General features: G+C 64.0%; 48 protein-coding genes, 1 pseudogene and 1 riboswitch (2 of these 50 only partly in view). Of the genes and pseudogenes, 30 read left to right on the top strand and 19 right to left on the bottom strand.

What is annotated here, in order from left to right; all coding sequences use genetic code 11:
- The 3 genes and pseudogenes from lysS to prfB all read right to left on the bottom strand — a co-directional run.
- Positions 1–445 carry the beginning of a lysine--tRNA ligase gene (gene lysS, locus AC1Q6X_RS12685; RefSeq protein ID WP_492497459.1) on the bottom strand. The gene continues 1,085 nt to the left of window position 1, outside the view, so only the first 445 of its 1,530 coding nucleotides appear in the window; it begins with the start codon at positions 443–445; the stop codon falls past the left edge of the window.
- Between the two features lie 165 nt (positions 446–610).
- Positions 611–1,165, bottom strand: a pseudogene (locus AC1Q6X_RS12690) (HAD family hydrolase); the annotation flags it as partial.
- A 2-nt stretch (positions 1,166–1,167) separates the two neighbouring features.
- Positions 1,168–2,272 (bottom strand): peptide chain release factor 2 gene (gene prfB / locus AC1Q6X_RS12695; protein ID WP_121669803.1). Its coding sequence is split into 2 segments (ribosomal slippage): positions 1,168–2,190 and positions 2,192–2,272, totalling 1,104 coding nucleotides; the frame shifts between segments, so codons are not numbered across the junction.
- 202 nt (positions 2,273–2,474) lie between these two features.
- Between prfB and AC1Q6X_RS12700 the strand changes: the two genes are divergently transcribed.
- From AC1Q6X_RS12700 to AC1Q6X_RS12710, 3 genes are all read left to right on the top strand, one after another.
- The gene (locus AC1Q6X_RS12700) at positions 2,475–4,520 is read left to right on the top strand and encodes a bifunctional 2',3'-cyclic-nucleotide 2'-phosphodiesterase/3'-nucleotidase (RefSeq protein WP_492497358.1); all 2,046 of its coding nucleotides are present in this window, start codon (positions 2,475–2,477) and stop codon (positions 4,518–4,520) included.
- Complete coding sequence (locus AC1Q6X_RS12705; protein ID WP_492497360.1) at positions 4,517–5,005, top strand: tetratricopeptide repeat protein; 489 nt, start codon at positions 4,517–4,519, stop codon at positions 5,003–5,005. Before AC1Q6X_RS12700 ends, AC1Q6X_RS12705 begins: the two co-directional genes overlap by 4 nt.
- Positions 5,006–5,316: 311 nt before the next feature.
- Entirely contained in the window at positions 5,317–8,367 is a 3,051-nt protein-coding gene (locus AC1Q6X_RS12710) for a heparinase II/III domain-containing protein (RefSeq protein ID WP_492497362.1), read from the top strand.
- 21 nt (positions 8,368–8,388) lie between these two features.
- On the opposite strand, the gene AC1Q6X_RS12715 is transcribed toward AC1Q6X_RS12710, so the two are convergent.
- Positions 8,389–8,811, bottom strand: coding sequence for a hypothetical protein (locus tag AC1Q6X_RS12715; RefSeq protein WP_492497364.1), 423 nt, complete (start codon positions 8,809–8,811; stop codon positions 8,389–8,391).
- A gap of 24 nt (positions 8,812–8,835) precedes the next feature.
- Positions 8,836–9,744, bottom strand: coding sequence for a hypothetical protein (locus tag AC1Q6X_RS12720; protein ID WP_409028456.1), 909 nt, complete (start codon positions 9,742–9,744; stop codon positions 8,836–8,838).
- 366 nt (positions 9,745–10,110) lie between these two features.
- Here AC1Q6X_RS12720 and AC1Q6X_RS12725 point away from each other — a divergent pair, with 366 nt between their 5' ends.
- The 4 genes from AC1Q6X_RS12725 to AC1Q6X_RS12740 all read left to right on the top strand — a co-directional run bounded on the left by AC1Q6X_RS12725 (position 10,111) and on the right by AC1Q6X_RS12740 (position 14,928).
- On the top strand, positions 10,111–11,268 hold the full coding sequence (locus AC1Q6X_RS12725) for an ABC transporter substrate-binding protein (RefSeq protein ID WP_070219975.1): 1,158 nt from the start codon (positions 10,111–10,113) through the stop codon (positions 11,266–11,268).
- 85 nt (positions 11,269–11,353) lie between these two features.
- Positions 11,354–12,244 carry a branched-chain amino acid ABC transporter permease gene (locus tag AC1Q6X_RS12730; RefSeq protein ID WP_010398938.1) on the top strand — a complete coding sequence of 297 codons (891 nt, stop codon included), beginning with the start codon at positions 11,354–11,356 and terminating at the stop codon, positions 12,242–12,244.
- A gap of 7 nt (positions 12,245–12,251) precedes the next feature.
- Positions 12,252–14,195 (top strand): branched-chain amino acid ABC transporter ATP-binding protein/permease, encoded by a 1,944-nt coding sequence (locus tag AC1Q6X_RS12735; protein WP_492497367.1) that lies wholly within the window; start codon positions 12,252–12,254, stop codon positions 14,193–14,195.
- A 10-nt stretch (positions 14,196–14,205) separates the two neighbouring features.
- Positions 14,206–14,928, top strand: coding sequence for an ABC transporter ATP-binding protein (locus tag AC1Q6X_RS12740; RefSeq protein ID WP_492497369.1), 723 nt, complete (start codon positions 14,206–14,208; stop codon positions 14,926–14,928).
- Between the two features lie 82 nt (positions 14,929–15,010).
- Here AC1Q6X_RS12740 and AC1Q6X_RS12745 read toward each other — a convergent pair whose 3' ends face one another.
- The 7 genes from AC1Q6X_RS12745 to AC1Q6X_RS12775 all read right to left on the bottom strand — a co-directional run bounded on the left by AC1Q6X_RS12745 (position 15,011) and on the right by AC1Q6X_RS12775 (position 23,122).
- The gene (locus tag AC1Q6X_RS12745; protein ID WP_070219983.1) at positions 15,011–15,331 is read right to left on the bottom strand and encodes a DUF2288 domain-containing protein; all 321 of its coding nucleotides are present in this window, start codon (positions 15,329–15,331) and stop codon (positions 15,011–15,013) included.
- 42 nt (positions 15,332–15,373) lie between these two features.
- Positions 15,374–16,087 carry an RES family NAD+ phosphorylase gene (locus AC1Q6X_RS12750; protein ID WP_492497371.1) on the bottom strand — a complete coding sequence of 238 codons (714 nt, stop codon included), beginning with the start codon at positions 16,085–16,087 and terminating at the stop codon, positions 15,374–15,376.
- A complete protein-coding gene (locus tag AC1Q6X_RS12755) occupies positions 16,084–16,521 on the bottom strand; it encodes an MbcA/ParS/Xre antitoxin family protein (protein ID WP_070219985.1) in 438 nt (145 codons plus the stop codon). The genes AC1Q6X_RS12750 and AC1Q6X_RS12755 overlap by 4 nt, the downstream gene beginning before the upstream one ends.
- Before the next feature lie 136 nt (positions 16,522–16,657).
- Complete coding sequence (locus tag AC1Q6X_RS12760; RefSeq protein ID WP_492497374.1) at positions 16,658–19,276, bottom strand: S53 family peptidase; 2,619 nt, start codon at positions 19,274–19,276, stop codon at positions 16,658–16,660.
- 83 nt (positions 19,277–19,359) lie between these two features.
- A riboswitch (cyclic di-GMP riboswitch) is annotated at positions 19,360–19,446 on the bottom strand.
- A gap of 284 nt (positions 19,447–19,730) precedes the next feature.
- On the bottom strand, positions 19,731–20,138 hold the full coding sequence (gene fos / locus AC1Q6X_RS12765; protein WP_070219987.1) for a fosfomycin resistance glutathione transferase: 408 nt from the start codon (positions 20,136–20,138) through the stop codon (positions 19,731–19,733).
- A 234-nt stretch (positions 20,139–20,372) separates the two neighbouring features.
- Positions 20,373–22,073, bottom strand: coding sequence for a single-stranded-DNA-specific exonuclease RecJ (gene recJ, locus AC1Q6X_RS12770; RefSeq protein ID WP_492497377.1), 1,701 nt, complete (start codon positions 22,071–22,073; stop codon positions 20,373–20,375).
- A complete protein-coding gene (locus tag AC1Q6X_RS12775) occupies positions 22,070–23,122 on the bottom strand; it encodes a hypothetical protein (RefSeq protein WP_070220024.1) in 1,053 nt (350 codons plus the stop codon). The genes recJ and AC1Q6X_RS12775 overlap by 4 nt, the downstream gene beginning before the upstream one ends.
- Before the next feature lie 423 nt (positions 23,123–23,545).
- Between AC1Q6X_RS12775 and AC1Q6X_RS12780 the strand changes: the two genes are divergently transcribed.
- The 11 genes from AC1Q6X_RS12780 to AC1Q6X_RS12830 all read left to right on the top strand — a co-directional run bounded on the left by AC1Q6X_RS12780 (position 23,546) and on the right by AC1Q6X_RS12830 (position 38,961).
- Entirely contained in the window at positions 23,546–27,058 is a 3,513-nt protein-coding gene (locus tag AC1Q6X_RS12780) for an SdrD B-like domain-containing protein (protein WP_492497380.1), read from the top strand.
- Positions 27,059–27,173: 115 nt separating this feature from the next.
- Positions 27,174–27,845 carry a thioester domain-containing protein gene (locus AC1Q6X_RS12785; protein WP_492497382.1) on the top strand — a complete coding sequence of 224 codons (672 nt, stop codon included), beginning with the start codon at positions 27,174–27,176 and terminating at the stop codon, positions 27,843–27,845.
- Positions 27,846–27,941: 96 nt separating this feature from the next.
- Complete coding sequence (locus tag AC1Q6X_RS12790) at positions 27,942–30,095, top strand: type I secretion system permease/ATPase (protein ID WP_492497383.1); 2,154 nt, start codon at positions 27,942–27,944, stop codon at positions 30,093–30,095.
- Complete coding sequence (locus AC1Q6X_RS12795) at positions 30,092–31,405, top strand: HlyD family type I secretion periplasmic adaptor subunit (RefSeq protein WP_492497384.1); 1,314 nt, start codon at positions 30,092–30,094, stop codon at positions 31,403–31,405. Before AC1Q6X_RS12790 ends, AC1Q6X_RS12795 begins: the two co-directional genes overlap by 4 nt.
- Complete coding sequence (locus AC1Q6X_RS12800) at positions 31,405–32,697, top strand: TolC family protein (protein WP_492497386.1); 1,293 nt, start codon at positions 31,405–31,407, stop codon at positions 32,695–32,697. The genes AC1Q6X_RS12795 and AC1Q6X_RS12800 overlap by 1 nt, the downstream gene beginning before the upstream one ends.
- Before the next feature lie 105 nt (positions 32,698–32,802).
- On the top strand, positions 32,803–34,080 hold the full coding sequence (locus tag AC1Q6X_RS12805) for a lipoprotein-releasing ABC transporter permease subunit (protein ID WP_326456032.1): 1,278 nt from the start codon (positions 32,803–32,805) through the stop codon (positions 34,078–34,080).
- Positions 34,081–34,182: 102 nt separating this feature from the next.
- Positions 34,183–35,448: a lipoprotein-releasing ABC transporter permease subunit gene (locus AC1Q6X_RS12810; RefSeq protein ID WP_070291588.1), complete on the top strand. Its 1,266-nt coding sequence runs from the start codon at positions 34,183–34,185 to the stop codon at positions 35,446–35,448.
- Positions 35,449–35,464: 16 nt separating this feature from the next.
- Entirely contained in the window at positions 35,465–36,190 is a 726-nt protein-coding gene (gene lolD, locus AC1Q6X_RS12815) for a lipoprotein-releasing ABC transporter ATP-binding protein LolD (protein ID WP_070220003.1), read from the top strand.
- A 9-nt stretch (positions 36,191–36,199) separates the two neighbouring features.
- Positions 36,200–36,997, top strand: a complete 798-nt coding sequence (locus AC1Q6X_RS12820) for a TatD family hydrolase (RefSeq protein ID WP_492497389.1) — start codon at positions 36,200–36,202, stop codon at positions 36,995–36,997.
- 4 nt (positions 36,998–37,001) lie between these two features.
- Positions 37,002–38,240 (top strand): PQQ-dependent sugar dehydrogenase, encoded by a 1,239-nt coding sequence (locus AC1Q6X_RS12825; protein WP_492497391.1) that lies wholly within the window; start codon positions 37,002–37,004, stop codon positions 38,238–38,240.
- A 247-nt stretch (positions 38,241–38,487) separates the two neighbouring features.
- Positions 38,488–38,961 (top strand): T6SS effector amidase Tae4 family protein, encoded by a 474-nt coding sequence (locus tag AC1Q6X_RS12830; RefSeq protein ID WP_492497393.1) that lies wholly within the window; start codon positions 38,488–38,490, stop codon positions 38,959–38,961.
- A gap of 3 nt (positions 38,962–38,964) precedes the next feature.
- On the opposite strand, the gene AC1Q6X_RS12835 is transcribed toward AC1Q6X_RS12830, so the two are convergent.
- Positions 38,965–40,950 (bottom strand): helicase-related protein, encoded by a 1,986-nt coding sequence (locus tag AC1Q6X_RS12835; protein ID WP_492497395.1) that lies wholly within the window; start codon positions 40,948–40,950, stop codon positions 38,965–38,967.
- A 449-nt stretch (positions 40,951–41,399) separates the two neighbouring features.
- Between AC1Q6X_RS12835 and AC1Q6X_RS12840 the strand changes: the two genes are divergently transcribed.
- Entirely contained in the window at positions 41,400–41,900 is a 501-nt protein-coding gene (locus tag AC1Q6X_RS12840) for a hypothetical protein (RefSeq protein WP_492497397.1), read from the top strand.
- 82 nt (positions 41,901–41,982) lie between these two features.
- Here the strand turns inward: AC1Q6X_RS12840 and AC1Q6X_RS12845 are convergent, their stop codons facing one another.
- Positions 41,983–42,159, bottom strand: coding sequence for a hypothetical protein (locus tag AC1Q6X_RS12845; RefSeq protein ID WP_436495636.1), 177 nt, complete (start codon positions 42,157–42,159; stop codon positions 41,983–41,985).
- Positions 42,160–42,299: 140 nt separating this feature from the next.
- Here AC1Q6X_RS12845 and AC1Q6X_RS12850 point away from each other — a divergent pair, with 140 nt between their 5' ends.
- From AC1Q6X_RS12850 to AC1Q6X_RS12860, 3 genes are read left to right on the top strand one after another with little or no spacing between them, the layout of a single operon-like run.
- On the top strand, positions 42,300–44,735 hold the full coding sequence (locus AC1Q6X_RS12850; protein ID WP_492497399.1) for a DNA internalization-related competence protein ComEC/Rec2: 2,436 nt from the start codon (positions 42,300–42,302) through the stop codon (positions 44,733–44,735).
- 39 nt (positions 44,736–44,774) lie between these two features.
- On the top strand, positions 44,775–45,539 hold the full coding sequence (locus tag AC1Q6X_RS12855; protein ID WP_492497401.1) for a hypothetical protein: 765 nt from the start codon (positions 44,775–44,777) through the stop codon (positions 45,537–45,539).
- Between the two features lie 59 nt (positions 45,540–45,598).
- A complete protein-coding gene (locus AC1Q6X_RS12860; RefSeq protein ID WP_492497403.1) occupies positions 45,599–46,120 on the top strand; it encodes a GNAT family N-acetyltransferase in 522 nt (173 codons plus the stop codon).
- A 3-nt stretch (positions 46,121–46,123) separates the two neighbouring features.
- On the opposite strand, the gene AC1Q6X_RS12865 is transcribed toward AC1Q6X_RS12860, so the two are convergent.
- Positions 46,124–47,047, bottom strand: a complete 924-nt coding sequence (locus AC1Q6X_RS12865) for a LysR family transcriptional regulator (RefSeq protein WP_492497405.1) — start codon at positions 47,045–47,047, stop codon at positions 46,124–46,126.
- A 151-nt stretch (positions 47,048–47,198) separates the two neighbouring features.
- Here AC1Q6X_RS12865 and AC1Q6X_RS12870 point away from each other — a divergent pair, with 151 nt between their 5' ends.
- From AC1Q6X_RS12870 to dcd, 4 genes are all read left to right on the top strand, one after another.
- A complete protein-coding gene (locus tag AC1Q6X_RS12870; RefSeq protein ID WP_034756294.1) occupies positions 47,199–47,960 on the top strand; it encodes a sulfite exporter TauE/SafE family protein in 762 nt (253 codons plus the stop codon).
- 21 nt (positions 47,961–47,981) lie between these two features.
- Positions 47,982–48,689: an HAD family hydrolase gene (locus AC1Q6X_RS12875; protein ID WP_492416241.1), complete on the top strand. Its 708-nt coding sequence runs from the start codon at positions 47,982–47,984 to the stop codon at positions 48,687–48,689.
- Between the two features lie 58 nt (positions 48,690–48,747).
- A complete protein-coding gene (locus AC1Q6X_RS12880; protein ID WP_070224467.1) occupies positions 48,748–49,548 on the top strand; it encodes an alpha/beta fold hydrolase in 801 nt (266 codons plus the stop codon).
- A 132-nt stretch (positions 49,549–49,680) separates the two neighbouring features.
- Positions 49,681–50,250 (top strand): dCTP deaminase, encoded by a 570-nt coding sequence (dcd, locus tag AC1Q6X_RS12885; protein WP_034755486.1) that lies wholly within the window; start codon positions 49,681–49,683, stop codon positions 50,248–50,250.
- Positions 50,251–50,285: 35 nt separating this feature from the next.
- Here the strand turns inward: dcd and AC1Q6X_RS12890 are convergent, their stop codons facing one another.
- The gene (locus AC1Q6X_RS12890) at positions 50,286–51,524 is read right to left on the bottom strand and encodes a PrpF domain-containing protein (protein ID WP_492497409.1); all 1,239 of its coding nucleotides are present in this window, start codon (positions 51,522–51,524) and stop codon (positions 50,286–50,288) included.
- Positions 51,525–51,692: 168 nt separating this feature from the next.
- Here AC1Q6X_RS12890 and AC1Q6X_RS12895 point away from each other — a divergent pair, with 168 nt between their 5' ends.
- The gene (locus AC1Q6X_RS12895) at positions 51,693–52,034 is read left to right on the top strand and encodes a FlxA-like family protein (RefSeq protein WP_162995708.1); all 342 of its coding nucleotides are present in this window, start codon (positions 51,693–51,695) and stop codon (positions 52,032–52,034) included.
- A gap of 32 nt (positions 52,035–52,066) precedes the next feature.
- Here the strand turns inward: AC1Q6X_RS12895 and AC1Q6X_RS12900 are convergent, their stop codons facing one another.
- Positions 52,067–53,554: a sensor histidine kinase gene (locus AC1Q6X_RS12900; RefSeq protein ID WP_492497411.1), complete on the bottom strand. Its 1,488-nt coding sequence runs from the start codon at positions 53,552–53,554 to the stop codon at positions 52,067–52,069.
- Positions 53,555–53,556: 2 nt separating this feature from the next.
- Positions 53,557–54,246, bottom strand: coding sequence for a response regulator transcription factor (locus AC1Q6X_RS12905; protein WP_070310889.1), 690 nt, complete (start codon positions 54,244–54,246; stop codon positions 53,557–53,559).
- Between the two features lie 193 nt (positions 54,247–54,439).
- Between AC1Q6X_RS12905 and AC1Q6X_RS12910 the strand changes: the two genes are divergently transcribed.
- The 3 genes from AC1Q6X_RS12910 to AC1Q6X_RS12920 are packed head-to-tail and all read left to right on the top strand — an operon-like array spanning position 54,440 to position 55,944.
- Positions 54,440–54,943 (top strand): Spy/CpxP family protein refolding chaperone, encoded by a 504-nt coding sequence (locus AC1Q6X_RS12910; RefSeq protein ID WP_492497413.1) that lies wholly within the window; start codon positions 54,440–54,442, stop codon positions 54,941–54,943.
- A 30-nt stretch (positions 54,944–54,973) separates the two neighbouring features.
- Entirely contained in the window at positions 54,974–55,144 is a 171-nt protein-coding gene (locus AC1Q6X_RS12915) for a hypothetical protein (protein WP_162995707.1), read from the top strand.
- Positions 55,102–55,944 carry a dioxygenase family protein gene (locus AC1Q6X_RS12920; RefSeq protein ID WP_492497416.1) on the top strand — a complete coding sequence of 281 codons (843 nt, stop codon included), beginning with the start codon at positions 55,102–55,104 and terminating at the stop codon, positions 55,942–55,944. The genes AC1Q6X_RS12915 and AC1Q6X_RS12920 overlap by 43 nt, the downstream gene beginning before the upstream one ends.
- On the opposite strand, the gene AC1Q6X_RS12925 is transcribed toward AC1Q6X_RS12920, so the two are convergent.
- Positions 55,941–57,266: the 3' portion of a DUF1501 domain-containing protein gene (locus AC1Q6X_RS12925; protein WP_492497418.1), read on the bottom strand. Its footprint extends 114 nt past the window's final position; only the last 1,326 of its 1,440 coding nucleotides appear in the window; its start codon lies beyond the right edge, outside the window — the gene reads right to left on this strand; its stop codon occupies positions 55,941–55,943. The two genes, AC1Q6X_RS12920 and AC1Q6X_RS12925, sit on opposite strands and share 4 nt — an antisense overlap.

Raw genomic sequence — 57,266 nt, forward strand, 5'->3', positions numbered from 1 at the left:
GGCGCAGTTCGGTGACCTTGATGGTCAGCTCGTCCGTCTTGGTCTTGAACAGGGTGCCCGTCACGCCCAGGATATCGCCTAGGTCATAGTGGTGCAGGGCGGCCATGGCCGCTTCGCCGGTGAGGTCAAGCGTGGCGTAGATCTGGATGCGGCCGTCGGCTTTCGGGCCGGAAGCGTCTTGCAGGGTGGCGAAGGCGGCTTTCTTGCCCGCTTCGCGCTTGAGCATCATGCGGCCGGCCAGCACCACGGTGACAGGTTCGGCTTCCAGTTCTTCGCGCGTCTTGCCGCCGTATTGCGCGTGCAGATCGGCCGCCTTGTGTTCGGGGCGGAAATCGTTCGGGAAGGCGACGCCTTGTTCGCGCAGTGCGGCCAGCTTGAGGCGGCGCTCGGCGATGATCTTGTTTTCATCGGGGGCGGCGGCTTGTTCTTGGATATCCGTAGTCATGGTGTTCTTCGTTGGTGATGATTGATGATGTGGTGCCGGCGCTGGCGCCACGCTGGCAAACAGTGCGTCGACGTCGAGTGCGGAGAAATCCGGCACGATGGCAATGATGTTGTCGAATGCGGCAAACGCCTCGGCCGGCAGGGTGGTGGTGAGTACCACGACGCGCATGCCGGCACGGCGCGCCGCTTCCACGCCCAGGGGCGCATCTTCGAAGACGATGCAGTCTTGCGGCAGCGCGCCGGCCAGCTGTGCGCCTTTCAGGAACACGTCCGGGTGCGGCTTGCCCCGTTCCACGTCGGCGGCGCCGACGATGGCGTCGAAGCGGTGGCGCAGGTCCAGGCCGTCGAGCGTGAACGCGATGTTCTCGTTTGGCGCCGCCGTGCCCACCACCAGCCCCACGCCACTCAGGCGCGCGCTGGCGATCAGCCGGTCGAAGCCAAGCACCGTGGCCAGGTGCGGGCCATACAGTTCGCGGTAGACGACTTCCTTTTCCGCCAGCAGGGTGACGTGGTCGGCATCCTCGCCCAGGTACTTGGCGATGATTTCGTGTCCCTGCCGTCCTGCCGTGTCGCGGAAAAAGGCGTCCGCATCCAGCGCATGGCCGTGGCGTTCAAAGAACGCCAGCCACGATGTCGTGTGGAAGGCCATGTTGTCGACGATCGTGCCATCCATGTCGAACAGGAAGGCGCGCTGCGCCGGCACCGGAGCGGATGCATTCATCCTTATACGCCTTGCTTGAGCGAGGCGGAGATGAAGTCGTCGATGTCGCCATCGAGCACGCCCTTGGTATTGCCCGTCTCGAAACCGGTGCGCAAGTCCTTGATGCGGGACTGGTCCAGCACGTAGGAGCGGATCTGGTGACCCCAGCCCACATCCGTCTTCGAGTCTTCCAGCTTTTGCTGTTCGCTCATGCGCTTGCGCAGTTCATGCTCGTACAGTTTCGCTTTCAGCATTTCCATCGCTTCGGCGCGGTTGCGGTGCTGCGAACGGTCGTTCTGGCACTGCACCACGATGCCGGTCGGCGCATGGGTCATGCGGACGGCGGAGTCGGTTTTATTAATGTGCTGACCGCCGGCGCCCGACGCGCGGTAGGTGTCGACGCGGATATCGGCCGGGTTGACGTCGATCTCGATCGAATCGTCGACTTCCGGATACACGAACAGCGATGTGAACGACGTGTGGCGGCCGTTGGCCGAGTCGAACGGCGACTTGCGCACCAGGCGGTGCACGCCCGTTTCCGTGCGCAGGAAGCCGTAGGCGTGATCGCCCTCGACCTTCAGGGTGGCCGTCTTGATGCCGGCGACTTCGCCGTCGGACTGCTCGAGGATTTCAACTTTAAAACCCTTGCGTTCGCAATAGCGCAGGTACTGGCGCAGTAGCATCGAAGCCCAGTCCTGGGCTTCCGTGCCGCCGGCGCCGGCCTGGATGTCGATGAAGCAGTTGTTCGGGTCCATCGGATTGTTGAACATCCGGCGGAATTCCATGCTTTCGATGACCTTGCGGATTTCCTGCACGTCCTGCTCGATCGCTTCCAGGGTCTCGTCGTCGCCTTCTTCACGGGCCATGTCGAACAGGTCGCGGGTGTCGCGCAGGTCGGCATCGGCCTTGGTCAGCGTGAAGACGATGGCTTCCAGCGCCTTCTTCTCTTTACCGAGGTCCTGGGCGCGCTTGGGATCGTTCCAGACGGTTGGATCTTCCAGCTCTTCGTTGACTTGCTCTAGTTTCTCCGACTTGACAGTGAAGTCAAAGATACCTCCGAAGTTCGGCTTCGCGGACCGTCAGGTCGTTGAGCAGGGCGGAGATGATATTGATGCGTTCGGCTTCCATAATGTTCTGGTCTTCTATGGTGAAATCAAACCCTGAATTATACGCGAGCGCGGCGCGTTTCCGCTGCCGCCGCGGCGCAATTGCGGCCGCGCGGGGCAATAAAATGCGTATTTTGCTGTATTTGCGACAATATTTTTGCCTTGATGATGGCTATCGTGCTGCGTATGATGCTGGCGATATTGTCTTTCCACAGGAACATCTCATGCGCCACCCCCTGCGTCAACTGCCCCGTCTCGCCCTGTTACCGCTGCTGCTGGCCGGCTGCGGCGCCTTGCCGCCCGCCGCCATGGGACCCGCGCGGGCGCCTTCGGCCGCGCCGGCCGGCAGCAGCGCCACCCTGGCCCTGCTGGAGACGACGGACTTGCACGCGAATGTGCTCAGTTATGACTACTACAAGCTGCAGGCGGAACCGTCGATCGGCCTGGAACGCACGGCGGCCCTGATCGCCCAGGCGCGCGCGCAATTCCCGAACAATCTGCTGCTCGACAACGGCGACACCATCCAGGGCACAGCGCTGGCCGACTACCAGGCATTGGTAAAACCGCTGGCTTGCGACCAGACCCTGGCCATCTACAAGGCGATGAACTTGCTGAAAGTGGACGGCGGCGGCATCGGCAACCATGAATTCAACTACGGCCTCGCATTTTTGAGCCAGGTGACGGGCAACCGCTTCGACGTCGACAGCGTCGATGCCGGCAAGCCGCGCTGCGCCGGCCCCGCGTTCCCGCAAGTGCTGGCCAACGTCTACAGCGCCAGGACGGGCAAGCCCCTGTTTGCGCCATATCACATCATCGACAAGCAGATCACGGCCACCGGCCCCGATGGCAAGGCCATCACCGCCACCGTGAAGGTGGGCATCATCAGCTTTGCGCCGCCCACCATCATGGCCTGGGACAAGCGCTGGCTGGAAGGGCGCGTCTACACGCAGGGCGTGCGCGAGACGGCGGAAAAATTCATTCCCGAGATGCGCGCGAATGGCGCGGAACTGGTAGTGGCGATCTCGCACGGCGGCCTCGATGACAGCCCGTACTCGCCGACCATGGAAAACGGCAATTACTACCTGTCGCAAGTGCCGGGCGTGGACGCCATGCTGATCGGCCATTCGCACCAGCTGTTCCCGAACGCGGCCAGCACGGTGCCGCAGTTTAATTTGCCCGGCGTCGACAAGGTCAAAGGGCTGGTCAACGGCGTGCCCACCGTGATGGCCAATTTGTGGGGCAAGCACCTGGGCGTGATCGGCTTGCGCCTGCGTCACGACGGCAAGCATTGGGTGATCGACAAGAGCGCCACGACGGTGGAAGCGCGCGGCATCCAGAACGCGGACAAGAGTTACGTGCAGCCCGATGCAGCCATCGCCACACTGGTGGCCGAGGAGCATACGGCCACGATCGCCTACGTGCAGACACCGGTCGGCGCCACGGATTTCCGCATGTCGACGTATTTCGCCGACGTGGGCGACGTCAGCGCCATCGAAGTCGTGAACCAGGCGCAATCGAGCTATCTGGCCGCGTATGTGAAGGCGAACCTGCCGCAGTACGCGCACTTGCCCGTGCTGTCGATGTCGTCGCCGTTCAAGAGCGGCTCGGCCGGCGTATCCGACTACACGGACGTGAAGGCGGGCAATGTGGCGCTGAACAACGCGGCCGACCTGTATTTGTATCCGAACGCGCTGTACGGCGTGAAGATGAATGGCGCGGAGCTGAAGGCCTGGCTGGAACAGTCGGCGCAGCGCTTCAATACCATCGACCCGAATAAGCTGGAAGCACAGGAGCTGGTCAACACGGCCCACCCGAGCTACAACTTTGACGCCATCACCAGCGCCGACGTGCGCTACCAGATCGACGTCACGCAGCCGCCGGGCCGGCGTATCAAGGCGCTGACCTACAAGGGTAAACCTGTGGACGCGGCGCAGGAATTCTTGATCGCGACGAATAACTACCGCGCCAGCGGCGGCGGCAATTTCCCTGGCCTCGACGGCAGCAAGACGGTGGTGGCCTCGCCCGATAACAACCGCGAACTCTTGATCGCGTATGTGACGCAGCAGAAAAACCTGACGCGCGCAAAAAACGGTTCGGCGCGCAGCTGGCACTTCGCCAGGGCCGCCACCAAAGGCCCGGTGGTGTTCCATTCGGCGCCGGGCGTGATCGACCTGGCGAAAGCGGCCGGCATCGACAACGTCACGCAGCTGAAAGCTGACGATGGCGCAGGCAAGGGCTTTGCGCTGTACCAGCTCGACCTGTCGAAATGAAGGCATGGTTGTGTGCCATCGCCCTGGCCGCATCGCCGCTGGCATCGGCAGGGCCGGACCTGACGGCCCAGGCCAAGACCTTGATGCGCGCGGGAGTCGCGACCCAGCCGCAGGCACGCATCCTGTTCGAACGGGAGGCGGGGCAGGGCAGCGGTCCCGCCGCGTATTACCTGGGTTTGATGCTCAAGAACGGCATGGGCGGGCCGCAGGACGGCGGCGCCGCGCTGCGCTGGCTGGAACTGGCCGCGCAGCGCGGCGTGGCGCCCGCCATGTTCATCGTGGCGAACCTGCTGCTCGATACCGACGAAGCCCGGGCGCGTTTCTGGCTCGACGCCGCCTGCGACCTCGAATACCCGGAAGCGCTGCAGCAGAAATCCGTCGCCCTGGCCGAAGGACAGATGGGCTACGCGCACAGCGAGGAGCAATCGTTCCTGTATCTGAAGATGGCCACGCATGCGATGGGGCACCGTCCGCCTGAGCCTTGAGGGCATGGCCGGCTGCTTGGGGTAAGCCTGTTGCAATTGGAATGTGTTGAAGGAATTGTTTGTTTTTAATCGGAAAGATTAATTCTTCGTGATCATTCTGACTGCTTATATTTTCTTTCAATAATTTGTTATTTGATAGTCATTATTGGCTTTTTTAAAAAATTGTATGGCAGTATTCGGCATATGGTTTTTTTATTAACTGGATGATTCCGGGAGCCCGTGTGCAAAGTCAAATGATTCGCCAACAAAAAACAATGTTTCACCATCGCCGAAGCGGTATACCGTTCTTGCCGAGGAAAATGGCGCATGCCATGCTCGGCATGTTTTGCCTGCTTGCCTCTACCGCGATGGCGCAATTGCCAGCGCCGATCAAGCAAGGCCATCCGCGGCTATTCCTGAATCAAGCCAGTTTCGATGCGCTGAAACCGCAATTGCCAAATCTGCCGGCCGCATTCCCAGCCGCAGGCGGCAGCATCAGCCTGGAGCTGTTCGCCGGGCGCAAGGATCCGCTCGATAGCGTCAACCAGCCGATTTTTGGCGAATTCAGTCCGAGCCGCAACGGCTTTTTTATCCGCCACGTCGATTCCTACGATAGCCCGGCCGGCGCGGCGGGGGAAAGCCTCGGTTTCCAGGTCGGTTTCCAGGTCAATGGACTGGACCAGTATCTGTCTGTCGCCAGGATCGATTTGAAACCCGATGTCTGGTCGAACATCCAGTTGTCATGGAACAGCCAGACCCATAAAGTTGACTTGAGAGTCAATGGCGTTGCCGTGCCCATGGGCTGGAGAACGGTCGACGGCACCAGCGCCACGCCACCGATGGAATGGAAGGCGGATGGGCAGATCAGCAGGATAGGCATGCGGCGCAACGAAACCATGCGCAATTTCCGTTTGCTCGATGGCGCTGGCCATGAATTGTGGCAAGCACCGGCGATGGATGCTTTGCTCAACAAGGCCTGGTACGGCTTCATGGAGCGTGTCGACGGACGGGTGAGCACGCTTCAAGCCTGCCCGCTGATTCCCCCTGCCAGCGGCGTGCCGGAGCTGTGCAACGTGGCCACTGGCAGCCGCGGCACGATTTATGAAACTGCGCAGATGCTGGCCATGGCCTACCGCCTGACTGGCAATGCGAAATATCTGAATGGCGCCCTGAATTACCTCGACAAGCTGCTGGTGACGCCCCCCGTGGCCGGCGGCGAGTGGTCGTCGGGCGGGCGCGTCGGCGCCATGGGCATCCTGTACGACTGGCTGTTTGCCGAAACGGGCGCGCGCGCCGTGCCCGACGCCGTGGGTTTCGGCACCTACCGCGACCTGACGGCGCAGCGAATCAAGGAAACGATCGCCGCCGATACGGGCCAGGGGCACGAGAATCTGTTTGTCTCGATGTGCGGCTATCAGCAGTTGTATATCACCAGCACTAGTTTTGATTGCAAAAAAAAGCCCGTGTATGAACAGTGGGACCGCAGCGAATCGAAGCCGTCCATCGCCGGTTTCTATATCAGCGGCCACCCGTTCAGCGCCGTCAATAATGTCACCGTTGGCTTGCTGGCCATCGTCGACGAGCATCCGGAAGTGTTGCCGATGATTGAAACGTCGTATGCGCACTACGAAAAGGGTTTTCTTGCTGCACGCGCTCTTATTTCGGTCGACGGCGGCCATCATATGGGCTTTGCCTATGGCGTATCGAGCATTCCCGAGCGCCTGCTCCTGTGGCGCAGCGCGCTGGAAAGTACGGGGACGGCGCCCCTGTTGCAGGCCGACTGGCAAGCCAGGCTGATCTATCCGTATATCTACGGCTTGCGCCATGACGGCAGCTTTCCCGCCAGCGGCGACAATTTCACGACGCCGCTCGGCAGCACATTGATCGGGCAGCTGGCGCTGGGCGCGGTGACGGATACGGCCGATGGCGTGGCCGGGAAGTTTTATCGCGAGCATGTCGTGGCGTCGCGCAGCGCGCACGATGCCTTGATACTGGAACGGCTGTTGTGGCCCGTTCAACTGCCGGCGGCGCCCTTGGAATCGCTGGAACTGTCGCGCCATTTCCGGACGTCGGGCCAGGTGCTGATGCGCGATAGCTGGGACTATGCGAATGCCACGTTATTGGAATTCAAATCGACGTCCTTTATCGCGGAAAATCACCAGCACTTCGACCAGAACAGTTTTTCGCTCAATTACAAGGCTCCGCTGCTGCTCGACACGGGTTTGTATGAAGAATATGGCAGCAGCCATTGGTGGAATTACTATACGCGCAGCATAGCCCACAACACCTTGCTGGTATTCGATCCGAGCGAACGCTTTACGCGCGGCACCAACGAATACAGCAATGATGGCGGCCAATGGTTCTATGCGCCGAGACAGGGCTATCCGACGATCGAGGAAATCAGCCCTGCTGGCCCGAACGCGCTCGACGGCATCATCCGTTACGAAAATACGCCGCAGTACACCTACACCAGCGGCAATGCAAGCAAGGCCTATGCGTCCAGCAAGCTCGATATGGCCAACGGTTTTGTGCGCAACGTGCTGTTCCTGCGCTCGCCATCGTTCTGGGGCAAGCCGGTCACTGTCGTCTTCGATAGCGTGCGCAGCAAGCAGGCCTTGCCGGCCACGTTCCTGCTGCACACGGCAAATGATCCCGTATCGGGCGCGCCGGGCGTGACGGCGCTGGGCAATGGCCAGTACCAGCTGGGCTACAAGGCCGGCCAGGAGCGCATCGCCACCATTCGCAATGGCGGCGGTATGCTGACGGTGCAGACGATCCTGCCGCTCAATGCCAGCGTGCGCAAGGTGGGCGGTGCGCAGGAGGGGGGCAATGGCTGCGCGCAGACCGATCTCGAAACTGGTGCTGTTGCCGGCAACGGCGCCGATTGCCGCTTCACTGTGCGCCGGCGCCAGGCCGATGGCAGTTACCTGTGGCGCAATCAGACGCCGCTGGTCAGCAAGCAGCAATCGTCGACCAGCGATGTCGGCGCCTGGCGCCTGGAAGTGGCGGCGCCCGCGGCGCCCGCCCTGAACGCGCCCGAGTACTTCCTGCATGTGCTGGCCGTTGCCGACAATGACGGCGGCACGGGGCCGGCCGCTGCGCCGAGCGCCATACGCCTGCAGGCGGCAGCCAACACGGAGGCACTGCTGCTGGGCGGGCAGTTGCACGCCTTGTTCAACCGCGAAGTGGCGCCCGCCGCCCGCATGGACTGGGTCTCTACCCAAGCCGGCGGCGCCATCCTGGCGACAGGACTGAAACCGGGCGCGCACTACGCGTTGACGTCGGCACCGGCGGCCGGCGGCTACGCCTGGAGCCTGGCCGAAGCGGCCGATGGCGCAGGAACGTATCTGAGCTCGGACCAGGGCGTGCTCAGCATCGAGTAAGCCGCTTGCCTGGTGGCCGGGTCAAGCCTGAGCGTCTTTTTTAGGCTTGGCCCGCAAGCTGGCCGCCGCCTCGCCGATGGCGAACGGGTCGCGCGACAAAATGGCGGCGCCCAGGTCGACCAGCCGTGCCGCCGCACCGATGGCGGCTTTCACGTCGGCGATGCGCTTGAGCTGCGACTTGCCCTTGGCGATGGCGCCCTCGATGTCGACGCGCGCCTGCTCCGCGCCTTCGGCCGTCAGGTAAATGCCGTACGCGCGGAACAGCGCGACCATCTGGTCCAGGTGATTTTCATATTGTTCCAGCAGCGCGCGCTCGTCCGGCGCCAGCGCCTCGCGTTCGCGGATGCGCAATTCCAGCACCAGGCTCGACGCCTGCGCCAGGCTGTCGGCGATGGCGTAGCTTTGGTCTTTCGTCAGTTCGCTCAGTTCGGTCAGTGGGGCCATGGGATACTCCTGTGTGCGCGCCGCTTACCAGCGGGCGGGGGCATAGAACGCCGCTTGCCGCTGCAGCGTGTCGACGTCGCGTGAAAATTGCGCCAGCTGCCGCTCCAGTTCCGGCGCCTGCAGGCGGTCGAAATTGGCCCGCAGCGCGGCCACGCTCGCTTGCAGCGCGTCGACGGCGGCGACATACGCGGCGACGATCTTTTCCCTTTCCTGCAACTGCCGGCCTTCCAGGTGCAAGCGCGTGCGGATGTAGTTGGCGGCCAGCGGTTCGCGCGGCGCGGCGTTATCGACGGCGCCGCGCAGCAGATCCAGGTCGCGCAATTCATCCTGCAAGCCGGCCCGGTAACTGCGTTGCGCATACTCCTTGAGCGCATTGCTGACGATATCGACGGCTTCCTGCTCGTCGAGCAATTCGCGCAAGGCCGATTTCTGCCGGCGCTGCGTGGCCAGCCGGCTCAGATGCTCGCTCAGTTTGACGACCTTGGCCAGCTTGTCCGCATCGAGCAGGGGCGCGCCGGCGCCCGGCTGCGCGAGACCGCCCAGCGCATCGCCCAGGCCGGAAAACTCTTCCTTGTAGACGGGCAGCTTGTCATCGGCCAGCGCCGCCATGGTCTGGGCATAGCGCAGCAGGACGTCGTTCAGGCTGGCGATCGACGCGCTGGCTTGCGCGATCGCGGCGCAATCGGCGCGCGCCGCCTGTTCGCTCGCTTGCGCATCGAAACGCTCGGCCAGGATCAGACGCTTGCGCATGGCCTTGTCCATGCAGCTGCGGACGCCGCCTGCCAGCATGGGTTCGAAGTGCAGCGACACCTTTTGCGTCTGTTCGGCGAAGCTGCGCACGGGCGCCAGGTTGGCGGCGCAGCCGCCCAGCAGCAGGCTGGCGCTGGCGCAAAGAAGCAGGGTGGAAATGGACGAGTTCGACGGGCGCTGCATATGGCCTCCATGCGGTAGCAGTGGCTGACGGGGCCGGCGCACACGCGCTGGCATGGCCGACGTTAGCATGCTGAGCAATGGCGGTATTGCGTCAGATCAGCTCGCTGTGAAGTCGCCTGGCGGCCCCGCATCGGTGGCAGCACCGTTGCCAAATGGTGCAGTGTGTTCCAATTTGCCTCATATTTTCCTTACAAAAGACTGACATCGGGCCAGCAATTGGCTCTTTTCTGCATGTTGCGACGCGTCATATGTAGTTGTTGCTGGTGCATGTTTACTCACCTACAATGATTTATCGATGGGGCGGTTATCCAGCGTACGACAATAAAAATAAGTGGCATTTAAAACGTTGTAGCAGAGGAGATGACAATGAATTTGAAACAGAAATTGCTCGTGGCAAGTTTGGTTTTGGGTTTCTCGCAGGCGGCAGTCGCAGCCGACCCCATCAAGATCGGCGTGTCCGGACCGTTTACGGGCGGTTCCGCGCCGATGGGCGTGTCGATGCGCGACGGCGTCAAGCTGGCCGTCGCGGAAATCAATGCCAAGGGTGGCGTACTGGGCCGTTCCTTGCTGCTGATCGAGCGCGATGACGAAGCGAAGAACGAACGCGGCGTGCAGATCGCCCAGGAACTGATCAACAAGGAAAAGGTCGCCGCCACGGTCGGCTACATCAACACGGGCGTGGCCCTCGCTTCGCAGCGCTTCTACCAGGAAGCGAAAATTCCCGTCATGAACAATGTGGCGACGGGCTCCATCGTCACCAAGCAATTCGCCGACCAGCCGGAAAACTACATCTTCCGCAATGCGGCCAATGACACGATCCAGTCCGGCATGATCGTGCATGAAGCGATCGAGAACCGCAAGTTCAAGAAAGTGGCGATCCTGGCCGATTCCACCAACTATGGCCAGCTGGGCCGTGAAGACCTGGAAAAGGCGCTCGACAAGAAGGGTATCAAGCCCGTTGTCGTTGAAAAATACAACATCAAGGACGTCGACATGACGGCCCAGCTGCTGAAAGCCAAGCAGGCGGGGGCGGAAGTCGTGCTGACCTACGGCATCGGCCCGGAACTGGCGCAGATCGCCAACGGCATGGAAAAACTGGGCTGGAAAGTGCCGCTGATCGGCAGCTGGACCCTGGCCATGGGTAACTTCATCGACAACGCGGGCAAGAACGGCAATGGCACGCGCATGCCGCAAACCTTCATCCAGGACGCCAGCACGCCGAAGCGCAAGGCCTTCATCGACGCCTATGTGGCCGCCTACAAGCCGTCGGGCGGACGCATGCCGTCGGCCGTCTCGGCCGCGCAAGGCTACGATTCCATCTACCTGCTGGCCGCCGCCTTCAAGCAGGCGGGCGGCACGGATGGTCCGAAAGTGCGCGCCGCGCTGGAAAACCTGAATGAGAAGGTGGAAGGCGCCGTCACCACCTACAACAAGCCGTTCAGCAAGACCAACCATGAAGCGATCACGGCCGACCTGACGGTCTTCGGCGAAGTCAAGGACGGCAAAGTCGTCCTCGCGAAATAAGCCTGGCAGACCTTCGCCGCGCAGTGGCCAGCCTTGAGGAATCAGGACTGGCCATTTTTTTATCTCCCATCCTTCGGGGAACACCATGGAAATCTTCCTGCAGCTCGTCTTCAGCGGCATCGCGCTGGGCATGATCTATGCCGTCATCGCCTTCGGCTACCAGCTGACCTTTGCCACGTCCGGCACCCTCAACTTCGGCCAGGGCGAATCGCTGATGCTGGGCGCGCTCGTGGGCCTGTCGCTGGTGGGCACCATCCACGGCGGCCCCTACATGAGCTACCTGCTGATGATCCCCATCGTCATCGTCTTCGGCGCCTTGCAGGGCGTGTTCGTCGAATGGATAGGCGTGCGGCCCGCCATCAAGATCAAGTCCGAATTCGGCTGGATCATGTCCACCATCGCGCTGGCCATCATTTTCAAGAACGTGGCGGAAAACATCTGGGGCAAGGATGACCTGATGTTCCCGTCGCCGCTGTCGGCCGCGCCGTTCCAGGTGTTCGGCGCCAACGTGCAGCAGATGCAGGTGGCCGTCATCGTCGGCGCGCTGGCCATCATGCTGGCCGTCGAAGTATTCAACCGCAAATCGATCTACGGCAAGGCCGTCGTGGCGACGGCCAACGACCGCGACGCGGCCGGTTTGATGGGCATCAACACGGGCATGGTCATCACCTTTTCCTATGCGCTGTCGTCGGCCACGGCCGCCTTTGCGGGCGTGCTGGTGGCACCGCTGACCTTGACGGGGGCCACCATGGGCGCCTCGCTGGGCTTGAAAGCGTTTGCCGTGGCCATCATCGGCGGCCTGACGTCGGGCGTGGGCGCCATCGTCGGCGGCCTGATCCTGGGCATCGCGGAAACGACCACCGGCTACTACATTTCCACCGGCTACAAGGAAGTGCCCGGCCTGCTGCTGTTGCTGCTGGTACTGGCCGTCAAGCCGTCCGGCCTGTTCGGCAAAGCCGCGATCAAGAAAGTCTGAGGACCACATGCACAAGAAAATCACCATGCTGGCGCTGAGCGCGGCGGGCCTGGCCGCGCTCGCGCTGTTCCCCATCGTCATCCCGAACCCGTACTACATCCACCTGGCCGAGACCATCCTGATCTACGCCATTCTGCTGTTCGGCCTCGATATCGTCGTCGGCTACACGGGGCAGGTGTCGCTCGGTCACGCGGGCCTGTTCGGCATCGGTTCATATGCCACGGGCGTGCTGGTGTTCAAGCTGGGCGTGTCGTTCTGGCTGGCCATCCCCGCCAGTATCGCCGGCGCGGCCCTGTTCGGCGCCATCCTGGCCTTGCCGGCCCTGCGCGTGACGGGGCCCTACCTGGCCATGGTGACCCTGGCCTTCGGCACCATCGTGCAAATCCTGATCAACGAGATGAGCTTCCTGACGGAAGGGCCGATGGGCATCAAGATCCACAAACCCGTCCTGTTCGGCCACAAACTGACGGAAGTGGAGTACTACTACATGGTCGCCGCGCTGCTGGTAATCTCGCTGGTGGTGGTGCACCGCATCCTGAAGTCGAACCTGGGACGGGCGTTCGAAGCGCTGCGCGACAGCCCCATCGCCTCGGACTGCATGGGCGTGTCCGTCTACCGCTACAAGGTGTATGCGTTCGTCATCAGCGCCGGTTTCGCGGGCCTGGCCGGCAGCCTGTATGCGTATTCGGAAGAGTATATTTCGCCCAATACCTACAACTTCGAGCTGACGATATTGTTCCTGCTGGCCGTCATCATGGGCGGACGCAAGACGCGTTCGGGCGCGCTGATCGGCGCCCTGATCGTCGTCATGCTGCCCAGTCTCTTGTCGGACATCGAATTGTTCCGCAAGATCGCTGTGTCCGCCGCCGTGCTGGGCGTGATCGGCTCCGCCTTCATGCTGGCGAAAAAACGCTCCACCGTGCGCGGCGTGCTCGTGCCCCTGGCGGCCACCATCGGCCTGGCCGCGTTTTCCTACAAGCTGGAAAACATGGTCGACTGGCGTTTGACCATCTTCGGCCTGATGACCTTGTTTGTCGTGTACTACCTGCAGGACGGCATCGTCGGCTTTTTGATGAGCTTTATCGGCAAGGGCCGGCGCCATGTGCAGGCCGTCGCTTCGCACGGCGTGGCGCCGTTCGACCACGCGCAGGGCGGGCAGCAGGGCGCGACCCTGCTGCGCGTGGACCAGGCGCTGATGCAGTTCGGCGGCCTGAAAGCGCTGAACCAGGTGGACCTGAACGTCACGCAAGGCTCCGTGCACGGCTTGATCGGGCCGAACGGCTCGGGCAAGAGCACGATGATGAACGTGCTGACGGGGATCTACAAGCCGACGGCGGGCAAGGTGGAATTTGCGGGCGCCGTCATTTCCGGGCGTACGCCGTCCGAAATCGCGCTGGGCGGCGTGGCGCGCACCTTCCAGAACGTGCAGCTGTTCGGCGAGATGACGGCCACCGAGAACGTGCTGGTGGGCTTGCACAATACGTTCAAGTCGAATGTGCTGGACGTGATGCTGCATACGCCGCGCTACAAGCGCGAAGAGACGGCCGCGCGCGAGCGGGCCGCCAGCATCCTCGAATTCGTGGGCCTGGCCGACCTGGCCAATGAAGAGGCGCGCAATCTGCCGTATGGCAAGCAGCGCTTGCTGGAAATCGGCCGCGCGCTGGGCCTCAACCCGCGTCTGCTGCTGCTCGACGAGCCGGCGGCGGGCCTGACGGCGCCCGACATCAAGGAACTGATGGCCATCATCCGCAAGATCCGTGAGCATGGCATTACCATCATCCTGATCGAGCACCACATGGACGTGGTGATGGCCCTGTCGGACGTGGTGACGGTGCTCGATTTCGGCCAGAAGATCGCCGAAGGCGCACCCGCGCTTGTCCAAAGCGATCCGAAAGTGATCGAAGCCTACCTGGGCGGCAGCGCCGACACCCTGAGCCCTGCGGCGCACTGAGAGGAAGACCATGCTGACCATTCACAATCTGCACGCCGCCTACGGCAAAGTCGAAGTCCTGCACGGCATTTCGCTCGAAGTCCCGAAGGGCAAGCTGGTGACCCTGATCGGCTCGAACGGCGCCGGCAAGACCACCACCATGCGCGCCATTTCCGGCATGCTCAAACCCAAATCGGGCAGCGTCACCTTGGGCGGCAAGGATGTCACGGGGCTCGATTCGCACCGCATCGCGCGCGCCGGCCTGGCCCATTCGCCGGAAGGGCGGCGCGTGTTCGCCTCGATGTCGGTGACGGACAACCTGTTGCTGGGCGCCTTCCCCCGCTTTACGCGCGCGCGCCCGAAAGGCGACATCAAGGGCGACCTGGACAAGGCCCTGGAGCTGTTCCCGCGCCTGAAGGAGCGGCGCGACCAGCTGGCCGGCACCTTGTCGGGCGGCGAGCAGCAGATGCTGGCCATGGCCCGCGCCGTGATGCTGAACCCGGAAGTGATCCTGCTGGACGAGCCGTCGATGGGCCTGGCGCCCATCCTGGTCGAAGAAGTCTTCCGCATCATCACGCGATTGAAGGCCGAAGGCGTGACCATGCTGCTGGTCGAGCAATTCGCCGCCGCCGCCCTGAACGTGGCCGATTACGGCTACGTGCTGGAAAACGGCAGCATTTCCGTGCACGGGCCGGCCGAGAGCCTGAAAACCGACCCGAAGGTGATCGCGGCGTATCTGGGGGGCGGGCACTGAGGCAAGTTGAGAATGCGCTGACAATGCGCTTGCTGCGCATTGTCAAACTTGCCGCGCTGCGCCTGTTGTTCGAGCGCAGCCTTTAGTGCTTGGTCGGCTTTTCCTGCTGCACCAGAATGAACGGGCTGACGACGACGGCCCACAGGGACGCATCGGCCGCCTGCCAGTCCAGCGCCTGCTGGTCCGATACCTTGGCGACCTTGCCGTCGACCATCCATTGCGTGATGGTGGCCTTGTCGTCGTGCGAGATGCGCACGGCCACTTCGACCAGGTCCAGCTCGTTGGCGATCCAGACGACATTGCCTTGGGCGAAGTGCTTTTCCAGTTCGCTCCAGGCCAGGCGGGCCGTTTCGCTGTTTACTTTGAGGCGCAGTTCGGTGTCTTTTTCAGGATTGGTTTGCATGTGAGATCAAGTTGCGGTGAGTCGGGTGCCGATGCGCGCGGTTTATTTGCCTGGCAAGGCTTCCACGTGCGGCGTCGGCGTACCCTGCCATGTTAACCGATAGGCGACGCCCTTGCGAACATTGCCCACCAGGGCAGGGCGGAAGCAGGCCAGGTTGGTGCCGCTGGCGTGCCGCACGCTGGGGAAGATCACGCCCATGGAACCGGCCTCGAGCAGGATGGCGGCCAGGTCTTGCGAGGCGATGTAGCTGGCCGGGTCCAGGCAAGCCTGGTAGCGCTCCTGGCCGCGCAGGTCGTGGAAGCTGGCGGAAAAATCGGCCAGCAGCGACTGGTAGCTGACGCTGTCGTCGAAATAGTCGATTTCCTGGTATTCCACGGTCTTGTGGAAAATGATCTCGGCCAGCGCCGTTTTCATGTCGAAGGCGCAATACCAGGCACCCCGTTCGCCATCGTTGAAACGCGCCCCTTCCGGGCGGGCATACGTGTAGGCGGCGTTGATGATGCGAAAGTGCGGCACGCCAAAAACCAGCTCGTCCACGCCAATTCCTGGCGCGCCGCCGTACTCGGCCACCAGGCGCGCGTTGGTGGCGTTATCGAGCTCGAACAGCTCGCGCAGGTGGTCGTCGTCTTCGGCCAGCGGTGCCAGCACGGAATCCTCCATGTCGGCGAAGCGCGACGGGATCAGGCGGCAGGTGTCGATCTGGCGCAAGGCGGCCAGCGGCGGCAGCAGGGAATTCGCGGCGGCCGGCACGATCACAGCCCTCCGCGGCGCGCGTCGAGCAGCTTGCGCACGGTCTGCATGGCCAGCAAGCCGCCGGCCAGCATCTGCGACAGGGGCGTGCGGCCGCCGAAGATGGGGTTCTTGTTGGGCAAACTGACCCATTCGTCGGCCAGCTTGTCGCCGTACAGGATGTGCAAGGCCTTGTAGATGCCCAGCAAATAGGAAATGCGCGTGATGCGGTCCACTTCCAGCACGCGGTCCGGGTGTTTCTTCCACTCGTACCAGGCGCTGCTGGACAGGCCGCCCAGCAATTCGCGCGCATCGTCGTCGCGCAGTTTCCACGCGGCGGCCAGCTTGAAAAACCCCTTCAGTGCCGCTTGCGACAATCGTTCGCGCTCGGCTTTGGCGTTCAGGTCGACGAGCACGGCCGGCTCGAAGCGGCTCTTGGGATAGGCGTAGGCGAGATGCATGATATGTCCTTCAATAAAACTCTATTTAAGGACTATTTATACTCCTTTTTCGGATTCGTTGCAACGGCCGCGCGCATGCAAAACGGGGCGCAGCGGACATGTGTCCCACTGCGCCCCGTTGGCGGGCGACGCTGGTTTATCTTGCCGTGACGGTGATCGGCACCGTCAGTTGCGCCGTCAAGCCGTTATTGTCCAGCGCCACGACCTTCAGCGCATAGCTGCCGGCCACCGGTTGCGGCCAGTAGGCCGTGATGGTCAGGCCGCTCATGGAGAACTGCATGCCCAGCGGCGCGCCGTCGATCGAGATCCGCAGCGAGGTCGCACCTGGCGCCGTCAGCACGATGCTGCCGCTCATGGCCTTGCCGGCCACGCCCGTCATGGCGGCGGCGCTGATCGTGGGGCCGGCGGCGGCGATTTTCACTGTGGCCACGGCCTGGCCCGTCAAGCCCGTTTTCGTATCCTTGGCGATGACGGTCACGTTGTAGCTGCCCAGCACGGGGCTGGCCCAGCTGACGACGCCGGCGGCATTGACGGCCATGCCGGACGGCGCGCCCGACAGGCTGTACGTGACGGGGTTGGGCGCCACCACCGTGGCCGTGAACGACAGGGCCACGCCCGGTTTGCCGCTGACGCTGGACACTGTCACCGCGGGCGGCAGCGGGGCGGCGATGGCCACCGTATAGACGCCTTTGCCGCTCAGGCCAGTCTTGCTGTCCGTGGCCGTCACGGTGACGGCATAGGTGCCGGCCACGGGCGCGGCCCAGCTCACCAGGCCGGCGCTGCTGATGGTCATGCCGGCCGGTGCGCCGGCGAGCGCATAAGTGACGGGATTGGCGGCCGTGACGCTGACATTGAACGTCAGCGCCGTCCCCACCTTGCCCGTGATGGCGCCGGCCGCGACGACGGGCGGCGCGACGGGGGCGATGACGATGCTGTACACGCCCTGGCCGGTCAGGCCGGTGACGCTATCCTTGGCCACCATGGTCACGGCATACGTGCCGGCAATGGGGGCGGCCCAGCTGACCACGCCCGTGGCGGCGATGCTCATGCCGGCCGGTGCGCCCAGCATGGTGTAGCTGAGTGGATTGGAAGCGGTGGCCGAGACGGTGAACGACAGCGGCTTGCCGGCCGCGCCGCTGATGCCGGCCGGCGCCACCACGGGGGCTGTCGGGGCGATCTGCGTGCCCGACAGGCTGGCCAGCAGGTTTTTCACGTTCGGCGTGCCCAGGCCGCCCAGCGGGTCATAGCCGACCCTGGCCGTGCACACGCTGCAGGTGCCGTTGCTGCCGCGCGTGATGTCGGCAAAGCTGCTGGCAAAGGTGCCGGGCACGGTGGCGATCTGGCCGTAGAGCATGCTGTGCGGCAAGCCGAGCGCCGTCTTCGCCTGCAGCGCGCGGCTGGCGTTGGCGATGGCGACGAGGCCGGCCCATTGCGGCGTGGACAGGCTGGTGCCGCCGATGCTGAGCCAGCTTGCGGTGCTGCTGCCCTGTGCCATTACGGCCGTGTACTGGCCCGTGGCGGGGTCGGCATTGAAGGCTACATCGGCCACGTTGCGCCGCAGCAGATTGGTCAGGCCGGGCACGTTTACCGTCTGGTAGCTGGGCAGGGCCGTATAGGCGCTGATGCCGCCGCCCGTGCCGGACCAGGCCGCTTCGCTGCGCGCACCGCTGCCGCTGTAGCTGAGCGTGGTGCCGCCCACGGCCAGCACGTTCGGCGACACGGAGGGCCAGGACACGCCGCTGCCCGAGTCGCCCGTGGCGGCCAGGTAGCTCATGTTCTTGCCCGTGAAGGCGCTGTCGACGGAGGCTGTCCAGCTGCCTTCGGCGGCGCCAAAGCTCATCGATACGACGCCAGGGCCCATCAGGTTGGCCAGACGCACGGCGCCCAGCAGGCTGTTGACGGACGCGTCGGGCGCCTCGATCAGCACGATGCGCGCCAGCGGTGCCGTGGCGTGCGCCCACTGCACGTCGAGCGCGATTTCCATGGCCCAGCCCGAGTTATAGGCGGGCGCGGTGGCCGTCATCGTGCTCGACGGCGTGTTGTAGACGATGGACAATTCGCAGCCGCTCAGTGGTGCTGGCGGCAATGGCAGGGCGGCATTCGTGGCGATGGCTTTGGTGGTGCAGCCGGGCAAGCCGAATTTCTGGTTGAAGATGGCCAGTTCGGCCGCCGCGTTCGGGTTGTGCATGGCATCGACGATGTAGATCGTCTGCCCGGCACCCAGCTGGGCCGCCTGGGCTGGCGTCAGCGCCGTGCCCGCCGCAGGCAGGGCTGGCAAGTCGTAGGCGGCGCGGATTTGCGCGGGAGAGTAGGTCGCCACCACGCTGCTGCCGGCCATCGGCGCGACGGTGTCGCTCGTGCCGCCGGACAGCAACGGCGCGATATTCTGCGCCGCCTGTTCCGCTGCAGCGATCTTTTGCGCCGTCAGGCGCCGCGTGGCCATGTCCGCCATGGCGCGGGGGACGCGCTGCATGTGCGGGCGCCAGTGGGCCGAGCCGCTGCTGTTGGCGTTGTCGCGCCCGTCCGGCGCATCCAGGAGGGCAGGAGCCGCATGGAACATCGGTTGCGCCACCAGCGTGCCGACGCCGGCGGGGATGACGGGTACCTCGACGCTGAACTGTGTCGCGGCCGTGGCGATGGCAGCGGGCGGCGCCGTCGTCTCCTGGCCGGGGCCGCACGCGCCCAGCAGGATGGCGGCCGTGGCGCCCAGCAGCAGGCGCCCGTGGCGGGCATGCGGGGGAATGAATTTTTTCATGGGGAAACTCTCCGAGTTGGGCGAGGGCCACATCTCGACAATGCATCGAGGCTGGTGGCGCGCGTTGGCGGTCCCGGCCCTGCATTGGCAGCCCCGCTGCCATGGCGCTTGCGAGCGGTAGGCCGGTGGCTTTGCGTCCCCGCCTTTCGACGGGTTTGCCCTCAGAACTGATCATGCATCATTGGAAATTACCTGATGTGCTATCAATTCTAGTGAATTTGCCAAATAAGTGTTAACTATTCCCAATCAATATTTTTATTATTGCAATAAAATGTGGCGATTTTGCCCATTGCGGATGGAATCTTGTCAGCTTGATTAAGTTTTAAAAACAGTTTTAAAAACAAGATTATCAAGGGCTTATCGATGCGTGACAGTGTTTTTGTGCAGTAACAGCGGATGCTCTTTTGCTGGTGCAATGAATTTAATGAATTTAATGAATATGTGCTGACCATCGTCAATCCTCGAACACCATGCCCTGATACGGCGCTGCCCGGCAGGCCGCCAGCCGCTGCGCCAGACTGCCCGCATGGATTTCCAGCTGGTGGCCGTCCGGGTCGAGAAAATACAGGGAATCGCCGGCGCTGCTGTTTTGCCGCCATTCCGTCACGCCAGCCGTGCGCAAGCGGGCGGCAAAGGCAGGATAGTCTTCCTGGGAAATGGAAAAGGCATAGTGCGTGTAGCCGCCCGCGCCGATCGCCGCGCCCGCATCCAGCGACAGGCACAGCCACAAATCCCCGGCCGACAGGTAGGCGCCCCTCTCCCAGCGCGCATGCATGCGCAGGCCCAGCGTATCGCGGTAAAAGACGACGCTGCGATCAAGGTCGTGCACGGACAGGGTGAGGTGGTTCAGGCCGGTCAGCATGGTGCGGGATAACTTTCAGGTGGTGTGAATCGCTGTTCCAGCCGTCGCTGTTGTTTGATCCGACATTGTTTCACGTAAACATGAGACATGGCAATAAGACCACAAAATTCGCAACGCCTGACAGAACCGTAGTGAGCGGAAGGGAGAGGCTGTCGAGAAGCGCAACCGTACTTCTAGTACGGTGAGCATCGCAGGCGGCCTATACCGACGCGCAGTAGGTACTGTCAAGTGTCACTACACAGGCTCGGCGTGCTCTACCATCAATTGCACCTTGGTCGTGCCATTGTATTCATTCGCATCAAGCCGGAAGGCGACCCTTGTCCGTTCGCCCAGGGCATCGGTATGGCCGAACCAGATGGCGTCGAAGCGCACGCCGTTCTTTTCCAGCAGCAGTTTCAAATGCCGTTCCTTGAGGATGCGCTGGCTGACGACGCGGAATTCGTCGCAGAAGACGGGCGGGGCGAAGCCCTGGCCCCACACCTGGCCATCCATCAGCTCGATGAAGGCCGTCGTGTAATACGCGTCTTCCAGCGGGCCATCCGTTTCCACCACCCGTTCCAGCTGTTGGGCGCTGAGCCAAGCCTGGCCCACGGCTTCGAAGGCCTGGGAAAAGGCGTCGAAGGCGTCGGCGCGGATGGTCAAGCCCGCCGCCATGGCGTGGCCGCCGAACTTGTCAATCAGGCTAGGCGCCCGTTTCGACACGAGGTCGAGCGCGTCGCGCAAGTGGAAACCGGGAATCGAGCGTCCGGAACCCTTGATCCAGCCGTCGGCACCGGGTGCAAAGGTAATCGTCGGGCGGTAGAATTTTTCCTTCAGGCGCGAAGCGACGATGCCGATCACGCCCTGGTGCCAGGATTCGTCAAACACGCTGATGGTGCTGCTGTTGGCCGGCTCGAAATCGTCGAGGTGCAGCAGGGCCGTATCTTGCATTTCCGCCTCGATTTCGCGGCGTTTCAGGTTGATGTCGTTCAATTGCTGCGCCAGCGCCCAGGCGCGGCCTTCGTCGTCCGTGATCAGGCATTCGATGCCCAGCGACATGTCTTGCAGGCGGCCGGCCGCATTCAGGCGCGGTCCCAGGGCAAAGCCCAGGTCGAACGGCGTGGCGCTGCGCGCTTCGCGGCCCGCCACGCGAAAGAGCGCCGCCACGCCCGCGTGCATATTGCCCTTGCGCATGCGTTTCAAGCCTTGCGCGACGAGGATGCGGTTGTTGGTATCGAGGCGCACCACGTCGGCCACCGTGCCCAGCGCCACCAGGTCGAGCAGGTTGTCGAGCTTGGGTTGCGTCTGCGCATCAAAGATGCCGCGTCGGCGCAGCTCGGCCCGCAGGGCCAGCAGGACGTAGAACACGACGCCGACGCCGGCCAGATGTTTACTGGGAAAACCGCAGGCAGGCTGGTTCGGGTTGACGATGACGGCCGCGTCGGGCAGGGTGTCGGCCGGCAAGTGGTGGTCGGTGACGACGACCTGCATGCCGCGCCGGTTCGCTTCGGCCACGCCATCGATGCTGGCGATGCCGTTGTCGACGGTGATGATGATGTCGGGCGATTTTTCGCGCGCCGTCAGTTCGACGATTTCCGGCGTCAGGCCGTAGCCGTATTCAAAACGGTTGGGCACGATGAAATCGACGTCGGCGCCCATGGCGCGCAAGCCGCGGATGGCCACGGCGCAGGCCGTGGCGCCGTCGCAATCGTAGTCGGCCACGATGACCATGCGTTTCTTGGCGGCGATGGCATCGGCCAGGAAGACGCCGGCCGCGCCGATGTGCAGCAAGCCGGAAGGCGGCATCAGGGCCGCCAGTTCGCTCGACAGTTCTGCCGCGTCGGACAGGCCGCGCGAGGCGTACAGGCGGGCCAGCACGGGGTGGATGCCTCCCTGGCGCAGCAATTCGGATTCGCGGTAAGGGCAGGGACGGGTGGCGATGCGGGTACGGGTCATGATGCTTTCAACTTGTTCAGGGTAATGGCGCGCCAGAATTTACGCTGCGCATGCTTGCTGGTAGTGACGTCCAGCCAGGCGTCGCGGTGGGTCAGCACCAGGCGCAGCTGGCCCAGGCGGCCATCTTTCAAGGCCGCCAGCAGGGGCGCGAACCAGTCTGCTTCCAGCGCTTGCAATTGCTGCAGCCACATGCCCCATTCCTGGGCCTGCGCCGCTTCGGTCAAGCCGCCCAGCACGACGATCGTGTCGGATTGGTCCGCCAGCACACTGTTTGGACTGGCATCGCGGCGTGCCGGTTCCGCCAGCGCGGCCAGCCAGCCCGGTGCATTCTGCGTATGCAGGCTGGCCGCGCAGCGCGCAGCCTCCACTGTTGCCACGCTCCCGCCCCAGATCCAGAACGCATTGATGGCTTTCAGGCCCCGTTCTTCGCGCGCCGCATTGACGGGGTGTTCATGCCACAGCATCTGCACTTCGTTCTGCAGGCGGCGCGCGGCGCGCGCGTGCTCGCCTTCCGGCATCCAGACGGACAGGTCTTGCGTGGTGGCGGCGTCCGGCGTGGCGCACTGCAAGTCGGACCAGCCGTCGGCGCGCATGAACCAGGTGCCCGCGTCGCCATACGCGAGCGGCTGGCCGATCTCGTCGAAATACGGGGCAGCGATGTCGAACAGGGCGCGCCCATCGGTCTCGTTCAGCTTGAGCTGGCGCAAGTCTTCCAGGCTGATATGGCTGCGGGCAATGGCCAGGTGGGCCGGATGCAGCAGGAAGTAGCGTGCGCCCGGTTCCGGCACGAGGCCGTAGCCGCGCATGGCCCGGGCGGCAAAGGCCGCCTGCGCCGCCGCGCCGTTGGGCGCGGGCGACAGGTCCAGGGCGTGCGCCAGCCACGCTTCATGCGGCAGCAAGCGGTTGGCGTTGTCAAAAGTTTCTAAATTGCAAGTGGAGGTGCGCGACAGCAGCGCTGCCAGCGCGGGCGCCTGCAAGACCTTGAGCAGGTCGGCAGCCAGTTCGGCGTTGGGCAAGGCGAAGGGCAAGACGAGGGTAAGTTGATTCATCCCGAGATTGTAGGCGATAGCGGCGGCGTGCGAGTAGGGCGCATGTGTTTTCGCCTCGATCGTTGCCACAGATTGGCGCGGGCAAGCCAGCCGCCTTGCACATTAAAAATATCAATAAAACATCTTCATTATTTAAATTTTATCTTTGTCATCGGAAAATGATTCTCTTTTGAAAAGATAGTGGATATAATTGCGCTAACTTAATATCAGAAAGACAATCACCCCCTGCTGCGTGGTTGCGTCGTCTGGCTCCTGTGTCCCTCGAAATTGTATACAAGATCTGCCGGCTTCATTTTTAAACAAGTCCCTTCTTGGAAGCCCACTTATGTATACATTCGCCGCTTTGCGCGGCCAGGCTGATCGCGCCCTGGCCCCTCGTACTTCCGCTCCTGCTGCCGCCGTGGCATGCCGTCAGGAGGCCGCATGACTACCTACAACCTGTCGACCACGGTCCACGTCTGCGAAGACATCAACAAGAATTTCGATATCCGCGATCTGCTGATCCAGGCCGGCTACTCGGTGCAAGGCGAACTGAACATCAAGAATTTCACCGTGCTGTTGCCTGACGATACGGAATCGACCGAGAACACACCGCTGTTCGGTATGCTCGATGCGGACACCGTGTATGTGCGTCCCGGCGACTGGGCCGCCAACTACAACGGCAGCTTTTCGACCATCGAAGTGACGATCGACAAGGGCAATGGCGATATCGTCCAGCTGAGCCTGCAAGTCATCATCGACCCCGTCAACGACGCGCCGGACGCGGCCGATAAGACGTTTACATTGCTCAATGGAAACAACGTGGTGCTCAGCGAAGGCGATTTCGGCTTCCACGACGACGTCGAGCACGACGGTTTCAAGTCCATCGTCATCACGAATACCACCACGGCGGGCCAGGTCCTGTTGAATGGCGTAGCCGTGGCGGTGGGCACGGAAGTATCGATCGACGACATCCGCGCGGGCCACCTGGTTTTCGTGCCGAGCCAGACCGTGGCCGGCGACTTCGACCTCGGTTTCAAGGTGCGCGATGACGGCGGCACGGCCGGCTGCAATGCGCAAGACCTGAGTCTGGCGCCCCATTACCTGACCTTCAAGGTGCCGATGGCCCACCTGGGCGACTTCGTCTGGGAAGACAAGAATGCCAACGGCGTGCAGGACGCGGGCGAGGCGGGCATCGCCAATGTGGTCGTGCAATTGAAGGATACGGCCGGCAATGTAGTCGCCTCCACCACGACGGACGCCAGCGGCGGCTACCACTTTGACGTCAACCCGGGCACGTATTCCGTGACCGTGGTGGCGCCCGCCGGCTATGTGCCGACGGCAGCCAACCAGGGCGGCGATGCGGGCAAGGACAGCAATATCGATGCCAGCGGCAAGATGGCGCCCGTCACCCTGGCGCCGGGCGAAACCAACCTGACCCTGGACGCGGGCCTGTACCGCACGGCCGAACTGGGCGACCGGGTCTGGTTCGATACCAACAAGAACGGCGTGCAGGATGCGGGCGAAGCGGGTGCGGCCGGCGTGAAAGTGACCTTGCTCGACGCGTCGGGCAACGCCGTCGGCAGCCCTGTGGTGACGGATGCGAACGGCAACTACCTGTTCACGAATTTGAAACCGGGCGCCTACAGCGTGCAATTCGACAAGACCACCTTGCCAGCCGGCTATACCTTCACGGGCCAGGACCAGGGCGGCGACGAGCAGCGCGATTCGGACGCGAATGCCGATGGCAGGACAGCGCAAGTGCTGCTGGCCTCGGGCGACAGCAACCACAGCGTGGATGCGGGCATCGTGGCCTTGCCGGCCACCTTGGGCGACCGCGTGTGGCATGACAGCAACGCCAACGGCATCCAGGATGCGGGCGAGTCCGGCATCGGCGGCGTTACCGTGCAGCTGAAAAATGCGGCCGGCAGCGTGATCGGCTCGACCCTGACGGACGCCACCGGCTATTACAACTTCAATGTCGATCCCGGCACGTACTCGATCGCCGTCGTCGCCCCCGCTGGCTATTTGACTACCGTCAAGGATGCGGGCAGCAGCGACGCGCTCGACAGCGACATCAACACGCTGGGCAACAGCGGCCAGGTGACGGTCGCCGCGGGCCAGAACTACAAGGATCTCGATGCCGGCCTGTACAAGACGGCGTCCATCGGCGACCGCGTCTGGTTCGATGCGAACGGCAACGGCACGCAGGATGCGGGCGAGGCGGGCGTCTGTGGCGTGAAAGTCAATCTGTACAACGCGCAAGGCGTCGTCGTGGCCAGCGCCTCCACGGATGCGAACGGCAATTATCTGTTCAGCAACCTGGTGCCAGGCGAATATTACCTGGGCTTCGTGCCGCCGGCCGGCTATGGCTTCACCAAGGCCGATATCGGCGGTTACGCCACGGATTCGGACGTCAATCCGGCCAGCGGCTTCACCACCACATGGGCTAGCTTGAAGTCGGGCGATGTGCAGCTGGACTGGGATGCCGGCCTGGTCAAACTCAACACGGCCTCCATCGGCGACCGCGTGTGGGAAGACAATAACTACAACGGCGTGCAGGATGCGGGCGAGCTGGGCGTGGCGGGCGTGAAAGTCAACCTGCTCAATGCCAGCAACGTGGTCATCGCCTCGACGACGACGAATGCCAGCGGCAACTACCTGTTCAGCGAACTGGCGGCCGGCAGCTACAAGGTGGAAGTCATCCGTCCATCAGGCTTTTATTACACCAAGGCCAATCTGGGCAGCGATACGGCCGATTCCGACGTCGATGTCAGCACGGGGCGCTCGTCCCTGATCAACCTGGCCGCCGGCCAGAACGACATGAGCTGGGATGCGGGCATCTACCGCAAGGCCAGCCTGGGCGACAAGGTGTGGCGCGACGCCGACCATGACGGCGTGCAAGACTACAACGAGGCGGGCATCGCCAACATCAAGGTGCAGTTGTACTCGGGCAGCGGCGTGCTGCTGGCCACCACCTACACGAATGCCAACGGCAATTATCTGTTCAGCAACCTCGATCCGGGCAGCTATTCCCTGAAATTCGACAAGTCGGGCGTGTACCACGCGGGCTACGCCATGGATACGTGGAAATGGGGCGCGAAGAACGTGGGCACGAACGACAATATCGATTCGGATGTCAACAGCAACGGCACGACGTCCAACGTGGTCTACACGGACATATTGAAGCTGGCGTCGGGTCAGAACGACATGAGCTGGGATGCGGCCATCACGCCCATCGTCATCGACCTCAACGGTGACGGCGTGCACACGATCGCCCGCGCCGACTTCCACGGCAGCTTCGACCTGCTGGGCACGGGCAGCGCCATCCAGACGGGCTGGGTCTCGGCGCATGACGGCTTGCTGGCCATCGACAGCAATGGCAATGGCAAGATCGACAACATCTCCGAGTTGTTCGGTGGTAACGAGAAGGGCACGGGCTTCGCCAAGCTGTCCAGCTATGACTCGAACCACGACGGCGTGGTCGATGCGCATGACGACAAGTTCGCCGAGCTGCGCATCTGGCGCGACGCCAACAGCAATGGCGTCACGGACGATGGCGAGCTGATGTCTCTGCACGACGCCGGCGTGGCCAGCCTGGCGGTCAGCTACACGGAACTGCCTTTCCTCGACGCCAACAGCAATCTGCACCTGGAGCGCAGCAGCGCCACCCTGGCCGACGGCAAGACGGTCGACATGACGGACGTGTATTTCAACGTCGATGCCAAGGATGCGGCCGCTGCCGGCGTCACCCTGCCCAGCATGGCCGACCTGCTGCGCGACGACAGCACGCTCGACGTGGTGCTGGGCCAGGATGGCACGGTGACCACCGTCGCCGCCGCGCCGGCCGCCGCCGCAGCCCCTGCCGCGGAAGCCCAGGCCCAGTGCGAAATGGCCGACCTCTTGCGCCGCGCCATGGCTCACGCAACGACCCAGCCCCAGGAAATGGCTGCCTGATGTCCCTTGCCGGGCCATGAGCCTGCCCGGCAATGCCGCACCGGCGCGCCCGTCACGGGGCGCCGGCGCTTTCCACGCTTTTTTCACACTTGATAATCGAAATAGGGAAACCACAATGAAACAATCCATGCACCTGATCGTTCGCGGCGGCATCGCCGCAGCCGCTTTCGCCCTCGCCAGCGGCAGCGCCCTGGCCGCTTCCAACCTGCAAGTCGTCGATTCGCACAGCGTCAGCCTGTTTACGGCTGCTGGCGGCGCCTTCGGCTCGGGCAGCGCCATCTCGCCGACCTTGTGGGAAGTCAAATACGAAAGCAACACCTTCCTGGCGTTCTGCCTCGATCCCCATGTCGCACTGAGCAACACGTCGAACAGCTACAGCAGCGGCGCTTTCGCCGCCAGCGATGCCGTCAAGCGCCTGTATGAAGGGTATTACGCTTCGTCCATCGCGACTGTAGCGACCAGCGCCAACAGCGCCGCCGCCTTCCAGCTGGCCCTGTGGGAATTGAATAACGACAACACGAACCTGCTGACGGGCGACCTGCGCTTCAAAAACCTGAGCAACGCCGTCGTCAGCCAGGCCAACACCATGTTGGGCGTGGCCACGGGCAATGGCGCCATCCAGAACCTGTACAACTACACGAGCTTGACGAGCGTCAACCCCGCTTCGCAAACCCTGCTGGCCGTGTCGCCAGTGCCGGAAGCGCAGACGTGGGCCATGCTGGTCGCGGGCCTGGGCTTGCTGGGCTTCATGGCGCGCCGCCGCAAGGGCGCTTCCGCGCTGACTTAATTATTACTCATTAGTCATCACTCATCGCGCAAGCGATAGCGTTCCCGCTGCGGCGCGCCCGACCGGCGCGCCGCAGCGTTTTATTGTGAATCCATCATGACCCCACCTCCCGACACTTCCACCGCTTCCGCCGGCATCTCCACCGATGCCATCGCCGACGCCATCGTCTTCCTGGCGCGCTTTTTCGGCGTTGCCGTGCAGGCCGAGCGCCTGCGCGCCAGCGTGGCGGCCCAGGCTGCACCGGCCACGGCTGACTTTCTCGAACAGGCGCTGGCGCAGGCCAGCCTGGCCGGCACCGTGTTGCCGGTAGATAAGCCACGCCGTCCCACGGAAATGCCGGCCTTGCTGCTCAACGGGGAAGGGCAGGCGCTGGTGATACTGGCCATTGCCGATGGCAAATATGAATGCCACGTGCCCGGCATCGAAGGCAGTGCCTGGTTTGACGCCGCCGCGCTGGCGCGGGAAGTGCCCGATGGGCGCTGGGTGGCCGTGCGTCCCGTCATGTTCTTCGACCAGCGCAGCTTGCTTTACAGCATGCCGGTGGCGGGACGCTGGTTCTGGGATGTCTTCAACCGTAACCGCTGGGTCTTCCGCTGGGCCTTGCTGGGCACCCTGGTGCTCAATGTCATCGGCGCGCTGGTGCCGTTCTATGCGATGGCCGTATATGACCGCGTGATCCCGAACAATGCCACGTCCAGCCTGTGGGTGCTGACGATCGCCGTCGTGGTGCTGACGGGCTTCGAGCTGGCCCTGCGCCTGCTGCGCGGCGAACTGGTGGAAACGGCGTCGCGCCGCATGGACGTGGCGCTGTCGTCGAACATTTTCGCCCAGTGCTTGCGCCTGCGCGCGGCCAGCCGGCCCGCTTCCGGGGGCACCCTGGCCAATACCGTGCGCGATTTCGAATCCGTGCGCGAATTCTTCGCCTCCACGACCCTGACCACCCTGGGCGACTTGCCGTTCCTGCTGCTGTTCCTGCTGGTGATCGCCCTGGTCGGCGGCTGGCTCGTGCTCGTGCCCCTGGCAGTCATCCCGATCCTGCTGCTGGTGGCCTTCGCCTCGCGCGCGGCCCTGGCGCGCCACGTGGCCGCCTCGATGCAGGAAAGCGCGCAGCGCACGGCGCACCTGTTTGAAACCATGAATGGCCTCGACACCATCAAGGCGCTGGGCGCCGAAGCGTGGAGCCGGCGCAAATGGGAAAGCCTGACGGTGGCCATCGCCGCCAACAGCGTCGAGACGCGCGAAATCGTCAGCCGGGTCAACTACATCAACACGGCCGTGCTGGCCCTGTCCGGCGTGGCCGTGGTGGCCACGGGCGCCTTGCTGATGGGCGAGCATCTGCTGACCCTGGGCCAGATCATCGCCGTGAGCATGCTGACGGGCCGCGCCCTGGCGCCCGTGAGCCAGATCGCGGGCCTGATCATACGCTGGGAACAGACCAAGCTGTCGTATCACGCACTCAATAAAATCATGGAAGCGCCCACCGACGACGACGCGGCCAGCCTGCAGGCGCCGCCCCTGTCCGGGCGCATCGAATTTCGCGACGTGGGCTTTGCCTACCCGAATTCGCCGCCGCTGCTCGATAAGCTGAACCTGCACATCCGCCCCGGCGAACGGGTCGGCGTGATCGGCAAGCTCGGTTCCGGCAAGAGCACCTTGCTGCGCTTGCTGCTGAACCAGTACGGCCCGCAAAGCGGCAGCGTGCTGTTCGACGACCTGGCCAGCACCCAGCTGGACCCTTTGAGCCTGCGCCGCCAGATAGGCTACGTGCCGCAGGACGTGACCCTGTTCCACGGCACCCTGCGCGAAAACATCGAACTGGGACGCAGCCAGGCTGACGACGCCAGCCTGCTCGACGCCATCCGCCTGGCCTGCCTCGACGACATCATCACCCAGCTGCCCAACGGCGTGGCGACGGAAGTGGGCGAGCGGGGTGAACGCCTGTCCGGCGGCCAGCGGCAAGCCGTGGCCATGGCCCGCGCCTTGCTGGCGAAACCGCCGATGCTGCTGCTCGATGAGCCGAGCAGCATGTTCGACCCGGCCACCGAGCAGCGGCTGATTGGCCGGCTGCGTACCTTAAAGGAGACGACCATCGTGCTGGTGACGCACCGCATGGCCATGCTGGCGCTGGTGGACCGCCTGATCGTCTTCGACAAGGGGCGCATCGTGGCCGACGGCCCGCGCGACGACGTCATGCGCGTCTTGAACAGCCAGGCTGCCAGGCCCGTGGCGGAGCAGGGAGTGGCGGCATGAGCGCCCTGAACGCGCGCCCTCTGCCGGCGGCCCACCCGGACCCGGAACGCGAACCGCAGCGCATCGTCATCCGCATGCTGGCCTTGACGTCCGTGCTGCTGGTGCTGGCGCTGGCCTGGGCCATGTTCGCCCAGCTCGACGTGTCCGTGAATGGCCGGGGCGCCATCACGCCGCCATCGCACCTGCAGGAAGTGCAAAGCCTGGAAGGGGGCATCGTGCGTGAAATGCTGGTGAAACCGGGCCAGCGCGTGCGCCGCGGCGACTTGCTGCTGCGCCTGGACACGGCCCAGTACGAGGCCAACCTGGGCGCCAGCGTGCAAAACCGCCTGGCCGCGCTGGCGGGCAGGGCGCGCCTCGATGCGCTGCTGTCCGGCGGCACACCCCAGTTTGCGCCGGAATGGCAGAAAGAGGCGCCCGAGCTGATCGCCAAGGAAACGCAGTTGTGGCGCGACGGCCAGCGCGAATTCGCGTCGGCCACGGCGGCCGCGCGCGAGGGCGTGACGCGCCGCCGTGGCGAGCTGGCCGAGGCGCACAGCCGCATCGCCCAGCTCGACACGGGCTTGAAAATCGCCCTGGAAAGCCTGTCCATCGAGGAGAGGCTCTTCAAAGAGGGTGCCGGTTCGCGCGGCGACTACCTGAATGCGCAGCAGCGCGTGCAGCAGCAGCGCACGGAACTCGACAGCCTGCGCACCTCCGTGCCGCGCCTGACGGCCACCCTGGCCGAGGCACAGGCGCAGGCGGGCGAAGTGGAAGCGCGCATGCGCGGCCAGTGGGGCGCGCAGCGCAGCGAGTATGAGACCAAGGCCGGCGCCCTGGCCAGCACCGTGAAAGGCCAGCAGGACCAGGTGAGCCGGCGCGACGTGACGGCGCCCGTCGACGGCGTCGTCAACCGCGTGCTGGTGGCAACCGTCGGCGGCGTGGCGCAGCCGGGTAAACCTATCCTGGAAATCGTGCCGGCCGATTCGGAAATGCTGATCTCCGTGCGCGTGAAACCGTCGGACATCGGTTTTATCCATGTGGGACAGAGCGCGTCGGCCAATGTGCTGGCGTACGACGCCACCACCTATGGCCGCATGCAGGCGCAAGTGGTGCGCGTGGGGGCGGACGCGATTCCCGACGAGCGCAACGAACCGTATTTCGAGGTGCAGCTGAGCACCGACCGCAGCCAGCTGACGGCGCACGGCAAGGTATTGCCGGTGACGCCAGGCATGCCCGTCGACGTGGGCATCCTGACGGGGCGCCGCTCGGTGCTGCAATATGTGTTCAAGCCCGTGCTGCGCGGCTTGCAGTCTTCCCTGCAGGAGCGGTGATGCGTGCCTTCTTGATTTACATGGCATTGGCCTGCGCAAACGCGGTGGCCCAGTCCGCGCCGCCGGCCACTTTCCAGGCGCAGGCCGCGCGCGGCTTGCCTGCCTTGCTGGCGCGCGCCGTGCCGCGCGATCCGCAGGTGATTGCGGCGCAGGCGGCGCTGGCCACCACCGAAGCGCGCTACAAGCAGGCCCGTTCTCGCCTGTTTCCCACTGCGGCGCTGCAGGCGACGCGGGGGCGCAGCAATGACCTCGATGGCACCCTGGAGGTCGAGCGCCGCACGCACCAGGTGGAAGCGAGCGTGCGCTGGAACGTGTACAACGGCGGCGCCGACCGCGCCGAACTTGATGCGGCCGAGCGCGAGATGGCGGGCGCCGCCTTCGACGTGGAGCGGGCGCGCGCGGAAAGCGCGGAAAAGCTGGCCGAAGCATATTTCGACATGCAGCGCCTGGAACGCAGCCTGCAGCAGTCGCAGGAACGCCTGCGCGACGTGACGCAACTGGTGCGGCAGGTGACGCGCCAGGCGGAACTGGGCAAATCGTCGGAAGTGGACCGCGAACTGGCGCAAAGTTCGCAGCTGGACGCGGAACTGGTGCACGACGGCTTGCTGACGGACCAGCAGGCGGCGCGCATCAGGCTCGAGGCGCTGGCCTTCGAGCCGGTGGCGCAGTTTGCCGATTTCGCCTTTGCGCCGCTGCCGGCGCAGGCGCTGGAGAATGCCGATACGCAGCAGGCGCAGTTGCGCGCCGCGCGCGAGCGGGCCTCCGCGGCCCAGTTGCGCGTGCGCGGCGTGGCGGTCACCCTGGCCCCCAAAATCGATCTGAATGTCAGCCATCTGCTCAATAACAAGACCACGCCGCCGCCGTCGACCATCCAGCAGCGGGGCTGGTCGGTGGGGGTCTCCTGGGAAATCCCGCTCGGCGGGGGCAGCCTGGCGCAGCGCGACGAAAGCATCAGCCGCGCCCAGGCGGCCGAGGCGGACGTGGCGCGCGCCGAGCAGGGCACGCGCGCCGACCTGGCCAGCATGCTGCCGCGCATCGCCAATGCGCAGCGCACGCTGGCCCTGCTCGACGAGCAGGAAAAGAAGATGGCCTTCGTCGTGCGCGGCGGGACCATCCAGTACGAGGCGGGCCGGCGCAACCTGCAGCAGGTCATCCAGACGCGCGACAGCTATTTCACGATACAGCAGCGGCGCATCGACCAGCTGCACCGTCTGACCCTGGCGCAGATGCGGCAATATGCGCTGGCGGGGCAGCTGCTGCGGGTTTTCGGCCTGGCGCAGGAGGTAAAATAGCGCCGGCGTGCGCGGTTTCACACAGAGATGACGCAGAGATCATGCATGAAATGCCCATTGTGTGGCACACTGCGCGCTCGCATATCATCGTTGTCGCGGGAGCGCATGAGCATCATCAAACAATTTCCTTTTGAGTGGCAGGTCGGCGTGCGCTATACGCGCGCCGGGAAACGCAGTGGCCGCAACAGCTTCATTTCCTTCATCTCTCTCATTTCCGTGGCCGGCATCGGCCTGGGCGTGGCCGCCCTGATCGTCGTCCTCTCCGTCATGAACGGCTTCCAGAAGGAAGTCACCGACCGGCTGATGTCGGTGCTGGCCCACGTCGAGGTGTTCGACACGAGCGGCTCCATGCCCAACTGGCAGGCGCAGGAGCGCGCCGCCTACGCCAATCCGCAAGTGAAAGCCGTGTCGCCGTTCGTGGAAACCCAGGGCATGCTGCTCAATGACGAAACCATGCGTCCGTCCGTCGTGCGCGGCGTACTGCCGCAGCAGGAAGCCACCGTCTCGAGCGTGGCCGCCCAGATGAAACAGGGCAGTTTCAAGGATCTCACGCCAGGCTCGTACAACATCGTGCTGGGCATCGACCTGGCCAAGGCGCTGGGCGTGCAAGTGGGGCAGAACGTCACCCTGATGCTCGAGCGCGAGCCCAGGGCGGGCGATCCGGCCAACGGCATCGTCATGCCGCGCATGCGCGCGCTCAAGGTGGCCGGCATCTTCGAGGCGGGTCACAATGAACTTGACGGCAGCCTGGCGTTTGTGAACATGCAGGACGCTGAGCAGCTGCTGCAGCTCGACGGCCCGTCCGGCCTGCGTCTGCGCCTGCACGACATGAACAAGGCGCCCCAGGTGGCGCGCGAACTGAAAGCCTCGATGCCGGGCCAGCTGTGGATGCGCGACTGGTCGCGCGCCAGTGCCAGCTGGTATGCGCTGGTACAAAGCCAGAAGAACATGATGTTCATCATCCTGAGCATGATCATCGCCGTGGCCGCGTTCAACCTCGTCTCGACCCTGGTGATGTCGGTCACCGACAAGCAGGCCGACATCGCCATCCTGCGCACCCTGGGCGCCTCGCCGTTCTCCATCATGAAGATCTTCATGATCCAGGGCGCGCTGGTGGGCTTGCTGGGGAGTGCTTTGGGCGTCATCGGCGGCGTCGTGCTGGCGCTGAACGTGGGCGTCATCGTGCCCTTCATCGAAGGCATCTTCGGCCTGCACTTCATTTCCAAGGAAATCTACCAGATCAGCGCCGTGCCGTCGGACGTGCATTGGCTGGACGTGGCGCAGATCGGCCTGATCGCCTTTGGCCTGGCGCTGGTGGCCACCATCTACCCGAGCTGGCGCGCCGCGCGTGTCAAGCCGGCCGAGGCCCTGCGCTACGAATAAGCGGCTTGTAAAACCGGGGTCAGACCCGCCGGGTCTGACCCCAGCCCTTCGTTGCACGGGCTAACGCGATGATATGTTGCATACATAAGAATTAACGAATTAATGAGCATGTTAAAAAATCTTCCCTTCGAATGGCTGGTCGGCCTGCGCTACACACGGGCCGGCAAGCGCAGTGGCCGCAACAGTTTTATTTCCTTCATCTCGCTCATTTCCATGGCCGGCATCGGCCTGGGCGTGGCGGCGCTGATCGTCGTGCTTTCCGTGATGAACGGCTTCCAGAAGGAAGTGACGGACCGCATGCTGTCCGTGCTGGCCCACGTGGAAGTGTTCGACAACAGCGGCAGCATGCCCGACTGGCGCGCGGAAGCGGCGCAAGCCTTCAAGAATCCGGCCGTGAAGGGCGCCGCGCCATTCGTGGAAACGCAGGGCATGCTGCTGCGCGACGATGCGCTGCGCCCCGCCATCGTGCGCGGCGTGCTGCCCGAGGAAGAGCCGAACGTGTCCGACGTGGCCGGCCAGACGCGCATGGGCAGCTTCAAGGCGCTGCAGCCGGGCACCTTCAATATCGTGCTGGGCATCGAGCTGGCGCGCGCCTTGCGCGTCAACCTCGGCGAAAAAGTCACCTTGATGCTGGCGCAGGGCCAGGTCACGCCGGCCGGCGTGCTGCCGCGCATGCGCAGCTTTACCGTCAGCGGCATCTTCCAGGCGGGCCACAATGAATTCGACGCCGGCCTGGCCTTCATCAATATCGAAGACGGCCAGCGTTTGCTGCGCCTCGACGGCCCGTCCGGCCTGCGTCTGCGCCTGGCCGACATGAACCAGGCGCCGCAAGTGGCCGCCGAATTGAAAAAATCCATGCCGGGCGACCTGTGGCTGCGCGACTGGTCCAAGCTGAACGCCAACTGGTTCGCCGCCGTGCAGACGGAAAAGCGCATGATGTTCATTATCCTGACCCTGATCATCGCCGTGGCCGCCTTCAACCTCGTCTCGACCCTGGTGATGACGGTGACGGACAAGCAGGCCGATATCGCGATTTTGCGCACCCTGGGTGCCTCGCCCCGTTCCATCATGAAGATCTTTATGATCCAGGGCGCGCTGGTGGGCATCCTGGGCACGATCCTGGGCGTGGCCGGCGGGGTGCTGGTGGCCATGAACATCGACGTCATCGTGCCCTTCATCGAGCATTTGCTGGGCGTACAGTTTCTCTCCAAGGACATTTACTTCATCAGCACCGTGCCGTCCGACCTGCGCTGGCCCGACGTCACCAAGATCGGCGTGCTGGCCGTGATTCTCGCCTTTTTGGCGACCCTGTACCCAAGCTGGTGGGCTGCCCGCGTCAAACCTGCGGAAGCCCTGCGCTATGAATAAACCACTGAATACGACCATGACCGATCTGAACAAACCTGCCTCCAACGGCACTTCCGCCGATTCCGCCGTCCTTAGCTGCCGTGGCCTGGGCAAGACTTTTACGCAGGGCAGCTACAAGGTGCAGGTGCTTGCCGGCATCGATATCGACGTCCACCGCGGCGAGCGCGTCGCCATCGTCGGCGCCTCCGGCTCGGGCAAATCGACCCTGCTGCACCTGCTGGGCGGGCTCGATACACCCACCAGCGGCAAGGTGACCCTGCTGGGCAAGGATTTCGCCACTCTCAGCGAAAAGGCGCGCGGCGACTTGCGCAACGCCTCGCTGGGCTTCGTCTACCAGTTCCACCACCTGCTGCCCGAGTTCTCGGCGCTGGACAACGTCGCCATGCCGCTGATGATACGGCGCATGAAGCGCGCGCCCGCCACCGAGCTGGCGCAGCAGATTCTCACGCGCGTCAACCTGGCCAAGCGCGTCACGCACACGCCGGGCGAATTGTCGGGCGGCGAGCGCCAGCGCGTGGCCCTGGCCCGCGCCCTCGTCACGCAGCCGGCCTGCGTGCTGGCCGATGAACCGACGGGCAACCTCGATCACGCCACGGCCGAACAGATTTTCGACCTGATGCTGGAACTGTCGCGCACCCTGGGCACGGCCTTCGTCATCGTCACGCACGATATCGAGCTGGCCAGGCGCTGCGACCGCGTACTGCGCCTGACGGACGAAGGGCTGCAGCCGTACCAATACTAAGGAGCCGCCATGTGGATCGACACGCACTGCCACCTCGACGCGCATGAATTCGGCAGCGAATCGCTGCAGGTGGCGGCGCGCGCGGCCGCGCAGGGCGTGGCGATGATCGTCGTTCCCGCCGTCGAACGGGCCAATTTCGCCATCGTGCGCGACCTGGCGGCGGCGGCGCCCAACGCCTGCTATGCGCTCGGTATCCACCCGATCTACGTGCCGCAGGCCACGGAAGACGATCTGATCGCACTGCGCGAAGCCGTGGCGCTGGCCATGCATGATCCGCGTTTTGTCGCCATCGGCGAGATCGGCCTCGATTTCTTCATTCCCATGCTGTGCGAACCGGCCATGCGCGCCAAGCAGGAGCATTTTTTGCGCGAGCAGCTGAAAATCGCCCGCGACTTCGATTTGCCCGTGCTGGCCCACGTGCGCCGTTCGCAGGACATCGTCCTCAAGCACGCGCGCCAGATCCGCCCGAACGGCGGCATCGCGCATGCCTTCAACGGCAGCTTCCAGCAGGCGCAGGGCTATATCGACCTCGGTTTCAAGCTCGGGTTCGGCGGCGCCATGACGTTTACGCGGGCCTTGCAGATCCGCCGCATGGCGAGCGACCTGCCTTTGGACGCCATCGTGCTGGAGACGGACGCGCCCGATATTTCGCCCAGCTGGATCCACCCGGGCCGCAACAGCCCCGAAGAATTGCCCCGCATCGGCGCCGTGCTGGCCGAATTGCGCGGCCTGGAACTTGCCGACGTGGCGGTGCAAACCAGCGCCAACGCGCGCGCCGTGCTGTCTCGATTACCCTTGATGGAGTGAAACCATGAACAAGAAAATGCTTGCGGGCGCCCTGGCGGCCTGCCTTTCCGGCGCCTTGGCGCCCGCCCTGGCGGCACCCGGCGCCCAGTGCGACGGCATGCCGCGCCTCGACGTCACCACGCCGGCCGGCTTTTGCGTGGCCGTGCTGGCCGACGGCCTGAAATTTCCCCGTGGCGTGCTGCCGCTGACGAATGGCGACATCCTCGTCACGGACATGGCGGGATGGGCGCCGAAGCAGGGCAAATTGTGGCTGTTGCAGCGCAAGGCGGCCGGCCCGGGCTACGAGCGCAAGCTGCTGCTCGACAAGCTCGATCGCCCGAACGGCATCGTGCAGGGACCGGACGGCCTGGTCTACGTGGGCGAGGTGGGGCGCATCTTCCGTTTTGACCTGCGCGACCCGGCCCGCGCCACCACCGACGTGATCGGCGGCACGGCCAAGACGCCGCGCCTGCCGGGCCTCGGTTTGCACCTGTTGACGAACATGCGTTTCAGTCCCAAGGGCGACCTGTACGTGAACGTGGGTTCGAGCACCGACCATTGCGAGAACGATGGCAAGGCGCCCGATCCGGCCAAGGCCTGTCCTTCGGCGGAAGGCCTTGAGGCGCTGGGCGCCATCCGCGAATACACGATGGCATGGCCGGCGGGCACGGTGACGAGCTGGCGCACGCATGCGCGCGGCTTGCGCAATTCGATGGCGCTGGCCTTCCATCCGGCGACGGGCGAACTGTGGCAGGCGGAAAACGCGCGCGACGCCATCCAGGCCGCCATGCCGCAACTCAAAAGCGACGAGAATCTGCCGCATGAGGAACTGAATCTGATCAAGTCCGACCGGCACTACGGCTGGCCGTACTGCTACGACGACAATGTCGCCAGTCCCGAATATCCGAAGACGGCTTGCGACGCCCAATTTGCGGCGCCCGAGCGCCTGCTGCCCGGCCATGCCGCACCGCTGGGCATGACCTTTTATACGGCCAGCCGCTTCCCGGCGCTGTACAAGAACAGCCTGATCATCGGCTACCACGGCTACCGCAGCAACGGCCACCGCCTGGTGGCCCTGCTGCCCGACAAGGCCGGCGCGCCGCTGGGCAAGTCCGTTGAATTGATCAGCAACTGGGAGCGCAAGGGCAAGCAGGGCAGGGGCGCGCCCGTCGACGTCAAGCAGGGCCAGGATGGCGACATCTATATGGCCGATGACCATAATGGGCTGGTGCTCAAGCTGCACTACGAGGCGGGCAAACCGTAAGCGGCCTTCATCCGACGTCCTCGCTGGCGTTACGGCGGGTGTCGGCTTACGGCCTTTGGCCTAAGCCGACCTACTGAGGATGTAGCCTGTAGGTCGGATTGGCGTGGCTATGCCGCGCGTAATCCGACGTCATTGTTGGCATTACGGGTGCGGTCGGTTTACGCTTGATCTCGCTCAGTGCGGAGCTGCCGCATCCTCCTACAATCGGCCTGATGTCCCTGTCGACCAGGGATGACGGGAGGCTGACGTGAAACCTGCATTCATCAAGCTGCGTGAAAATTACTCCAGCGTGGCGGCCGTCGACCAGGCGGCCCTGTTCCGCGAAATCGGCTGGGAAGACTTGATCGGCAAGGACAGCTTTGCCAACACCTGCGCCATCCGCGTCAGCCTGGCCCTGATCAAGGCCGGGGTCCAGGTCAAGGGTCGCATGGCGATACGCAAGGGGGCATTCAAGGGCGCGCTGATCGAACCGGGGCAGGCCAAGCTGTCGCACATGCTGGCCAGCCCCTCGATGTTTGGCGCGCCCGAAAAATTTACCGGGGATGATGCCATGGAAGGCATCGGCCAGCGCCAGGGCATCGTCGCCTTCTTTCGCATTCCCGGCTACCTGGGCGGCGCGGGCGGGCATATCGACATCCTGCTGCCCTCCATCGGCGTGAAGGTCTGCGGCAGCGAATGCTACTGGGATTGCGGCGAGGTCTGGTTCTGGCCCGTCAGGTGACGCTTATTTGAACTTCTTCGACCGTCCGCGCGAGGCCGCATTGTGCGCACGCAGGATGGAATCGACGCGCTCGGACGCATCGCGCGACAGGTTTTGCGCCACCGCGATATCGGGGAAGAATTCAGGCAGGCGGTAGCTGAGCCAGGCATACGCGGAATAGTAGCGGCAAGTGTCTTCCACCTGCTGCAGATTCTGCGTGCTGCCGCCGTACGCGTGCTGGCGCAAGGTGCTCGTTTTTCCCTGCGACAGATTCTTCGCCCAGTGCTCCCACGCCGTCTGCAGGGACGGCACCTTGCTCGATATCGGCACGAGCGACAAAGTAAATTTGTCGGCCACGGAGAGGGGCAGGGTGTCGAGCCAGACGGCGCGCTCCTTCTGGTCTTCCGTGATGCGCGGGAAGAAGAATCCGTCCGGCACGTCGATATTGTGGATGAAGCGGCGCAGCAGTTTACTGAGCGACAGCTCTCCCGTCACCGACGAAATCCGGTGCAGGTGTTCGAGCGAGGGCGCCACGGCAAAGCCGCTGGTGTTCAGCGGGTGCAGCTTTTCCTTCAGCAGCGCGCGCATCACTTCATGCGTCTCGTTGTCGTAGCCGGCCACGAGTCCCTCTTCATGCACGCCATAGCGGCCCGCGCGTCCGGCGATCTGGCGCGCCAGCGCGGCCGAAATCTCTTCCTCCTCGCGGCCATTGTATTTGACGCAGGTGGTCATGACGATGCGCGCGATCGGCATGTTCAGGCCCATCGCCAGCGCATCCGTGCCGACGACGATGTCGGCCGTGCCGTCGCGGAAGCGCTGCGCCTGCGCGCGCCGCACTTCGGGCGACAGGTTGCCGTAGACGGTGGCCACCGATAATCCCGTTTCCGTGATCATGTCGCGCCACATCAGCACTTCGCGGCGCGAAAAGGCGATGACGGCGTCGCCGCGGCGCAGGTTGCGTACCTTGCGCACGGCCGTCGGCTCCATCGACAGGGGCGCCATGCGTTTCAGGACGTGCACTTCCAGCGGGCAGTCCAGGCGTTCGGCCAGCGCCTCAATGGCGCGCCGCGCTTCCGGCGCCCCCACCAGGTAGACGGTGTGGGCCGGTGCGCCGCAGACGGCCGCCGTCCACGCGGCGCCCCGGTCCGGGTCGGCCAGCATCTGGATCTCATCGATGACGGCCACTTCGACGACGGTTTTCGTATCCAGCATTTCCACCGTGCTGGCCACGTGCGTGGCGCCGTCGACGACCCTGCGCTCCTCGCCCGTGATCAGGCTCACGGCCAGCGGTTTGCCGTGCGGCGCGGCTTCCTGCAGGCGCTCGTAATTTTCCAGGGCCAGCAGGCGCAATGGCGCCAGGTAGATGCCGCTCTTTGCCTTGAGCAGCGCTTCCATGGCGCGGTGCGTCTTGCCGGAATTGGTCGGTCCGAGCAGGGCGATGAAGCGGCGCGGCAGGCGTCGCGCCATCTCGAACGAGGCCGGATACTCGGCCAGGTTGATGCTCTGGCGCGTGCGTGCCGCGTGCTGTTCCTCCTGCTGGCGCTCGATGGCGTGATTGAAGCGCTGGCGGATGCGGTCGAACACCATGCCGGCCGGCTCCGACGTCTGCATGTCGGCCAGCGTGTGCAGGAAGACCATCGGGTCCGTGTCTACATCCTCGCTCAGGCCCGCGATATCGGCGACGAAATCCATCACATGCTGGCGCAGTTCCTCGAAGACGGCCGCGCTGGCCCGTTCGCGCACCAGGGCCAGCTTGGTCTCGCGGTCCATCTTGCGCCACTTGGCCGGCCGCGCCAGCACGCCCTGTGCAGGCACGAGTGCATACGGCACCACCAGGTGGCCTGCCTTGACGATGCCGGAAAAGCGCACGAAGACGCGGCCTTCCATTTTCACCAGGCGGATATGCTCGGCCAGTTCCCCCAGTTCCGCGACCAGGGTGGCGTCGTTATTGTCTTCGCTGCTGTCGGAAAGGTCGGTGGAAGTATCGGGAGGAAGTGCGGAGGAAGTCATGTCGTGCCTGGGTGTTGAAGTAAGCGAGGCCGATTATACCGTGCGCAGGGTAAAGATTTTCCCCCGGCGCACGGTGCGGCTGCCGCACGAGCGCTGATCTGTAAAGCGATGATTCCTTGAGGCGGATACGCAACTGGCAACCATGGAGGGCGGCGCTGCCGCCTGCTTGCCAATCATCTTGCTTGAACGTGGAATGGGAATCCGATATCCGGTGCTTTGCGCTTATCGGTTTTTCCCTGCTGCATTTTTATTTGGCTGGAATTTCCATGAATGTATTTTTATTAACTTTGTTAATTTTTTGAATTTAACATTAAAATTTCAATTGCCGTGGCGCCGATGGTAACAAAGAGTATGTTTTTATCGATAGCCATGGTGATGATATTCGTATCGTGTCTGTATTTTTCATTGCGCAAGGAATTGGCCGATGGCGTGAAATGAATTGAATTGTCTTGACAATTAATAATGGCGAGCTGATCATGGATTCAGATTTTGCAAGGGAATTTTGGTATCTTTTCAAAATATCTGAAATTGACGGCGACTACGGCATTATTCTGGATGCCTCTCTGGCTATCGGCTGGGGCGTGCCGTTGATATGCACGGCTTTGATTTGGCGGTGCTCCAGGATACGTTGGAGGCCGCAGGATTTTCCATTTCGCGCTGACGTACGGCCAGCGCGCGATGACACCCGACATACCTGTGTATGTGGCCCTGCGCCAGAGGATGGCGCGCGCGGGGATTCATCAGCCATCCGACTTTGGGAGAACTCCATGAATAAAAAGCTCGCTGCATTTCTTTTTGCGTCAGGTCTCGGTTTGGCGGTGACTGCGACGCCAGCCTTTGCCAGCTGCTATAGCGCCTGCGCTGCCGAATGGCGGGCTTGCATCGCCGCCGGTACCGCTCAAGCCGAGTGCGGCGCCGAGCGGTCCGCCTGCCTGCAATCCTGCAATTGACGGGAGGAATACTGCGCGCTGCGGCAGCCACTATCGTAGCCTGTTGCCGCTGACGCCAGCAAGCCATGCCGCCCATGGCAGTTCAGGCTGCCCGTGCGCGCACGGCGCGTAGTCCCCAGCCGGTGGCGATCAATCCGTCGCCGGCTTGCAGCGGCGCTGCAGCGTCCATGAACGCATGACCTTCGCCGCAGGCCAGGTCGAGCACCGCCAAGGGGTTATTGCTGACCGACACGAGGTCGGTCAGTACGGCATAGGACAAGGCGTAGCTGGTGGATGCAGTGCATGAGCGTTCTTATCCGGTGCACCTTTGCGCCAGATCAGACGGCAAGGCGTGGAAAGCGATCACAGTAACTGAGCCCCTTTCGCAGCGAGCCGATTTTGCCTTGATTCTGCCTTCCCATGCGCATCCTGATACTCGGCTTTGCCGCTGGTGCCGCCTGGTTGCAGACGCAGGCAAGCTTGCCGCCGCACGCGGGCGCGCTGCTGTCGGTGATCGCTGGCGCGGCGCTGCTGATGGCGTGGCTGTTATGCCGACACGCGCGCTGGCGTTCCGGTTGGCGTTCCGCTATTGCGCTCTCGGCCGGCGTGGGGCTGGGCTTTTATTGGGCCGCCTGGCTGGCCCAGTCCGCCATGACGCCGCAGCTGGCGCTGGCCGACGAGGGGCAGGACATCGTCGTGACGGGCACGGTGGCCAGCTTGCCGTACCGCTTCGAGCAGGGCGTGCGCTTCAATTTTGCCGTGGAGAAGGGACTCAATGCAAAGGTGCCGCCCCTGATCGCCCTGTCCTGGTACGCGGGCTTTCGCGATGAGGTGACGAACGAGGTGGGCGACGTGCAGCCGGGCGAGCGCTGGCGGCTGACGGTGCGCCTGCAGCGCCCGCACGGCAACGCGAATCCCGTGGGCTTCGACTACGAAGCGTGGCTGGTGGAGCAGGGCGTGCGCGCCACCGGTTACGTGCGGCCGCAGCCGCGCGCGGACACGCCGAACGTGCGCCTGGCGGCCTTCGTGCCCGGTTTCGGCAACGTGGTAGAGGCCAGCCGCGCGGCCTTGCGTGCGCGCATCGCGCACAGTTTAGATGGCAAGCAATATGCGGGCGTGATCGTGGCGCTGGTGGTGGGCGATCAGCGCGCCATTCCCCAGTCGGACTGGCAGGTGTTCAACCGCACGGGCGTCAGTCATTTGATCTCGATTTCCGGCCTGCACATCACGATGATCGCGGGACTGTTCGCCCTCGGTGCGGGCGCGCTGTGGCGGCGCTCGTTTTTCACGGAGCGGCAGCTGCCCTTGCTGCTGCCGGCGCAAAAGGTGGCGGCGCTGGCTGGCGCGCTGGCGGCATTGGTGTATGTGCTGCTGGCCGGCTTCGGCGTGCCCGCGCAGCGCACTTTATATATGTTGCTGGTGGTGGCGCTGGCCCTGTGGCTGGGGCGCATCACCAGCATCGTCCATATCCTGTGCCTGGCGCTGGGCGTGGTCGTGCTGCTCGATCCCTGGGCCGTGCTGTGGCCCGGTTTCTGGCTGTCGTTCGGCGCCGTTGCCACCATGCTGTACGCGACGGCAGGCCGCACCACGGCGCCTTTGCCGGAGAACGCCAGCCGCTGGCGCCGCCTGCGCGCGGCCGTGGCGCTCGGTGCGCATACGCAATACGTGGTGACGGTGGGGCTGGTGCCGTTGACGATGCTGCTGTTTTCGCAAGTCTCGCTCGTGTCCCCCGTGGCGAATGCGCTGGCCATACCCGTCATCAGCCTGGTCGTCACGCCCTTGTCGCTGGCGGGCAGTTTGCTGCCGGCGCCTTTGTGCGACGGCTTGTTGCTGCTGGCGCATGCCATCGTGCAGATACTGGCGCAGGTGCTGGACTGGCTCGGTGCGCGCCGTTTTGCCGTGTGGACGGCGCCCGCGCCGCCATGGTGGAGTTTTTGCTGGGCATTGTTTGGCACGGCCTGGCTGCTGGCGCCACGCGGATGGCCGCATCGCTGGGCGGGCATGCTGGGCTGGCTGCCACTGCTGACGGCCTTGCCGTCCAGCCCGCCACCGGGCCAGATGTGGATCACGGCCTTTGATGTGGGACAAGGCATGGCCGTGCTGGTGGAAACGCATGGACACCGCTTGTTGTACGACACGGGGCCCGCCTACAGCCTCGATTCCGACGGCGCCAGCCGTGTCATCGTGCCGTATCTGCGGGCGCGCGGCATCGCTACGCTGGACGGCGTGATCATTTCCCACAGCGACCTCGATCACGCGGGCGGCGCTATCTCTCTGCTGGAGAACGTGCAAGTGGGTTGGCTTGCCTCGTCGCTGTTCGATGGCCATCCGGCCGTCGAGGCGCGGCGGCAAGCCGGGCGTCCGTATCTGCATTGCGTGGCCGGTCAAAGCTGGACCTGGGAAGGCGTGCACTTTGCCATGCTGCACCCCTTGCCCGCCAGCCACACGGACATCAGCTTGACGCCGAACGCCCGCAGCTGCACCGTGAAGATCACGGCAGGCAAGCATGCCATCTTGCTGGCCGGCGACATCGAGGCGGCGCAGGAAGCACAGTTGCTGGCGCGCTCGGCCGATGGCGACCTGGCCGCCGACGTGCTGCTGGCGCCGCACCACGGCAGCGGCACCTCGTCGACACCGGCCTTCCTGAATGCCGTCCATCCGGCCCTGGCGATTTTCCAGGTCGGGCACCGGAACCGCTACAAACATCCGAAGCCGCAAGTGTATGCGCGCTATGGCGACATGGGCATTGCGCGGCTGCGCACGGATGTGACGGGGGCGGTGGTGCTGGAATTTGGCGACGATATCGATGCGACGTTGTACCGGGCCAGCCGGCCACGGTACTGGCATGGGCGATAAGGCAGTGCGCCTCATCGGATGCCGGACAGGAGACCCATTATGTGCGATGAATGCAATCCCTTCGAGCGCTTGCTGGCGAAGGCCGACGCTGCTTACCGGCGCTTGCGTTCGATTCGGTGGGATCAGGGGTTACGTTATGTGGAGGGGATTTCGCCAGCGTTGGCGCAGGCGATACAGCATACGGGTATTGGTATCGCGAGCGGCTTGTTTACTGGCTTGATCTTGTTTGGATTGCAATTTACGATTGATCAGCCTGTCAATGACATGGCCAAATCGCTACAGCGCAAATTCATTGTGCATTACCAGGATATTCCAGCACCCTTGTTCAATCTTGTCCTTTTTCTGGTGGCATGCACCATGTTGTTGACTGCCGAGTGGGGGCATTTTTTCAGGCAGAAAGTGCTGGTGCCTGTCATACATGGCATCTCGCATACAGTGTCAATTAGCACCGGGATGTTATTGTCGCTCGTCTTTTCGGACGTGCTGACGACGAGTTTTCTGCCGAATATCGGACAATGGTTATTCAGCCTCCTTATTATTTCGATAGTGTGGCTACTCGCAGTGACGATGAACGCAGTTATTTATTTATGTCGCTACGGCGTGGTGGGGCTATGGCGAAAGAAGAGCTGCGCTGGCGAAGAGTGTCCTGCACCGCAAAAAAAGTACGAGGTCCTGCACTTTATTTTTCCACTGGTGGGAATTTTTCTCATCTTTTACCTGTGGGGAGATGTCAAGCGCAGCGCCGTACAGGTGGCCGATGCCGCCAAGGCCAGCAAGGTGGCGGACTGTGCAGTTGCACACTAGCTGTTTTCATATTCGCTTCAGCAGCATCTCAACGGAAGAACCCAATCGAGGAGCGTTGATTGTTACATTTAAGCAGCCATTATCTGATCAGCCTGGCCCAGGCCGCCGACATCGACGCCATCACGACCTTGTTGCAAGCTAATTCCCCCTCGCAGGGCGGCAGCCTGACGGGCGAGTTTTCGCGCGACAAGGTGGCCAGCATGGCGGATGGCGAATCGCCCGTCATTGTGGCGCGGCGCGCAGCGGACGGGCCTGTCGTTGGCGTGTTGTTCAGCGATGCAGCTGCCACCGCGCAGGCGCCCGTGGTGCTGGCCATGCTGGCCGCGTATCGGGGAAGTGACAAGGCCTATGTGTATGGCCCTGTCTGCATCGCGGACTCGGAGCGGGGGCAGGGCTTGCTGGCGCTGTTGTACTCTGCCATGCGGGCGCGGCAAGGGGATGCGGAGGCGGTGCTGTTCATCCGGCGCGACAATATCGGCTCGCTGCGTGCACATGAACGACTGGGCATGCGCGAGGTGGCCGCCTTTGTTTTCGACGGCGCGCAGTTCGCCGTGTATAGCGACGTCATCGCCGCGAAATAGATGCTAACTTGCCCGTTCATCGGGTATTTCCAGCCCTCGCTGCCGCACATATTCCAGAAATAACCTTGCCCCCTTGGCCATCCTCGACGTGCCATACACGGCATGGATGCTCGGGTCCAGCTCCTTCGATGAGGTCAGCCGGTATGCCGTGCAGACCCGGCGCAAGGTGCCGGCGGCGACAAACGGCTCGGCCAGCCAGCTGGCCAGGCGCACGATGCCGGCGCCTTCCAGGGCCGCCTGAAAGGTGGCGATGCCGGAAGTGAAGCGGAAGCGGGGCTGCACCTGGTAGCGCACGTTGCGCTCGGTGGAAACGAAATGCCAGTCGCGCAAAATGCGGGGGGCCGAGTGCATGATGATGTCGTGGCCGGCCAGCTCTTCCGGTTCGTCGGGCGCGCCCATGCGGGCGATATAGTCGGGCGAGGCGTACATATAGCGGCGGTAGTTCCACAGGGGATAACCGATCAGCTCGCTCGACTGGGGGAAGGCGCCGCGGATGGCGAAGTCGAGCTTTTCCTGGATGGGGTCGATCGATTTGTCCGAGAAATGGATGTCCACGGACACGTTCGGATAGTCGCGCGAAAATTGCGCCACCACTTTCGGCAGGAAGCCCAGCGACAAAATTTCCGGCGCCGAGAGGCGCACCCAGCCTTGCGGCGAGTTGCTCAGCTCTGCCAGCTGGTCTTCCGCCTCGGCCTGCGTTTCCAGCAAGTGCTTGGCCGACGCGTAATAGGTTTCGCCGGCCGTCGTCAGGGTGAACTGCTTTTGCGTGCGCAGGATCAGCTCGGCGCCGATGGCTTCTTCGAGGAACTGGATGGCGCGCGTGACGGCCGACGGCGAGCGTCCCAGCATGCGCGCCGCGTGGATGAAGCTGCGCTTTTCCACCACGGTGCAAAAGGCGCGGATCTCCCACATCAGTTTCATCGACATCGCGTCACTCCCGGCAAAAGAGGCCAGTAGACCGCATGGGGCGCATTCCGTCAAGCGTTACGCCTGATTGCGTTTTCCGCAATTTGAAGTTGCATCGGAAAAAGTGTCTGACGCCTATACTGCCGCTGTCGCCCATTCCATATTGCCTATCATGCTGACCATCTCGCTGCTGTGTTTATTTGCCTTCTTTGCCGGCCTGATCGATGCCGCCGTGGGCGGGGGCGGGCTGATACAGCTGCCGGCCCTGTTCAACCTGATGCCGAACATGGCGTCGACCTCCTTGCTGGGCACGAATAAGCTGGCGTCCGCCTGCGGCACCACGTTTGCCGCCCGCTCGTTTGTCGGCAAGGTGCACATCCCGTGGCTGCTGGTGCTGCCCGCCGTGGCCAGCGCCTTCGTCATGTCCTTCATCGGCGCGGCCGCCGTGTCCTACGTGCCGCAGCAGGTGGTGCGCCCCATGGTGCTGGTGTTGATCATCATCATGGCGATCTACACCTTCATCAAGAAGGATTTCGGCACGACGCGCGAAGCGCGCCCCATCGGCCCCCGTGAGCGCATCCTCGCCATCGTCATCGGCGGCGCCATCGGCTTTTATGACGGCCTGTTCGGGCCGGGCACGGGCAGTTTTTTGATTTTCCTGTTCATCCGCGTCTTCGGCTTCGATTTCATCCTCGCCTCGGCCTGCTCGAAACTGGTGAATATCGCTACCAACGTGGCCGCGCTGGCCTTCTTCATTCCCGCCGGCCACGTGGTCTACGCGGTGGCAGCGCCCATGGCCGTGTGCAATATCCTGGGCGCCCTGACGGGCACCTGGATCGCCGTGCGCCGCGGCGCCGCCTTCGTGCGCATCCTCTTCCTCGTGCTGCTGGTGCTGCTGATCGTGAAGTTGTCATACGACATCTTCTTCAAGTAAGTTTTTGAACGACAACAAGCCATGAAAACCATCCAGGGCGTGCTGTGGGACAACGATGGCGTGCTGGTCGATACCGAACAGCTGTTTTACGAAAGCAACCGCGACTTGCTCTTGCCCTACGGCATAGACTTGACGCCGAAGCAATTCTTTGACTGGTTCCTGGACAATAACTATGGCGCCTGGCATCTGCTGCTGGGGCAGGGCCACGCCATCGAACTGGTCGAGCGCCTGCGGGCCGAGCGCACCGAGCTGTTTGCGCAACGCCTGCGCCAGGCGGGGCAGCTGGCCATCCCCGGCATCGGGCAAGTGCTGGCGGCGCTGCGCCCGCATGTGGCCATGGGCGTGGTCACCAGCGCCTATGAGCAACATTTCCGCATCAGCCATGCGGCCACGGGCTTGCTCAGCCACTTCGACTTCGTGCTGACGCGCGAAATGTATGGCGAGAGCAAGCCGGCGCCCGACGGCTACCAGCTGGGCTTGCAGCGCCTGGGCCTGGCCGCCGCCGACTGCGTGGCCGTGGAAGACTCGCCGCGCGGCTTGCGCGCCGCCAGGGCGGCCGGGCTGGAATGCATCGTCGTGCGCAATCCCATGAACCGTCACCATGCGTTTGACGATGCTTTTTGCGTGGTCGATTCCAACGCCGAGCTGGGCGACGTACTGGCCTCGTTCGTGCCCGGCATGGCGCCAGCGCGCCCGCTGCCAGCTCGCAAATTAGAGGTCTTCCTCTGATCCGTCTTGCCGGCATGCCATTACAATTGCCTATCGCATTCACCGGCACCGCCCCACGATGACCCTCCCGCAACTGCACTTTGCCCACGCCAACAGTTACCCTGCCGGCACCTACCGCAAGCTGTTCGGCTTGCTGGGCCAGCACTACACCGTGCAGGCGCTTGACATGCATGCGCACGATCCGGATTACCCCGTCAGCACGGGCTGGCCCGAGCTGGTGCGCGAGTACATCGACGACCTGGAACGCCGCTACAGCGCGCCCGTGATCCTCGTCGGCCATTCGCTGGGCGGCATGCTCAGCGTGATGGTGGCCAAGCAGCGGCCCGACCTGGTGCGTTGCGTGGTCTTGCTCGATTCGCCCGTGGTGGCGGGCTGGCGCGCCTTGCTGGTGCGCCTGGCGCGCAACACGGCGCTGGGCGAGCGGTTTTCCCCCTCGCGTTTTTCCGCCAGGCGGCGCAAGCTGTGGCCCGATGCGCAAGCCGCGTATGAACACTTCGCGGCCAAGGACATGTTCGCCATCTGGGCGCCGCAAGTCTTGCGCGATTACATCGACAGCGGCCTGGCTCCCCATCCGGACGGGGTGCAGCTGCGTTTTACGCGCGAAGTGGAAACGCAGGTCTACCGCAGCTTGCCGCACCATATCGGCGGCCTCGTCAAGGATGGGTTTCCCGTGCCCATCGGCTTTATCGGCGGCACGGAATCGGTGGAATGCCGCCAGGCGGGCTTGACGGCCACGCGCAAACTGGTCGGCAAGTTTTTCCGCCAGGTGCCGGGCGGCCATCTGTTTCCCATGGAAAACCCGGAACTGACGGCGCAAGTGGTGCGCGAGATGATCACGGCATTGCTGGCGAAACAATAGCCTGCCGCCAAGGATTTTCAGGGGATGGGGGCCAACAGCGGCGGATTTTCGCGTAAAATCCTGCCATTCGGGCCGCGCCTGCACCTGGCGCGCCGCCCCAGCCATTCGATATTCTAGAAAGATACCCCTGCGATGACGATTAAAAGCGATAAATGGATACGCCGCATGGCGGAAACAACGGGCATGATCGAGCCGTTCGAACCGGGCCAGGTCAAGGAACGCGACGGCAACCGCATCGTTTCCTACGGCACCTCCAGCTATGGCTATGACATCCGTTGCGCCGACGAGTTCAAGTTGTTTACCAACATCAACACCACCATCGTCGACCCCAAGGATTTTGACGCGAATAACTTCGTCGACGTGTCGGGCAAGGGCTATTGCATCATCCCGCCGAATTCGTTCGCGCTGGCCCGTACCGTGGAATATTTCCGCATTCCCCGCAACGTCTTGACGATTTGCCTGGGCAAGAGCACGTATGCGCGCTGCGGCATCATCGTCAACGTCACCCCGTTCGAACCGGAATGGGAAGGCTATGTGACCCTGGAGTTTTCGAATACGACACCGTTGCCGGCGAAAATCTACGCCAACGAAGGCGTGGCGCAAGTGCTGTTCTTCGAGTCCGATGAAGTGTGCGAAACCTCGTACAAGGACCGCGGCGGCAAATACCAGGGCCAGGTCGGCGTGACATTGCCGAAGACCTGATTGATTGCCTGAACGGGCGGGGCGCCAGTCCTGCTTTAAATCTGTTTCAGCAGCCACGCCTTCAGCGCGGTTGACGGCTGGTACAGGGGAACATGGCCGCGCAGCAAGATTTGCGCGCTGCGGCGGTAGGCCGCGCCGTCGATGGTGATGTTGCCCGTTGCCCCGTCCTGGCGCGCCACGATGGTGGTGTCCAGGATGCCGGCCGGATTGGCTATGCCCAGTTCCATCTCTGTTTCCGCTTGCTTGACTGGCGGCACGCCGCGCGCCAGCGCATGCGCCACCGTGCCCGGTATCAGGCAGGCGGCCGCCAGGCAGCAGCCGCCCGAGACGGCCAGCGAGGCGTGGCCCGATTGCGGCGTAAAGTAACGCACAGCAATATTTCCCTCTCCCGCCGCCGGCCCCACGATGCAGAACTTGGGGATGGTTTCGCTGCGTTCCAATTCCGCCAACGTCATCAACCCGCCATCGCGCTTGCGCAAGCCCATCAGCAGACCCGCCGCGCTCCACACCTGGCGGATCGCCTGCATGAAAGCCGTGTCCGCTTCCAGTTCCGCGATGGACTCGTGCGCCGTCTTGCCGAACTGGCTCGCTGGCGCGATGACCATGGGCACGGCCACATCCACGCACGAGACCACATAACCGTGCACCACATCCTGCGCATTGCCTGTTGGTAATAATTTTCCCGTCTTGGCGCCTGCCGGTTGCCGCAGGAACAGGTCCACGCGGGGGAAGTTGCCGGGCACGCCGGGGATTTCAGTGCCGGTAAAGCTGCCGTCGCGTTCGCGCGCCATGCGCGAGGTGGTGATGACGCCCGTGTTGGTGTTGCGGATATCGATATCGTGCGCGCCGATGGCCAGTGCCTCGATCACGCCGCTGTCCAGTCCCCACAGTTGCAGGGCGGACGACATATTGCCGCAGTTCACGCTCCAGTCGATATCGCCATGCTCGCCAGCCAGCTGGGCCAGGGTGCTGACCAGGCGCGGCTGGCCCGCATGCTGTTCCACCTCGGCGAGGAAGACTTTATTGCTGGTGGGCGTGCCCCGACCCAGGCCCGTGATTTGCCGGTTGCCCGGCTGCCGGCCGGACTGGGGCACGCCCATCAGGTGGCGCAGCAATTCCTCGCGCAGCGTTTGCTCGGCCGGCACGCAGGCCCCGTGCAAGACCAGGCCCGTCGATGTGCCGCCACGCATGTGGTGGACGGGAAACTCGATCACGCCGCAGCGTTGGCGGGGCACGAGGTCGGGCAGGGCGGGCAGCAGGGGCGTCATCATCATGGATCGTGGTCAAGGCAGGAAGCGCCAGTGTGCCAGTTTTTCTTGCTGGCGTGCAATCGGATGGTGCGCGCGGCGTCTTTACATGGCTTTACCCGCCTTTACACTTGCCGCCCTGTATTGAGTACCTTGCGCGCCGATAATAAGGTGTTGAATAATCAGGGAGGCAATATGGTAGCGGCAATCGGTTCCGGCAGCGCAGTCGGCGCGGCCGGCAGCGCCAGTGCGGGCAGCAGTGCGCAGATCGCGGCGCTGCAAAAGCAGATCACGGCGGCGCAAAAACAGTTGACGGAGTCGCAGAAGGGCGAGCAGACGGACGCGTCGCAAAAGCTGCAGCAGCAGCTGGCGCAGCAAATTCAGGCCTTGCAGGCGCAAATCGCCCAGCTACAGGCGGCGGCCGCGCAGCAGGCGGCACAAGGCGAATCCCAAACGGCCAGCAGTGCGGAGACCGTGGCGAGTCCCGCCAGGTCAAGCGCGTCGACCCTGGGCAGCATCATCGATACGCAGGCGTAACAACACATCCACGCGCCAGGCTCGCCGACAGGTCAGCCTGGCGTTTTGACGGGTAGCAGCATTTCCACGCACAAGCCGCCACCGCTGCGCAAGCTGGCCCCGATGCGGCCGCCATGGGCGTTGATGACGTGCCGGGCGATAGCCAGGCCCAGGCCGTGTCCATCCGTGCTATGCTGGGTATTACTGGCGCGGAAGAACGGTTCGAAAATGCGCGCCAGGTCCGCGCCAGCCACGCCGGGGCCCCGGTCCAGCACGGCGATGCGCAGCCAGTCGGACATGCGCGACAGTTCCACTTCCACCGTGCCGCCATCGGGGCTGTGCTTGACGGCGTTGCGCACCACGTTTTCCACGGCGCGCGCCAGCAATTCTGGCTGGCCCGTGACGCTGGCGTCGGGCATGGCCGCATCGCCCGCCAGTTCGACGTTCAACTGGCGTGCCCGGGCCTCATAGCGGGCGTCGTCCACGATGTCGTGCACGAGGTCGGCGATGCTGACGTCTTCGCTGTGCATGTGCCTGGCTCCCGTTTGCCCGGCGCCGGCTTCCAGCCGTGACAGCGTCAGCAGTTCACCGATCAGTTTATCCATGCGTTCGCTTTCGCGTTCGATGCGCTGCATCGAGGCGGCCATCTTTTCCGGCTGCTGGTGCGCCAGGCCGATGGCGGCCTGCAGGCGCGCCAGCGGCGAGCGCAACTCGTGCGAGACGTCATGCAGCAGACGTGTCTGGCTATCCATGAGGCTGCGCAAGCGGCCCGTCATGCGGTCGAAATCGCGGCCCAGGTCCGTCAGTTCATCGCCGCGCTTGCCGCTGGCGTGAAAACGCGGCGCCAGATTGCCGTGCGAGGCGGCCTCGAACGCTTGCCGCAGGTCGCGGATGGGGCGCGCAAAATACCAGGCCAGCAGGAAAGAAAACAGCAGGCTGGCGGCGATGGCCGCCCCCAGGGGAATGAATGTGCGGTAGGGCGTGTCCATGCGCGGGGGCGGGCCGCGGCCGAATTCGCCGCGTGGCGGCGCAGTGCCTGCTTCGTGGGGCCGTGGACCGGCTCCCATGGCGCGCGGGCCGCTCATGGCGACGGCGTTGAGCGTGTCGCGCGCGGCGCCTGCCTCGGCATTGCGGAAGCGTTCGGACGAGGGCAGGAACAGCAGATAGCGCTGGCCGTCGCTGCCGGTGACCGTGCGCACGACGGGATGGGCCTGGCTTTGCTCCAGCATGGCGCGCGCCTTGGCCAGCATGGCGGGATGCACCGCGCGGCCCATCAGTTCGTGTCCGCGCGCATCGACGGCAAACACGCGCATGCGCTCGAGCTTGCTCAGGAATTGCCGCAAGGCCTGGCTGCCGCCCGCTTCCAGCGTGGCGCTGGCGGCCTCGATGATCATTTGCGCGGGCGGACTGGTGTCGATGTCGAGGGCCCGCTCCTGCTGTGCCGCCCGGTTTTTCAGCCAGAAGGTGCCGCCGATGCCGATGGTGGCCGTCACTTGCGCCAGCATGATGCACAGAAAAAACTTCCAGAACAGACGGCCCACGCTTACTCCTTGATCAGCTGGTAGCCGAGACGGTACACGGTCTGCAGGCAGGAGCGGCCATCGGCCAGGCTGCCCAGTTTGCGGCGCAGGCTGCTCAAGTGCACGTCGATATTGCGGTCGAAGCGGGCCATGGGACGGCCCAGACCCAGTTCCGATAATTGATTCTTGCTGACGGGCTTGCCCGCATGGCGCACCAGCACTTCCAGCAAGTTGAATTCCGTGCTTGTCAGCTCCAGGTGCGCACCGGCCCAGGAAACGCGGCGCTGTTCCGGCCACATCGTCAGTTGCCCTACTGTGAGCGGCGCCAGGCCCGAGTTGTCGTGCGGCGCCGCCTGCGCGCGGCGCAGGATGGCGCGGATGCGCGCCGTCAGCTCGCGCGGCGTGCACGGCTTGGTCACGTAATCGTCGGCGCCCAGCTCCAGACCCACGATACGGTCCGTATCGTCGCCGCGCGCCGTCAGCATCAGGATGGGCAGATTGCTGCCGGCGCGGATGCGGCGCAGGGTTTCCAGTCCATTCATGCGCGGCATCATGACGTCGAGGATGGCGATGGCGTACAGGCCCGTCAGCGCCTCGGCCGCGCCGCTTTCGCCGTCATGCACGGCGCGGGCATCGAAACCTTCCTGCGTCAGGTATTCCTGGAACATGCCGACCAGTTCCACGTCGTCATCGATTAACAAAACCTTGCTCATGCCTGTGCTTTTTTCGGGTGAATATCGCCCGATGATAGCAGTCAACAGGCGCGGCTCAGGGCCCTTTTACCCGCTTTTACATACGTCCGCTTACATTTGCGCAGCTTCCTTTACACGCTTTTACGCGGCCCTGACGTTGCTTTACACGCCAGACGCCGACAATCAGGGTTGACCTCCACGAAAGGAACGCCCGATGAAATACCTGAGTATTGCCGTATCCCTGTTGCTGTTGTGCGCCTGCAGCATGCCGCTGCTCGCCCTGGCCCAGCAGGAAGCTGCGCCGTCCGGCCCGCCGCCGCGCGCCATGCCTGGGCCGCCGTCCGGCTTCGGTCACGGCCCAGGCGGACCCGGCGCGCCAGGCTTGCCGCCGTTCCTGCATGGCATCGAGCTGAGCGAAGCGCAGCAGGACAAGGTCTTCGCCGCCACCTACGCCCAGGCGCCTTTGCTGCGGGAACAGGAAAAGATCGCTTTCAAGGCCCACGAGCAGCTGCGCGCGCTGGCCGCCTCCAGCGCCTACGACGATGCGCAAGCCAGCGCGCTGGCGAACACGGCGGCGCAAGCCATGGCGAAGATCAGCTTGCAGCATGCTCGGCTGGAGCAGCAATTGCTGGCCGTGCTGACGCCGGCACAGCGCCAGCAGGTGCCGCAGCGGCACGACAGCCGCCAGGGTCCGCGCGACCTCCGGCGCTCCGAGTAAGCGGCAGACGCGAGCGCAGGGAGAGCCAGCATGCGCATCCATGCCTTGCGTCCGGGCAGCAGCTTGCAAGCGCTCTCGCGCCATGCGACGCAGGCGCTGTACCTGTGCGCCAGCCTGAATCCCGCTTTGGCGGGCTTGCCCCACTTGATGGAATATCTATGGAACTACATGATCACGGTCTGGCATCCGACCTCGAAATGATGCGGCAACAGGCGGCGGAGCGGCGACAGGTGCTGCGCTGGCTGCTGGCCGGCGCCGCCACCTTGCCCCTGATGAGCTGCGGCGGCGGGTCGGACGCCAGCGGCGCGGCTGCAGGCAGCGGTGCCGCTGGGGTCACGACACCCAGCACGGGCGCATGCACGGTGATTCCCGAGGAAACGGGCGGGCCGTATCCTGCCGATGGCACGAACACGTATGGCGGCAGCATCATTAACGTGCTGAACCAGTCGGGCGTCGTGCGCAGCGATATCCGCGCCAGTTTTAACGGCGCCACGGGTGTGGCGGCGGGTGTGCCGCTCACCATCAAGCTGCAGTTGCTTAACGCCAGCGGCAGCTGCGCCAGCCTGGCCGGTTACGCCGTGTATGTATGGCATTGCGACCGCGACGGCCTGTATTCGCTGTATTCGAGCGGCGTGACGGCGCAAAATTACCTGCGCGGCGTGCAGGAAACGGACAGCGCCGGCAACCTCAGCTTCACGACGATCTTTCCCGGCTGCTATGCGGGGCGCATGCCGCACGTGCATGTCGAGGTCTATCCCAGCCTGGCTAAGGCGGCCTCTGCCTCGAACCGCATCAAGACCTCGCAGTTCACTTTTCCAATGGCAACGTTGAATGAGGCCTACACGGCCAGCGGCTACACGGCCAGCGTGCGCAACCTGGCGCAGATCAGCTATGCCAGCGACAATGTCTTCAGCGACGGCACCAGCCTGCAGATGGCCACGGTGACGGGCAATGCCACGGATGGCTACGTCGTCACGCTGACGATCGCCGTGAATGGCTAAGTTGTCGTCATGAACCCCAGGTCGCGCCGGCTGAAGTTGCCGATGTTCGGGAACACCTCGGCCAGCTGGCTGTCGGCCACGCCGAACCACTTGGCCAAGGTGGCGCCGTACTGGTCGACGGAGGTGGTCGGCAGCAGGGCGCCGGAACCGACGTCCAGCTCATGGCCCAGGCCCGTGACGGGGAAGGTGCCGTAGATGTCGCGGCCCTTGACGGCGCCGCCCACGACAAAGTGGTGCGCGCCCCAGCCGTGATCCGTGCCATCGCCGTTGCTGCTGAAGGTGCGGCCGAAGTCCGACGCCGTAAAGGTCGTCACCTGGCGCCGCAGATCCGCGCCCTGCAGGGCCGCCAGGGTCGTGTCGAAGTAGGCGAGCGCATGGGCCAGCCGGGCCATCAGGTCGGCATGCAGCGCCTTTTGCCGGTCATGCGTGTCGAAGCCGCCCAGGGTCACATAAAATACTTGCCGTTTCACCCCCAGGGTGCCGCGTCCGCCGATGATGCGCGCCACCGTCTGCAATTGCACGGCCAGCGGATTGACGCCGGACGCGCCTGTGTTCGGATTGACATAAGGCGGGGGATTCGGCACGCCGCCGGGACCGGCCGCCAGCATGGCGCCGCTGAGAATGCTCTGGCTGGAGATGGCGCGCTGCACGACGGCCACGTGTTCTTGTTCGATCAGGTCGCTGCCCGCATCGTTGATGATGGCTTGCAGCGCGCCCGCGCCGCCCGTGCTGCCGTACAGGCTACCGCTCAGGCCGCGGATGGGCACGGCGCCTGACTGGCCCACCTGGAACTGGCGAACCTGGCGTCCGCTGAGGAAAACCGTGTTGCCTGCGGCGGAGATGGCCGTGAACATGGCATTCGTATTGCCCGCGCCCGCCACGTCGCTGATGCGCCCGCCCCAGCCCGTGCTGGCTCCTTCCGGCGAACCTGATTGCCACGTCGATTGCTGATCGCTGTGCGAAAAGAGCCTGGGTGGCAAAGCCACGCTGCCCGCCTTGTACTGTGCCAGCGTGGCGGGCTGGATCAGGGTGCCCACATTGGCCACGACGGCAGCGCGGCCAATGTCGAACAAGTCTTTCAGGGGCGCGAGCTGGGGATGCAGGGCAAAGGCGCGGCCCGTTTGGGCAGTAGCGGGCACGATGGGCAAGACGCCGCCCGTCTCGCCTACGCCGGGCAGATGGATGGAATCGGCGGCGCCCGTGTTGCGCAAGCGCGTGTATTCATTCCATGACGTGGGATCGGTGGCCAGCACCGTGTTGAAGGCGTCGTTGCCGCCTGCCATGAACAGGCACACCATGGCCTTGTAGTCGCCGGCCGATTG

This window comes from Janthinobacterium sp. GW823-FHT06H09, from assembly GCF_058794735.1.

Excerpts from the sequence above, each read along its gene's own strand:
- AC1Q6X_RS12875 (WP_492416241.1), top strand. The coding sequence starts at position 47,982 with ATGAAAACCATCCAGGGCGTGCTGTGGGACAACGATGGCGTGCTGGTC.
- AC1Q6X_RS12800 (WP_492497386.1), top strand. The coding sequence starts at position 31,405 with ATGCGTGCCTTCTTGATTTACATGGCATTGGCCTGCGCAAACGCGGTG.
- AC1Q6X_RS12780 (WP_492497380.1), top strand. The coding sequence starts at position 23,546 with ATGACTACCTACAACCTGTCGACCACGGTCCACGTCTGCGAAGACATC.
- AC1Q6X_RS12905 (WP_070310889.1), bottom strand. The coding sequence starts at position 54,246 with ATGAGCAAGGTTTTGTTAATCGATGACGACGTGGAACTGGTCGGCATG.
- AC1Q6X_RS12865 (WP_492497405.1), bottom strand. The coding sequence starts at position 47,047 with ATGTCGATGAAACTGATGTGGGAGATCCGCGCCTTTTGCACCGTGGTG.
- AC1Q6X_RS12890 (WP_492497409.1), bottom strand. The coding sequence starts at position 51,524 with ATGATGATGACGCCCCTGCTGCCCGCCCTGCCCGACCTCGTGCCCCGC.
- AC1Q6X_RS12720 (WP_409028456.1), bottom strand. The coding sequence starts at position 9,744 with ATGCAGCGCCCGTCGAACTCGTCCATTTCCACCCTGCTTCTTTGCGCC.
- dcd (WP_034755486.1), top strand. The coding sequence starts at position 49,681 with ATGACGATTAAAAGCGATAAATGGATACGCCGCATGGCGGAAACAACG.
- AC1Q6X_RS12745 (WP_070219983.1), bottom strand. The coding sequence starts at position 15,331 with ATGCAAACCAATCCTGAAAAAGACACCGAACTGCGCCTCAAAGTAAAC.
- AC1Q6X_RS12835 (WP_492497395.1), bottom strand. The coding sequence starts at position 40,950 with ATGACTTCCTCCGCACTTCCTCCCGATACTTCCACCGACCTTTCCGAC.
- AC1Q6X_RS12910 (WP_492497413.1), top strand. The coding sequence starts at position 54,440 with ATGAAATACCTGAGTATTGCCGTATCCCTGTTGCTGTTGTGCGCCTGC.
- AC1Q6X_RS12895 (WP_162995708.1), top strand. The coding sequence starts at position 51,693 with ATGGTAGCGGCAATCGGTTCCGGCAGCGCAGTCGGCGCGGCCGGCAGC.
- AC1Q6X_RS12700 (WP_492497358.1), top strand. The coding sequence starts at position 2,475 with ATGCGCCACCCCCTGCGTCAACTGCCCCGTCTCGCCCTGTTACCGCTG.
- recJ (WP_492497377.1), bottom strand. The coding sequence starts at position 22,073 with ATGACCCGTACCCGCATCGCCACCCGTCCCTGCCCTTACCGCGAATCC.
- AC1Q6X_RS12760 (WP_492497374.1), bottom strand. The coding sequence starts at position 19,276 with ATGAAAAAATTCATTCCCCCGCATGCCCGCCACGGGCGCCTGCTGCTG.
- AC1Q6X_RS12870 (WP_034756294.1), top strand. The coding sequence starts at position 47,199 with ATGCTGACCATCTCGCTGCTGTGTTTATTTGCCTTCTTTGCCGGCCTG.
- AC1Q6X_RS12740 (WP_492497369.1), top strand. The coding sequence starts at position 14,206 with ATGCTGACCATTCACAATCTGCACGCCGCCTACGGCAAAGTCGAAGTC.
- AC1Q6X_RS12820 (WP_492497389.1), top strand. The coding sequence starts at position 36,200 with ATGTGGATCGACACGCACTGCCACCTCGACGCGCATGAATTCGGCAGC.
- AC1Q6X_RS12850 (WP_492497399.1), top strand. The coding sequence starts at position 42,300 with ATGCGCATCCTGATACTCGGCTTTGCCGCTGGTGCCGCCTGGTTGCAG.
- AC1Q6X_RS12810 (WP_070291588.1), top strand. The coding sequence starts at position 34,183 with ATGAGCATGTTAAAAAATCTTCCCTTCGAATGGCTGGTCGGCCTGCGC.
- AC1Q6X_RS12775 (WP_070220024.1), bottom strand. The coding sequence starts at position 23,122 with ATGAATCAACTTACCCTCGTCTTGCCCTTCGCCTTGCCCAACGCCGAA.
- AC1Q6X_RS12735 (WP_492497367.1), top strand. The coding sequence starts at position 12,252 with ATGCACAAGAAAATCACCATGCTGGCGCTGAGCGCGGCGGGCCTGGCC.
- AC1Q6X_RS12755 (WP_070219985.1), bottom strand. The coding sequence starts at position 16,521 with ATGCATCTCGCCTACGCCTATCCCAAGAGCCGCTTCGAGCCGGCCGTG.
- AC1Q6X_RS12710 (WP_492497362.1), top strand. The coding sequence starts at position 5,317 with ATGCTCGGCATGTTTTGCCTGCTTGCCTCTACCGCGATGGCGCAATTG.
- AC1Q6X_RS12730 (WP_010398938.1), top strand. The coding sequence starts at position 11,354 with ATGGAAATCTTCCTGCAGCTCGTCTTCAGCGGCATCGCGCTGGGCATG.
- lolD (WP_070220003.1), top strand. The coding sequence starts at position 35,465 with ATGACCGATCTGAACAAACCTGCCTCCAACGGCACTTCCGCCGATTCC.
- AC1Q6X_RS12725 (WP_070219975.1), top strand. The coding sequence starts at position 10,111 with ATGAATTTGAAACAGAAATTGCTCGTGGCAAGTTTGGTTTTGGGTTTC.
- AC1Q6X_RS12795 (WP_492497384.1), top strand. The coding sequence starts at position 30,092 with ATGAGCGCCCTGAACGCGCGCCCTCTGCCGGCGGCCCACCCGGACCCG.
- AC1Q6X_RS12855 (WP_492497401.1), top strand. The coding sequence starts at position 44,775 with ATGTGCGATGAATGCAATCCCTTCGAGCGCTTGCTGGCGAAGGCCGAC.
- AC1Q6X_RS12785 (WP_492497382.1), top strand. The coding sequence starts at position 27,174 with ATGAAACAATCCATGCACCTGATCGTTCGCGGCGGCATCGCCGCAGCC.
- AC1Q6X_RS12790 (WP_492497383.1), top strand. The coding sequence starts at position 27,942 with ATGACCCCACCTCCCGACACTTCCACCGCTTCCGCCGGCATCTCCACC.
- AC1Q6X_RS12915 (WP_162995707.1), top strand. The coding sequence starts at position 54,974 with ATGCGCATCCATGCCTTGCGTCCGGGCAGCAGCTTGCAAGCGCTCTCG.
- fos (WP_070219987.1), bottom strand. The coding sequence starts at position 20,138 with ATGCTGACCGGCCTGAACCACCTCACCCTGTCCGTGCACGACCTTGAT.
- AC1Q6X_RS12705 (WP_492497360.1), top strand. The coding sequence starts at position 4,517 with ATGAAGGCATGGTTGTGTGCCATCGCCCTGGCCGCATCGCCGCTGGCA.
- AC1Q6X_RS12920 (WP_492497416.1), top strand. The coding sequence starts at position 55,102 with ATGGAACTACATGATCACGGTCTGGCATCCGACCTCGAAATGATGCGG.
- AC1Q6X_RS12715 (WP_492497364.1), bottom strand. The coding sequence starts at position 8,811 with ATGGCCCCACTGACCGAACTGAGCGAACTGACGAAAGACCAAAGCTAC.
- AC1Q6X_RS12825 (WP_492497391.1), top strand. The coding sequence starts at position 37,002 with ATGAACAAGAAAATGCTTGCGGGCGCCCTGGCGGCCTGCCTTTCCGGC.
- AC1Q6X_RS12880 (WP_070224467.1), top strand. The coding sequence starts at position 48,748 with ATGACCCTCCCGCAACTGCACTTTGCCCACGCCAACAGTTACCCTGCC.
- AC1Q6X_RS12805 (WP_326456032.1), top strand. The coding sequence starts at position 32,803 with ATGAGCATCATCAAACAATTTCCTTTTGAGTGGCAGGTCGGCGTGCGC.